We start from the raw sequence: 57,049 nt of genomic DNA, 5'->3' as shown, positions 1-57,049 counted from the left end.
AGGTAGCCCGAACCCAGCAGGGCGTAGACCTTCAGGCCGGACCCGTGCAGGCGGCGCAGCAGGCGGCGGTAGCGCTCCGGTTGCGAAACGATCAGGTTGCGGCCGCGCCAGGCGTCGGCGTACAGGTAGACGGTGCCGATCGATTTCGTCTTCAGGAAGGCGATGCCCTGGGCAGCCATGCCCTCGCTCTCGAGCATGGCGTAGGACTCGCCTTCCCAGGTCCAGATCGCCCGCGGGCCGGCCGTCTCTGCGGCATGCGCACTGCCGGCGACGAGCGCAGCCAGCAGCGCGGTACGCAGCATTTGCCTCACAGCGGCATCTCCACGTGGTACTGGCCGATGCCGATCGAGCGCCCGGTCTCGGGATGCGAAGGAATCACGGACACGAAATAGGTCCCCTGCGGCAGCTTGCCCAGCCTGGCCGGCAGCGCAATCTTCAGAGTGGCGCCCGCTTCCATGGTCCGCGGCGCGCCGGCGACTTCGACGACTTCGAGTCCGCCGGCAGTGCTGATCACCAGCAGCGGCACGAAGGCGCGCGAGGCCGTGGTCGACTCGTTGTGCAGGGTCGCCTCGACCATCGCCGCCCCGTCGGGTCCCGGCGCCGCCGCGCGGCGCACATTGGAGACGCCCACACCGCCGCCCTCGGCCGCCAGCGCCACGCTGCGCAGATTGCGGCTGGTGGCGCCATAGGCTGCCAGCGCGTCGACGGCATCCGGCGGCGCCAGCTCGGGAGAGCGGCCGGCCACGGCGTTCGCCTGCAGGAAGGACTGGAACTGGGCCCGTGCCACCGATAACGCCTTGCCTTCCGGCGCGCGGTCGGTCCGCATGCCGTCGGCCAGCGCATACAGCCGGCCTTGCGCCAGGTAGACGGTGCCGGACACGAAGTCGCTCAGCTCGGTCTTGGTCTGCTTGAGCGGGACCACGTGCAGGTTGCGGAAAGCCGCCTCGGTATCCAGGCCGGTGCCGAGCCAGGTCACGGCCGGCGGCGATTTCAGGCCGTGATTGTTCGAGAGGTAGGCCAGCAGCGAGGGCGCGATGTCGAACTGGGAACTGACCGACTTGATGGCGCGCGGCTGCTTCAGCAGCGGCGAGTAGACGATCAGCGGTACGTGGTAGCGCTCGATGCGGGTGTCCATCGGCAGCTCGGGCAGGCGGTGGTCGCCGGTGATCACGAAGATGGTGTTCTCATAGCCCGGCAGCTTCTTCGCGCCGTCGAAGTAGCGGCGCAGCGCGTCGTCCGTGTAGAGGACGCTGGCGAAGATCTCGCGCTGGGCCGCATAGCCCGGGTTAGCGTTCGGCGCGATGCCCAGCTGGGCCAGGCGCTGCCCCACCTTCTCCATGTAGCGCGGTTTGTCCGGGAAGGTGAAGGGGTCGTGCATGCTGGTGGTCTGGATGATCGTCAGCGACGGCGCCTGCGTCTCCTTTGCCGCAATGCTTTCCCTGCGCAGGGTCATGTCGACCAGCTCGCCGTCGGCATAGCCCCAGTCGTTGCTGCGCTGGGCCGGCGGGCCGTAATCGCGCTCGCTGACGAACTGCTCGACACCTTCCTGGCGCAGGAACCTGCCTTCGTTGTCGAAGTCGAGGTCGGACCCGCTGTAGAACCCCAGGCGGTAGCCCTGGGACTTCAGCACGCTCAGGATGGACGCGTGGCGCGGCGCCTTGTCGCCGAGCGCGGCCAGGCCGTTCTCGCCGAAAGGCAGCGATCCGAACATCGTGGTCAGCACGCCGAAGGTGCGGCCCTGGCCGGACAGGAAGTTCTCGAAATACAGGCTGCGGCCGGCCAGTTCGTCGAGGAAGGGCGTGAAGCTGCCCAGGCGGGCGCCGGGACCGGAGAAATTGCGGCCCAGGCCTTCGACGATGATGAAGACCAGGTTCGGCGGCGTACCGGCGCGGCGTTCGAACAGCGGGCCGAGCGTGTCCGGCGTGCGCTCCGGATGCAGGAAGGGATAGCGCGCGTCCTTGTCGGCCCAGGGCAACTCGCCTGAGCGGTGTTCGACCGCTGTGCCGCCGCCGCTGCCCATCAGGTGGGCCAGGTTGCGGTCGGCAAAGTAGGCGGTCTTGTTCAGCAGGTAGTCGATGCTGGCTTCGCTCTGGGCGGCGGTGGGCGCGTAATGGTCGGGCAGGAAGGCGAAGGCCAGCAGGCTCGCGGCGCCGAAGATCAAGCTACTGCGCGCGTCCGCGCGCGGCCACCAGGGACGGCCGCAGGCCCGAAGCGCCAGCCACAGCACGGCCAGCGCGCATGCCAGAGCCGCCACCAGCGGCACATCGGCGCGCCAGCCGCCGCCGACCGTGGTCGCGACTTCGGCGCTGGTATAGCCGAACAGGTCGGCGCCCAGCGGCACTCCGGCAACCCAGTGGTATTGCAGCAGGCCGGCCTGGGCCACCAGCAGCAGCGACCAGCAGACGCCCAGCAGCGCCCTGCGCCAGCGCGGGGCCGGCACCAGCGCCAGCAGCGGCGCGCCCAGCACGAACAGGAAACCGTAACGGAGCAGCGACAGCAGATCGTTCGCCAGCGCCGGCCCGAACAGGATCGAGACTTTCATGTCGCCGCCGGCGGCATGCCAGCTCTCGGCCACGCGCAGGCAGAGCCAGGCCAGCACCAGGGCCGGCAGGCAGCTGAGCACTTCGCCAAGGGCGGCGCCCAGGGCGCGGGCGGCCGGGCCGCGGTGTTTCGCCGGTGCGGCGGCCGGCTTGTCGGCCACTGCTACCATCGGCGGTACAGCGCGAAGGACAGGCCGCGCTCGTCGCCGCCGTTACCCGAGGCGGTATGCGAGAAGGTCGCGCCGATCTTGCCGCCCCATTGCGGGCTGAAGTAGCGCACCCAGGCAAGACCGCCGCCGCCCGAACGGGCGCGCCCGCCGACCAGGCTGAGGGGATCGTCGCTGCGGCCGCTGTTGACGCTCATTTCGAGGTAGTTGTCGGCGTCGCCGAGGTAGTACCAGCGTCCCAGCAGGCGCTCGCCGGTGCTGTGCGAACCCGACGACACGATGTCCTGGTGGCGCAGCTGGACGTAGAAATTGCCAAGGTATTTGGCGATGCTGGCGCCATAGATGTTGACGCGCGAATCGAATCCCAGCACGTCGTCGCTGAGCGAGGCCTCCCAGCCGCCGCCCAGGGCCTGCCAGACCTCGACGCGGCCGGAATTGGCCGGGAACAGGCGGCTGGCGGCCGAATGCTGGTAGCGCAGGTTGGCATAGGCGCCGCGCCACAGGCCGGTATAGGCATCCAGCGCCCAGGCGTAGTCATGCTCGCCGAAGCGGTGCGCGCGCAGGGTTTCGAAGGCGATCGAGCCGTTCGCCAGGTAGCGACGCACGCTGGCGGTCTGGTCGTTCCAGCGCGGGCCGTTGCCGACGTCGGTCCAGCTCGAGGCCAGGCTGGCGCCCCAGGCATAGCCGGCGGCGCTGGTGGCGTCCGGATTGCCGGCGGAGGGCACTGCGGGACGCGGCTGCAGGTCGGCCAGCAGGCCGTCGATCTCGCCGGCCTCGCCGCCGAGGGCGCGCGCGCGTTCGAGGTCGGCCTTCGCCTCGGCGGACTGGCCGAGGGCGCGCCGGGACCGCGCACGTGCGATATAGGCGGCCGGGTCGTTCGGGCGCAGGGCGACAAGCCGGTTCCAGGCTTCCAGCGCCTTCGCCGGCTGCTCGCTCCAGCGATAGGTATTGCCGAGCGCTTCCCACACGTCCGCATAATCGGGCGAGGCCTTCGCCGCCGCGCCGAGGTCGGCCTCGGCTTCGCTCCAGCGCCCCAGGCGGGCATACACGATGCCGCGGCCCAGCAGGACGTCGGGATTGCCCGGCGAACGGGTCAGCAGCGCCGAATAGGCGGCCAGCGCCAGCGCCGGCTGGCCGCCGTTGGCGAGGGCGCGCGCCCTGGCGTACTGGTCGTCGAAGGATGGGGCACTGGCTGGCTGAACCTGGGCGGGCGGATCGGAAGGAAGCTGGAAATCGATGGGCATGTAGGGAAAAGGCTGGGTGAAATCGGCGCGCGGGTTCGAGCCCCGCGCAGGCGAAACTGTGCCGGAGTCCCTGTATTGCGTCAAGGAAAGCGCCTGCCCTGTTCCCTATCTGTCGCGCAAAACCCTCAAAGCCTTTGCCGCTTCGTCATCGAAGCTGCAGGGCCGGCAAGCCTACTTCAGTCCGGGGCGGCTCAGGTCGACCGTAGGCCCGGACAGCATGAAGTGCCCGTCGCCGCGGTAATGCAGGGTCTCGGGGTAGCCCGGGGTCGACGCCACGCGCGCGGCCACCACTTCCCAGATGAAGAAGTTATAACGCTCGACCAGGCTGTCGTCGTGCAGCCGGCATTCGAACTGCGCGTGGCATTCGCGGATGGCGGGAGCGGCCACCAGCCGCGACGGCTGGGGCGTCAGGCCGAAAGCGTCGAACTTGTCGATGTCGGCGCCGCTGGTCGAGCCGATGCCCAGCACCGCTTCCGTCAACGCCGTCGTGGGCAGGTTGACCACGCATTCGCCGCTGCCGCGCACCAGCTCGAAACTGTGGTTGCTGGAAGCGATCACGCAGCCGACCAGCGAGGGCGAGAATTCCATGACCGTGTGCCAGCCCATGGTCATGATGTCGCGCCGGCCCTGCCAGGCGGAGGAGACCAGCACCACCGGGCCGGGTTCGAGATAGCGCCGCACCTGGTGCAGGGGCAGCTTGTGCTTGCGAGGGGTATCCATGCCTGCATGATGGCGCGGCGGCCGATGCCTGGGCGCACGGATGGGCAGGGACGGTCCCAGGCGCTACACTAGCGGGATGAGGTCCAATGCTTTCCTGTCGCCCAACCGCCGCCTGCTCGTCCTGTGCGCGCTGTCGCTCGCCCTGCATGGCGCACTGCTGGAACTGGCGGCGCGGCGCATGCCCGGCCCGCTGGCGCCGCCGGCGGCCGGCGCCCCGCTGGTGCTGCGCCTGGTGGACACGGCCGCGGCGCCGCACCGTCCGCAGGACAGCCGGCCCGCGCAAGCTGCGGACAGGCCCGTCGACGCAGCGCCCGAGCCCACCCCAAGGCGGCCCCCTGCCCCGCCGCCCGCTGCGGCCGTGACCGAAGCGCCGCCACCGGCCGGCGTGGCCACCCCGGCCATCACCGGCCCCACGACCCGGCCCGCCCCTGCCGCCTCGCCCGGCGAGAACGCACTGCTGCCGATGGCGGGCCGCTACCGCCTGCGCCTGCCGGCCAGCGCACGCCTGAGCTTCACCTCGCCGGGACGGGCGGACGGCCAGGCCTACCTCGACTGGCGCAGCGACGACAGCGGCTACAGCCTGGAATTCGACGGCATCCTCGGCCGCCTGTCCAGCCGCGGCATCAGCGGCGATACCGGCATCGCGCCGGCCCTCGCCACCGAAATCCGGGCGGATGGCAGCACAAGCACCAGCTTCGATGCGACAACGGGCGAGGTCCGCTTCCAGGGCGCCGGCAATCCCGCGCCGGGCGCGGTCGGCATGCAGGACCGCGCTTCCGTGCTGGTGCAGCTGGCCGCCATCGCGCTGGGACGGCCCGAGCAGCTGCAGAACGAGATCAGGATCGTGGTGGCCGGCGCATCGCAGGTGGGGGTCGAACGCTACCAGGTACTCGGCCAGGAAGAGGTCGACACCGGCATCGGCAGCATGCCGGCCTGGCATCTGGCGCGGCTGGCGGCGCCCGGCGAAGCCCGGCTCGAACTGTGGCTGGCGCCTTCGCAGGACTGGCTGCCGGTGCAACTGCGCCTGAGCGGTACTGACGGCAGGGTCGAGACCCAGACCCTCAGCGGGGCCGTGCGCGCGGCCCCTGCTCCCTGATCCGCAAGTCCAGCCGATGCCTTAGTTGCGCACCCGGCGCCAGCCGGCGCGGTGGGCCTCGACGTCGCTGGCGCGCGCCACGCTCGAGGTGATGGTATTGCCGTCCGCGGTGGTGGTGACCATCTTCAGGGCGCCCGAGGGCAGGCGCACGATGATGAAGCCGACCGCCGCCGAATTGCCCGACAGGGACTGGCCCGCGATCGCGCCGATGCCCTGCTGGGTGTTGACCGGCGCCGCCGTGCAGACGTTCAGCTGGTAGACGTTGCTGCTGCCGCCGACCTTGCACGAGGACGAGGACGAAGGAATATTCGACACCACGGTCAGGGTACCGGCCGCCACCTTCGGGTCGAGGTTGACGCGTTCGCCGGCGTTCTGGTCGAGATCGAAGAACCAGCCGGCCTGGCTGCCGAGGTTCACGGCCGGGCCGCTGATCGTGTAGGCCTGGGTGCCGGCCGGACGCGCCAGCGACTGCTTGGCCATCGAGGTCGAATTGCGCCAGCTGGCGGCGCCGATGCCGGTGCCGCTGTCCTTCAGCACGTAGACGCTCTGCTTGCTGGTATCCGCGATATCGGGCAAGTCGAGCAGGCGGCCGGTGCCGAACACCACGACCTTCTGCGCGCCCACCGTGGTTTGGCCGGAGGCGTCGGTCGAAGTCACCTGGCACAGGGTGACCTCGGGGCGACTGGTGACGGGCTGGCCGGTGCCGGCGTCGCCCATCTGCAGCACCGTCGGGTTGCCGCCGGCGGTAAAGTCGAAGCGCCACATCTTGCCCTGGTTGTCGCCGCCGTAGACATAGGTCACCAGCGGGTCTGTGAGCGGATTGTTGGTGATCGCGGTGATCTTGGCCAGGCCCGAGGGCGTGGTGGTGTCGCCGACATTGGTGCTGGTCTTGCTCAGCACCTGGCCGCTGGCCACGTCGACCACGTACAGGTAGCCCTTGCCGTTGCCGCCGAAGCCGGTGGACGGCACGTTGTTGTAGCCGGAGGTCAGGAACACCACCCAATGCTCGGTGCCGGAGGCATCCTTCCAGGTGCCGAACTGCGGGTTGCCGAAGCTCAGCCCGATGTCGGCGTCGAAGCGGTTGCCGGTGCAGACTTCCGCGTCGGCGCAGAGCTCCCACAGCGCGGACGGATTGGCGGGGTCGGTGACGTCGACCGCATAGTAACCGCGACCGCCTCCGTTCAAGCCGGCCACCACCACCGAACGCCAGATGCCATTGATCTTGACGTCGCCGAGTTCGGGCGAACCGTCGGTGGTGAACTGGTGGTTGGTACTGTAGGTCGTGCTGGCCTGCTCGTACAGCTTCTTCATGGTGATGCGCGGGACGTAGGCCCACAGCTCGCTGCCGTTGGCGGCATCGAAGGTGTGCAGCATGCCGTCGTTGGCGGCAACGAACACCACCGGCTTACGCGCCGCATTGTCGACCTTGAACTTGCTGTAGCCGGTGGCCGTGTAGTTCTTGCGCGGCTCGCGCTGGTAGGCCGGCTTGGACGAGGCAATGTCGCCGAGCACGATCGGCAGCACCTGCGTGACGCCGTCGTCCTTGGGGTTCGACAGCGTGTAGGCGCGCAGGCGGGTGTCGTCCGCATACTGCTGCTGCCCGCGCAGCCAGGCGACGATATTGCTGCCGTTGTTGACGACCAGGCGGTCGGCGGCCGACAGGTTGGAGCACTGCGCCAGCGCGCCGCACTTGTTGTCGAACCAGGCTTTCTCGGTGGCGTTCATCCCCGCGTACAGGAAGTCCTTGAGGCCGCCGTTGTCGACGTCCAGCATCTTGATGCTGCGGGTATCGGTAGATGCCGCCACCTTGGCGCCGACCGTATTGCTCGAGTGCCAGGCGATGGTCTTGATGACTTCCCCGCTGACCGGATCGAGCTTGCGGTCGGTGAGCACGCCGAACCATTTGACGGTGGTGAAGGTGGCCGAGAAGATGTCGTTGTCCTCGAGCGTGATGTTGGGGGTCGAGGTGGCCGATGCGGCGGCCGCGCCGACGTGCACCTCGATGTTCGCCAGCGCCTTGCCCAGGCCGTCCACGACTTCGGCCGGGTCGTTGGCGCTGAAGTACTTGCCGTGGCCGTTGATGGCCGCGTGCCACAGGTCGTCGACCCGTTCCTGGTAGGCCGCGCCGCCGCTGGAGTCGCCGGTGTTCGGGTCCGGCCACACATAGGCGTTCTTGTTGTTCCAGGGGCAGCCGGTGGTGACGCCTGTGACCAGCTTGTAGAAGTCCGAGCCTTCGGTGGCGCCGGTGTCGTACTTCGGGTCGAAGGTCATGACCCCGTCAACGCCGAGGCCGAGCGCGTAGGTGTTCATGTGCAGGTGCTGGTTGTCGCCGGCGGCGGCCGGCACCACGCCGTCCTTGCTCATGTCGTCGATGTCGGGGCGCAGCGAGACGGTGCCGGTGCTGGTGCCACCGTTGTACCAGTGCAAGGCGACGTCGGCCAGCGAGGCCGCGGTCTGGGCGCGCGGGTCGACGCAGCCGAGGCGCTTGCTGCAGAAGCGTGCCAGATTCTCCATATTGTCGTTGCTGGACACATTGGTGGCGGCGCCGCCGTTCCAGTAGCCGTCGGTGGTGACGAAGGCGAAGTTCTGCTGGCAGGGATATTCGATCACTTCCGAACCGGCCGGCCGCTGGAACTTGCCCAGGTTTGCATACATCCTGCCGACCGCGTTCAGGGCCAGGCGCATCGGCGTCGAGCCCGATGCGCTCATCTTGTACAGCGCGTTGTACCAGGCGGTGCGGTTGGCGCCGGAGAATTCGGCCGGGTAGGTGAAGCCGTTGGCCGTTTCCGGCTGGGCCGCCGCGTTCGACAGCGAGACGATGCCGACCTTGTAGTTGCCGTTCAGCGCCTGGAAGGCCTGGCCGACCGCCGTCTTCATCATCTGGTTGCGCGTCTTGTAGTAGGCGTACCAGTTGGCGAAGTTGGTCATCTCCTCGTCGTAGGTGCAGGTGCTGCCGGCGCAGTCGGTGCGCGCCGGCGCCTTCGGATAGCTGTTGTTGGTCGAGACGATGTCGGTGCGGACGAACACCGGCGCACCGGCGCCGATGGCGCTGGCGGTGGTCGGGATCACATCGCTTTGCTTGCTGGTGATGGTCTTGGTCTGGGCGCTGACGCTGACCGCCCAGCCGTTGCGGCTGCCGTCGGCCACCACCGTGCAGTCCGGGCTGCTCTTGGCGGCGCCGCTCGGGCAGACGATCGGCACGATCGCGACCACGTTGCTGGTGCCGAGGTTGATGCCGTAGGTCGAGCAGGCCGGCACCGAGGAACTGGTCGGCGCCTGCACACAGGCCAGGTACTGGTTCTTCAGGCCGGTCTTCGCGATGATCGAGGCGGCCAGCGCGGTGGCCAGGCTGGCCTGCTTGGACAGGGTGGTGGTGCCGCCGACCGCGGTGATCGCGCCGCCGGTGATGACGACGGTGCCGCCGGACTCCGCCACCGAAATGCTGTTGATGACCAGGTCGCTGGTGGTGCTGGAGGCGCCGATGGTGACGGTGCCGTAGGCCGCGGTCACCGTGCTGGCCGAAGTCGAAAAGCGTGGATAGATGTATTTGTCGACCTTCGTGTTGACGTACTTCGCCTGGCAGTCGCTCATGCTGGTGCTGTTGCACCAGCGGACCTTGGCTGGATAGGGATAGCCTGCCGGCGCCGGCGAACCGACCGCGACGCCCTTGCAGTTGATCAGGCCCGCTTCCTTGCAGTACTCGGCCACGTTGATGGTGTAGTAGTACGGCGCCGTGGTGTAAGGCGTCGAGGTCTTGTAGGTGCCGTCCGGATAGGCGTAGTTGGGATTGCCGTACAGGCAGGTCTTCGAGTTGCACCAGCCGAGGTCCGGGAAGCCGCTGGCCAGGTTCGACTTGCTCTCGCCCTGCATCGAGATATTGCTGTTGTTGATGCCAAAGCCGTCGGTCGGCACCGAGGTCCAGTTCGTGGTCTGGGTACGCGTCATCGACGCATAGGAGTTGCCGAGGTCGTCGACCGGCGGTGTGTAGCGGATCGCCGGGTTGTAGTACTGGCGGTTGAAATCGGCGCTGTTGAACGGCGGGTAGCCGGGCGTGCAGTTGGTGGTGCCGCTCGCCAGCGTGGACCCGGTGCGGCAGCTGGTCGAATCGACGATGTAGTCCGGCGTATAGGTATAGGTCATCGAGCCCGAGTTATCGTACAACAGCATCAAATTGGGCTTGACGTTACCGCTGCCCGAGATATTCAGCAGCGGCAGTTGGGCGATATTGGTCGGGGCCGCGGACGCGCCGAGGGCGAGCACGAGCAGGAACAGGAAGGCGAAGAGTCTTTTCATGGGAGGCCTGAGCTTAAACGCCGATCAGCACGATCATCTGGTTGATCACATTGCTGCCGCGCGGACCGTTGATACGCGAGGCGATCACATAATGAAGTTGCGGCGCGCCGTCGTAGCTGGGGGCATCGGCGGCCAGGCTCTCGCCCAGCGCCACGGCGTTGCCAAGGCTGCCCTTCACCGACGAAGTCTGCACGCAGCGGTTGTCCTTGCCGTCGTAGCGGCCGTCGCGCGCGCACAGGCGGTGCACCACGTAGTCGATCTTGTTGCCGTCGGCATCGGTGACGGTCTTGGCCGAGTCCCAGAAACCAGCGTCGCGCGGGGTCACCTTGGTGTCAAGCGAGGAGTGGTAGCCGTCGGCGAGGTCGTCGGCTTCGAGCGCGGTCTTGTTGCTGGCGGCGGTCGTGCTCAGCCACTGGAAGCCCTGGTGGAGGCCGAGGTCGGCGGCGCGGTTGAGGGTGGCGTCATAGGCCAGGTTACCGGTCGCCAGCGCGGTCGAGTGGCTGGACCTGAGCAGGTACACGCTACCCAGCAGCATGACGGCCAGGATGATCAGCATCACCGGCAGTGCCGCACCCTGCTCGCGCGCGCCCCCAAGCAGGCGGTACGTCTTCTTCATTACGGCCTCCACACGAAGTTACGCAGCGGGACCACGGTCTCGAACACGCGGTAGCGGTAGCAGCGCCAGTCGACGCTGTCGCCCGGCACCGCCAGGCTGACCTTGACCGGCGCCGCGGCGGCGCTGCCGGTGGCGTTGGCGAACACCTGCAGCGGCGCCGGCGTGGCGGTGCAGCTGGCGCCGGCCGCCGGCGACTCGGGCGACTTGCTGCGCGCGACCACGGCCAGGCGCACCGCGGCGATACGCAGGTAGTCGCCGGCGCCGCCGGTCACGCCGTCGCCGTCGGCGTCGATCATGGATGCCGACCACTGCTTCACCTGCATGCCGGCGTCCGGCGTGAAGTTCATGCCGGCGCGGTTGTCGAAGCCGTATTGCGCCTTGATCGAGACGATGTCGCCGGCGACGGCTGCAGCATTGGTGCCGGCCCCATCGAGGTCGGTCGAACGCAGCTGCAGGAAGCCGTCCGCGACCGACCAGGTATGGAAGGACAGGGATTCCGGCGGGCCGAGGTTGAACACGCGCGAGACGCCGGCGCCGAAGCTGGCGCCCAGCGCCCCGCTGTTGTAGCGGTAAGCGTCGTCCTGGTTGACGTCGATCGATTGCTGGGCCGGCAGCGCCGGCAGCGCGTCGGGATCGGACGACACCTGGGCCAGCGAGCACTTGCCGCCCAGCTGCTCGGGTACGACCACGATCACGTCGCCCTGGCGGAAGCCGTAGGGCCGGCGGTCGACCACGATGCGGGTGCCGTTGGTGTAGCCGGACAGCAGGCGCAGGGTGCCGGTGCCGGTGATCGAGCTGCCGGCGTAGAAGCTGATGCGGTCGGGATTCTCGCCGCTGGTGGCGGCGTTGGCGTTGGCGCCGGCCGCCTGCGGCTCGATGATGATGGGTGCCAGCGGCTGCACGGCGGCGCCGCCGACGTTCACCGAGGCCAGCGTGTAGCCGCCGGTGTCCTTGAAAATGGTGTTGCAGCCCGCGATCAGCGGGTCGTTCAGGCCATAGCCGGCCTGGGCGGCGTCGCCGCTCATCGAGAACAGCGCCAGCATCCCGTTCTGCATCGCGTCCGAGCCGCCGACCGCATGCCGCTGGGTGCTGTCGGCGCTGGTCACCAGGCGCACAGCGAACAGCAGCGCCAGCATGCCGATCACGATGCTGACCATCAGCTCGACCAGCGAGAAACCGCCCTGCGGTGAGCGCATGTGCTTCCTCATTGCTTGCTGCCCGAGACGTAGGAGGTGACGCGGTACTGGTTGGCCTTGGCGCCCCCTTTACGGGTCCAGGCAATCGCGATATCGATCCGGCTGCCGGAGGCGTCGGTGGCCGGCGTCACCGTCACGCTGATGACGGCCGACGGAATCCGTTTGACGGTCGCGTCGAACCAGGGCTTCAGCTGGGTGCTCGGCGCGGCCCTCTCGACCACCGCATAGGACGTCAGGTTGGCCTGGTCGGTGGCCATGGTGCCGAGCAGCGATTCAGCGGCCAGCGTGGCTTCCGTGCGCATCGCCGAATCCTCCAGTGCCGAATAGGACCGGGCCTGCAGGCCCAAGGTGCCGATCAGGCCGATGGCGAGGATGACCACCGCGACCAGGGCTTCGATCAGGGCGAAGCCGCGCTGCGCGCCCGGCTTAGGCATGCGCGGGCGGCTCATCGCGGGCACCTGCGGCGGTCGGGCGCGGCCACGCCCGGGTCGCAGCGCGAGGCCACGCCGGCCAGGGTCAGCGACACCGCCATCGGCGTGAAGCTGACCGAACCGCCGGCCGTGGGCGACAAGGTGATGCGTGCGATCTGCGGCGAGATCCGGGTGTCGACCCAGCCGAGGGCAGTGAAATAGGCGGCGTTGGCGCCGGAAGGGCCGACCACCAGCGCGACCGCGCTCGACGAAGGCAGGCCGTCGGCACTGCGCACCACCGACTTGTCGCCCTGGGCCCCGCGCGGATCGCCGGCCGCCGCCGCGGTCGGGGTGGACCAGCCGGTGCTGGCGTCGTCGCAGAGGTCGTCGCTGCTCGGGTAGCAGAGATCGACCCGCCACTGCAGCTGGCCGGAGGCCGGATGGTCGTCCAGCACCAGCCGGCTGGCGGTGTTGTGACTGATGGCCTGGTTGCGCGCGAAGGCGAAGCCGTCGGCGTAATAGCCGGTGGCGGCCATGGCCTTGCGTCCCACCAGCCAGCTGGACATGCTGGGAATGCCGACGCCGGCCAGGATCCCGATGATCGCGACCACGACGGCCGCCTCGACCAGGGTGAAGCCGCTGGCGCGCGGCGCTGCGGGGCTTATTGCACGCACCGGCCGTCCTTGCGGTCGATCCAGCAGGTGGTGCTGGTCGACCAGCCGGTGGGCGCCTTCGGCGTGGCCCGGTTGCCGTTCTGGTCGATGGTGAAGGAGAAACCGGTGGCCGGGCCCTTGCCCGCCGCGGTGACCACATAGCTCGAGGCGTCGCCGCTGGTCAGGACGTAGCCGAAGTTGGCGCTGTCCGGCGGCAGGCGGTCGAAACTGGCGTAGGTGTGGTTGTTCGACCAGAATTCCTCGGCATTGGTCTGCACGGTGCCGAGGCCGGAATACGCTTCCGCCAGACGCGCGCGCATCACGTGATTGTTGTAGGCGGGGATCGCGACGGCGCTCAGGATGCCGACGATGGCCACCACGATCATCAGTTCGATAAGGGTGAATCCGCGCGCCCGCGCAGTCGTACGGATGGTGCTCGACATAGGAATTCCCGGAAAAAACTTGCCCACCGACAATATTAGCGTAAGCGGGGCAATTTTGGGCTCGTCTGGCGACAAAAAACAACGAATTACGCAGGAAGATATGGAACAGACATCGCTATCCGGCATGCAGGGCGCGCGCCATGTAGAGCGCACCGTCCGGATAGCTCAGCAGCGCCCGCGCCCCCTGCCCGCCAGGCGCCAGGCCGTGGGCGGCAAAACCCAGTCCTTCCCAGAAGCGGCGCGAATCCTGCACCGCCACCAGGGCCGACCAGGCCAGGCCGCGCGACCGTCCGCGTTCCAGCAGGCCGCCGGCCAGCCGCCGCGCCAGTCCCTGGCCGAGCGCACGCGGCGCCACCGCCATGTCGTGGATGTACAGGGTGTCGGCATCGGCGGCCGACTGGAAGGCGGCATCCAGCGGCGTGACCGCGCCGCGCCGCGACGCATAGGCGAACACATAGGCGCAAACGCCCTCGGCGTCGCAGGCGACCAGGCAACTGTCCCGCGCCGCCCGAAGGCGCGCCAGCACGATATCGGCCGGCTCCTGCATGGACGGCGGGTAGCAGGCGGCCTGCACGGCCAGTACGGCGTCCAGGTCGTCTTCGGTCATCCACCGCGGCGTGGCCGGCGGCGTTGGCTTTGTCGTGATATCTCGGCGGTTCGGCATGGCCCGGCATTATGCCCGATCGGGCGCTTCACGGCAGCTCCCGGCGCCGGGCACCCGACTAAACAAACAGGGTAACGCGTCGCCGTCCGGCTTCCCCTTCGCCTTCTCTGCTCCATGCGTACTGGGTAAGCGGGACCGTGGCATGGCGTCTGCACGACATTTGTTTAGTAAACGCTATAAACAGGAGGTCCGGGATCGTGCGCTTGTTGCTGACCGAAAAAAATCGGGCTATGTTTCCGGAATAACAGCAAGGAGACACGATGGGCAAGCGCATTTCTCTCTCCGCCATTTCACTGGCGGCCGGCCTGCTATGCGCCGGCGTCGCGGGGGCCGCGGCGCCCGGCAGCCGGGTGGCGGAGGTCAACGTCTTCGTCGGCACCGGCGGCGACGGCCACACCTTCCCCGGCGCCACGCGGCCGTTCGGCATGATCCAGTTGAGCCCCGACACCCAGGTCCGCCACTTCAAGCAGAGCTATCCCTGGGCCGCCGGCTACCGCTACGAAGACGACTCCATCCTCGGCTTCTCGCATACCCACTTTTCCGGCGCCGGCCACTCCGACCTCGGCGACGTACTGCTGATGCCCACCAGCGGCGAGCTGAAACTGGAGCCCGGCTATCCGGAACGCCCCTTCAGCGGCTACCGCTCGCGCTTCTCGCACAAGGACGAGCATGCAGAGCCGGGCTACTACGCGGTCAAACTGCTCGACAACGAGGTCGGCGTCGAACTCACGGCCAGCGAGCGGGTCGGTCTGCACCGCTACCGCTTCAAGCCGGGATCCGAGGCCCGGGTCGTGCTCGACCTGCGCAGCAGCATCTACGACTGGTACGGCAAGAACCTGTGGTCGCGCCTGCGCCTGCGCGGGCAGGACACGATCACCGGCATGCGCGAGACGCGCGGCTGGGCACCGGGCCGCCAGCTGTATTTCGCGATCCGCTTCTCGCGCCCGCTCCAGTCGCACCAACTGATGAACCGCGAGGAAGGCGTCGAGTACCGCGGCTTCGCTTCGCCCGGCAAGACCCCGCTTGACAAAATCCTGGTCGAGGGCAAGGCGCTCGAGGCGGCGCTCGACTTCGGCAAGCTCGGCGACGCTCCGCTGCTGGTGAAGGTGGCCGTCTCCGCCGTCAGCGAGGATGGCGCCCTGGCCAACCTGGACGAGATGCCGGGCTGGGACTTCGACAAGGAACGCGCGAACGCCAGCGCAGCCTGGGAGCAGGCCCTCGGCGCCGTCGACATCGAGGCGCCGCAGCCGATGAAGCGCATGGTCTATACGAGCCTGTATCACAGCCTGCTGGCGCCGAGCCTCTTCATGGACCGCAGCGGAGCCTACCGCGGGCCGGACAACCAGGTCCACCAGGCGGACGGTTTCCGCTTCCACTCCACCTTCTCGCTGTGGGACACCTACCGCGCCCTGCATCCGCTGCTGACCCTGATCCAGCCGGAACAGCGCAACGCCGACTTCGTGCGCTCCCTGATCGCCTCCCAGCAGGCCAGCCCCTACGGGATCCTGCCGGTGTGGCAGTTCGCCGGACTCGAAACCTGGTGCATGATCGGCTACCACGCGGTGCCGGTGATCGCCGACGCCTACATGAAGGGCATCCGCGGCTTCGATCCGGAACAGGCGCTGCGGGCGATGACCGCCAGCGCGGAATACGGTCCCTACGGCGGCCTGCAGCACTACATGAAATACGGCTACGTGCCGATCGACCTCGAACCGGAGGCGGCCTCGAAGACCGTCGAATACGCCTTCGACGACTGGACCATCGCGCGCATGGCCGAGAAGATGGGCAAGAAGGACGTGGCCGAACGCTATTACAAGCGGGCCCAGAACTGGCGCAATGTGTTCGATCCGAAGACCGGCTTCGTCCGCGCCCGCAAGTCGACCGGCGAGTTCCGCACCCCCTTCGATCCGGTGCAGTCGAACTTCGGCAGCGACTATACCGAGGGCAGCGCCTGGCAGTATTCCTGGTACATGCCCCACGATAACGCGGGCCTGGTGAAGTTCCTCGGCGGCGACGCCGGCCTGGTCAGCAAGATCGACCAGGTCTTCGACGCCAGGGTCGATGCCAACGTCTACGCCCACATGGAAGACATCTCCGGCCTGATCGGCCACTACGCCCACGGCAACGAGCCTTCGCACCACGTGGCCTACCTGTACAACTATGCCGGCGCACCGTGGAAGACCCAGGGGCGCCTGGCCCAGATCGTGGCCAGCCAGTACAAGGATGCGCCGGATGGCCTGGCCGGCAACGACGACCTGGGCCAGACCTCGGCCTGGCTGGCCTTCACGGCGATGGGCTTCTATCCGGTGGCGCCGGGGACCAACGAGTACGTGATCGGCCGTCCCTTCGTCGAGAAGGCCACGCTGAACCTGCCGAACGGCAGGCAGTTCACGGTGCGCGCCGTGAACCTGTCGGACGCCAACGGCTACGTCGGCAGCGTCACCCTGAACGGCAAGGCGCTGGCGCGCAGCTATCTGCGCCACGAAGACATCCTGGCGGGCGGCGAGCTGGTATTCACCATGCAGCCGACCCCGAACACCAACTGGGGCAAGGACAAAACCGCCCGCCCCTACACGCAAACGGCCTACCAATGAAACCGACTCTCTTCGCCGCCGCACTCGGCCTGGCTGCCATCGCCAGCTTCCACGTCCAGGCCGCCCCGCTCGACCATGTGAACCCGCTGATGGGCACCGACAGCAAGCCCGAACTCTCGAACGGGAATACCTATCCCTCGGTCGGCATCCCCTGGGGCATGAACTACTGGACGCCGCAGACCGGCAAGATGGGCAATGGCTGGGCCTATACCTATACGGCCGACCGCATCCGCGGCTTCAAGCAGACCCACCAGCCTTCGCCCTGGATGAACGACTACGGCCAGTTCGCCATCATGCCGGTGACCGGCGCCAAGCGCTTCAAGGAAGACGACCGCGCCAGCTGGTTCTCGCACAAGGCGGAGCTGGCCAAGCCGGACTACTACCGCGTCTACCTGGCCGACAGCGACGTCACCGCCGAGCTCACGCCCACCGAGCGCGCCGCCCAGTTCCGCTTCACCTTCCCGAAGACCGAGCAGGCCTGGGTGGTGATCGACGCCCTCGACAAGGGCTCCTACGTAAAACTGATCCCCGGCGAGCGCAAGATCGTCGGCTACTCGACCCGCCACGCGGGCAAGCCGCTCACCAACTTCCGCAACTGGTTCGTGATCCAGTTCGACAAGCCCTTCAAGAGCGGCGAAGTGTGGGACGGCGACAAGATCGTCGCCGGCGCGCAGGAAGCGAAGGTCGACCATGCCGGCGCCATCGTCGGCTTTGCGACCGCCGACGGCGAAAAGGTCGGCATGCGCGTGGCTTCCTCCTTCATCAGCCTGGAACAGGCCGAGCGCAACCTGGCGCGCGAGATCGGCAGCGACGATTTCGACGCCACCCGCGCCAAGGCCACGAAGCGCTGGAACGAGGTGCTGGGCCGGGTCGAGATCAAGGGCGCCAGCATCGACCAGCAGCGCACCTTCTATTCGAGCCTGTACCGCATGGTGCAGTTCCCGAACAAGCTGTACGAACTCGACGAAGCCGGCAAGCCGGTCCACTGGAGTCCCTACAACGGCCAGGTGCTGCCGGGCCGGATGTTCGCCGGCACCGGTTTCTGGGACACCTTCCGCGCCCTCTACCCCTTCCTCAACCTGATGTACCCGTCGGTCAACCGCGAGATGCAGGAAGGCCTGGCGAACGACTTCAAGGAAGGCGGCTGGCTGCCAGAATGGTCGAGCCCCGGCTATGCCAACGTCATGGTCGGCAATAACTCGGCCTCGGTGGTGGCGGAAGCCTGGCTCAAGGGCCTGCGCGGCTACGACATCGAGACCCTGTGGCAGGCCCTGGCCCACGGCGCCAACAACGCCGGACCGATGGAAGCCGTCGGCCGCGCCGGCGTCGAGGACTACAAGCGCCTCGGCTACGTGCCCTACGATTCCGGCATCAAGGAAAACGCCGCCCGCACCCTCGAATACGCCTACGACGACTTCGCCATCTACCAGCTCGGCAAGGCGCTCGGCAAGCCGCAGTCCGAGATCGCCGTGTATGCGGAGCGGGCCCGCAACTACCGCAAGCTCTTCGATCCGGAAACCGGCCTGATGCGCGGCAAGAACAAGGACGGCAGCTTCCAGGCGCCCTTCAATCCCTTCAAGTGGGGCGATGCCTTCACCGAGGGGAACAGCTGGCATTACACCTGGTCGGTGTTCCACGACGTCGCCGGCCTGATCGAACTGATGGGCGGACGCCAGGCCTTCGTCAACAAGCTCGATGCGGTGTGGACCATGCCGCCCGTGTTCGATGACAGCTATTATGGCCAGGTGATCCACGAAATCCGCGAGATGCAGATTGCCGGCATGGGCCAGTACGCCCACGGCAACCAGCCGATCCAGCACATGATCTACCTGTACGACTATGCCGGCGCCCCCTGGAAGACCCAGTACTGGGCGCGCGAAGTGATGAACCGCCTGTACCGCGCGACGCCGGACGGCTATTGCGGCGACGAAGACAATGGCCAGACCTCGGCCTGGTACGTGTTCTCCGCCCTTGGCTTCTATCCGGTCACGCCGAGCAGCCCCCAGTACGCGCTGGGCGCGCCGCTGTTCCCGGAAGCCGTGCTGCACCTGGAGAACGGCCGCAAGGTGAGCATCAAGGCGCCCGGCAACAGCGACACGAAACGCTACGTGGATGCCCTCAGCATCGACGGCAAGCCGGTCAGCCGCAACTGGATCGGCCACGATGAGCTGATGCACGGCGCCCAGCTGGAGTTCCGCATGTCGGACAAGCCGAACCAGCGCCGCGGCACGGCCGCCGCCGACGCGCCCTACTCCTTCTCGCAGGATCCTTCGGAGAAACGCTGATGACCGTCACCGTCCGCGATCTGGCGCACCTCACCGGCTGCTCGATCGGCACGGTGTCGCGCGCCCTGAAGAACCAGCCCGGCCTGGGCGAACCGACTCGCGCGCGGATCCTGTCCGCCGCGCGCGAGCTGGGCTACGACTTCAACCGCCTGCGCCTGGGCGCGATCCGGCGCATCGCCTTTTTACTACACGAGCAGCACAACACCCTGTCGTCCAGCCCCTTCTACTCGCCGGTGCTGCAGGGCGCCGAACAGGCTTGCCGGCGCGCCGGCGTGGCCTTGTCCTTCTACGTCGTGCACCCGGGCGAAGCGGTGGCCGAGCTGGTGCGCGCCCAGCAGCCGGACGCCATCCTGTGCGCCGGCTACTTCGAACCGGAGCTGGTGGCGGTGCTGCGCGACAGCGGAAAGCCCCTGGTGCTGGTCGACATGCACCTGCCCGGCTTCACTTCCGTCAATCCCGACCACCACCTGGGCGGCTACCTGGCCACCCGCCACCTGATCCGCACCGGCCGCCGCCGCATCGCCATGATCGCCGGCTCGCTGGCCCACTACAGCATCCACCAGCGCGAGCGCGGCTACCGCAAGGCCCTGTTCGAGGCCCGCATGCTGGCCGATCCGGAACTCGAAGTCCACGTGCCCGGCTGCGCCGACCCGGCCGAGGGCGTGCGCCAGGCCATGCTGAAGCTGCTGGCCATGAAGCCGCGCCCCGACGCCCTGTTCTGCTACAACGACAGCGCGGCCCTGACGGCGATGCAGACCTGCCTGGACGCCGGCCTCAAGGTCCCATCCGACATCGCCATCGTCGGCTTCGACGACATCAGCGCCGCCGCCCAGGCGATCCCGCCGCTGTCCAGCATCGCAATCGACAAGGAAGCCCTGGGCGCCGCCGGGGTCGCCCTGCTGCTGGACAAGCAGAACGCCGAACAGACCCTGCCCGTGCAGCTGATCGTGCGCGAGAGCAGTTACGACGACTGAGGCCGCCCGGCCAGCTTCGGCAGGGAGCCCAGCTTGTCCGGGTTGCGCACCACGTAGATGCCGGCGATGCGGCCCTCGCGGATCTCCAGTGAGGTGACCGAATCCGGCTGGCCGTCGCGCCAGGTCAGCAGCCCCGGGGCGCCGTTCACTTCGATCAGCTGGTGGTGGCCGCGGTCCGTCCACTTGCGTTCGATGCCCACCACCAGGCGCGCCACGCGGTCGGCGCCCAGCACGGCGCGCACCGTGGTCTTGGCCTTGCCGCCGCCGTCGCCCATATAGCTCACATCCTCGGTCAGCAGTTCCTGCACGCGCGCCGCCTCGCCCGAGCGCGAGGCCTCGACGAACCTGGCCAGCAGCGCCAGGTGCTGCTCGCGCCCGACCGCGAAGCGCGGGCGCTCCGCCCGCACCCGCTCGCGCGCCCGCTGCAGGATCTTGCGGCAGGCCGCCTCGGTCTTGCCGACCATCGCCGCCACCTCGTCATAGCCGAAGTCGAATACCTGGTGCAGCAGGAACACGGCGCGCTCCTCGGGGCCGAGGCGCTCCAGCATCAGCAGGAAGGCGGTCGAGATATCGCCGGCCGCTTCCAGCGCGGCCTCGGGCGACTCGGCGCTGTCTTCGACCAGCGGTTCCGGCAGCCAGGGGCCGACATAGCGCTCACGCTCGAGCATGGCGCCGCGCAGGCGGTCGATGGCCATGCGGGTCACCACCGTCACCAGCCAGGCTTCCGGAATCCGGGCGGCGTCGATGCCGCCGTGCTGCCAGCGCAGCCAGGCTTCCTGCACGATGTCCTCGGCGTCCGCGCGCACGCCCAGCATGCGGTAGGCGATGCCGAACAGGCGCGGGCGCAGGCCCTGGAAAATGTCGATTGTCGTGTCCATGATCATTAGACGGTACGGGCCGCAGGTTTGTGACAGCAAAAAAACTGTCACAAACGGCGCGACCGCTTCGACTAAGGAGTGTAAGCCAACCAAACTGAAGGAGTACACCATGCAACGCCTCGATTTTTACAAAGCCTCGCCGTCCGCCTACAAAGCCCTGCTGGGCGTCGAGAACTATGTCCGCGAGACCGGGCTCGAACACAGCCTGCTCGAACTGGTCAAGCTGCGCGCTTCCCAGATCAACGGTTGCGGATACTGCGTCGACATGCATGCCGCCGATGCGCGCAAGGCCGGCGAAAGCGAACGCCGCCTGTACGCGGTGGCCGTGTGGCGCGAGACGCCCTTCTTCAGTCCGCGCGAACGCGCCGCCCTGGCCTGGACCGAAGCCCTGACCCGGTTGTCGGAACAGCCGGCGCTGGATGCGGATTATGCGGCGCTGCGGGAACAGTTCAGCGAGCGCGAGATGGTCGACCTGAGCCTTGCCATCGGGGCCATCAACAGCTGGAACCGCCTGGCGATCGGCTTTGGCGCGCAGCCGGCGGCATAAAGGGGGAGAATGCGGGTGGCTCAGCTGCCCGCGATCGGGCTGCCGAAGATACCGACCGCGAGTTCGGCCCAGACCAGCATCAGGGTCAGCAGCACGCCGCCGCCGATGGCGCGGCGTTGCGTGGCGGTGCGAAGCTTACGGGTCAGCAGGACGTAGAGGCTGCCGATGCCGGCCAGCAGCACGCCGGCGACGGCGAAGTCCAGCACGTCCCAGTTCACCTCTGCGGTGAAGCGCATCGCCACCAGCGGCACCAGCAGGATAGCGCCGGTGCCCAGCAGCACCCGGCGCAGGTCTCTTGCCACAATGCCCTCGTCCCGGGTGCCGAATTTTCCGTTGCGTGCGCGCATGTCCGCTTCCCCGTAATGTTGTTGTGGCCTGGTTCTGTCAGAGCGGCGCGGATTGGACCAGGCCGAGGCCCGACTTGGCCAGGGCCATGGCTACCGGGAGGGCGCACAGCACCAGCACCACGCCGATGCGGACCCGGCGGGCGCGCTGTTTCTGCTGCGAAAGACGGGAGAGGCGGAAGCCTTTATCGGTGGTCATGGAATCCCTTTCATGTGCGTTTGAGTATCCTTAATGATAATACGCGCGCTCCGGAACCCGCGACACGAATGGATTGCTATATCCATATGCATTGTTTCAGCGCATACAGCCCTGTCTCCCCGTCACAACAGCGATTTCGTGCAGGATCGCTCAACCGAACCTTGCCCTCAATCATCCTGCGCTAGAATGCATTTCTTTTAACGCGTCGGCGCCTCATCGACGCGAGTGCCGGAGCGACGATGGGCAGCCCACGAGCTGCGCAATCCACTGGCGCCGATCAGCGCCGCCGCCCAGGTGCTGCGCATCGCCCCCGCCGATCCGGCCAAGGTACGCAACTTCGCCGAGGTGATCGGGCGCCAGGTCAACCACATGACCTCACTGGTGAACGACTTGCTGGACGTCTCGCGGGTCACCCGTGGCATGGTGCAGTACGAAAAAGCGGAAATCGACCTGCGCAGCGCGATCCTGAGCGCGGCCGAACAGGCGAATCCGCTGATCGAAGCGCGCCGCCACGACCTGTCGCTGGCGCTCGGCGCGGACGGCGCCCCGGTGCTGGTGCTCGGCGACCGCGCGCGCCTGATCCAGGTGTTCGCCAACCTGCTGGCCAACGCCGCCAAGTACACGGCGGCCGGCGGCCGCATCGGCGTGACGCTCGATGTGAGCGGCGGCCACGCGCGGGTCCTGGTGAGCGACAACGGCAGCGGCATCGACGCGGCCCTGCTGCCGCAGGTGTTCGACCTGTTCACCCAGGGCACGCGTACGCCCGACCGCGCCCAGGGCGGCCTCGGCCTGGGCCTGGCGCTGGCGCGCACCATCGTGCTGGCCCACGGCGGCCGGATCCACGCCCACAGCGGCGGCCCGGGCCAGGGCAGCTGCTTCACTGTCGAAGTGCCGCTGGCGGCCAGCGCCGCCGCCGGCCACGACGGCGGCGAGGATGGCGCGGCGTCGGCCGCCGGCGCACCGCTGTCGCTGATGCTGGTGGACGACAACGTCGATGCCGTCACCATGCTGGCCGCCCTGCTGGCGGCCGCGGGCCACCGGGTCGAGAGCTTCAGCGATCCCCGCAGCGCGCTGGCGGCGGCGCCGGCGGCCGCCCCGGACGCCTTCATCCTCGACATCGGCATGCCGGGCATGGACGGTTACGAGCTGGCGCGGCGCCTGCGCGCCCAGCCGGGCTGCAGCGGCGCCCTTTATGTCGCCCTGACCGGCTACGGCCAGCAGGGCGACCGCGAACTCTCGCGCGAGGCCGGCTTCGACCACCATTTCGTCAAGCCGGTGGACGCCGGCCGGCTGCTGGCGGTACTGCGCCAGCGCGCGCCGCGCACCGGCTAGCGCAACCCGGCGGGTCAGCTGCGGTCGACGATCCTGGCGATGCCGGACGCGCCGAAGGCGAACTCGGAGCGGCCCTTCATTTCGAGCAGGGTGCCGGCGGGCGGACCGCCGGGAACGTCGGCCGCCAGCCGGCCGCGCCAGGCGATCTCCACCACCAGCAGCTCGCCCACGCGCACCATGCCGGTCACGCGCTGCTCGCGTTCCGAAAACAGCCCTTTCGACTGCTCGGCGAGCTGGCGGAAGGCCGCGATGCCGCTGCTCTCGGCGGTGAGCTGGCCGCCCGAAAAATTCTCGAAGCGGATGCCGGGCTCGAGCTGGGCCAGCATGGCCTCGATGTCGAAGGCGTTATATGCCGCCAGGTAGCGTTCGATCAGTTCCTGCTGCCCTGCTTCACTCATGGCTTCCTCCTCGTTGAAAAGACGATCAGCAACGCCAGGCCACGGCCGAGGCGTCGTCGGCCTGCTTGACCGCCAGCCCGGTGCCGGCGCCGCCGCTACGCTCGTGGGCACGCAACTCGGCCAGCAGCGTCTCGAGGCCGTCGCGCGCGCAGGCGCGGGCCAGGCCGGCGTCGGTGTACAGCGCATAGGTGTCGGACAGGCGGTAGAAACCGTCGGTCATGGCCAGCAGCATGGACCCCGGTTCGGCGCGCAGCGCATGGCGGCGCGCGGCAAACGGTCCGGCGGGTTCCAGGCACAGTCCGGGCGGCTGCAAGGCCGTGTTCTGTTCCTCGCGGCGGCGCCTGAGCATGGGCAGCAGGCGCTCGCGCCGCGCCGCCGGGTCCTGCACGCCTTCGCGCGCCAGCGCGGCGACGGCATCCTGGACCACCGCCTCCTGCGGGTTCACATAGGGATCGAGGTCCTGCACGCCGCCGTCCGGGCGCAACAGCAGGGTCTTGCAGTCGCCCAGGCAGTAGAGGATCAGTTCGGAGGCGCCGCGTCCCGGCATGATGCGGATCCAGGTCATGGCCGCGATCGGCCAGGCATACACCGGCACCGCCACGCCGTCGGTACGCGCATGAAATTCGGCGCGGACCTCGTCCAGCGCCGCGCGCACCACCTGCTCCTGCGACCCGCGCCCCGTCAACGCCCTGCCGAAGGCCGCGCCGAAGCGGCGCACGAACCAGGCGACGTCGCCGTTCTCACTGTCGATATAGTCTTGCTGCGCCACCGAACTGGCGCCGTCCAGCACCACGATATCGGTCACCTCGTCCCGCTCGAATACCGCCACATGATCCTCGTTGCCATGGCCGTCGGCCGCCGAGGACACTGATGTCCACCTCATCCATCTCTCCACCGGATACATTGCCTCAACTATAACTCAGCCGCCCAGCACGGTCACCACCGCCCGGCGGCGGTGATGTCGCGGGTGCCGCGTCCGGCGGTCTTGAATTCGAGGGTGGTTTGCCAGGTCATGGGGCCTCCGGTCGTCAGTCGCGCCGCAGCGCCGCCAGCAGCCCGCGCACCTGCGCGGCCTGGGCGAAGCGCATGTCGCCGGCCGCCAGCGCTTCCAGCTCCTTGCGCGCGCCGGCACGGTCGCCGGTCTTCGCCAGGGCCGCCGCCAGATGGTAGCGGACGTCGCGGGCCTTCGGCGCAAGCAGGTGGGCCTTGCGCAGCAGCGCCAGGCCGCGCTCACGCTCCGCGCTGCCGGCGCCGTTCTCGACCAGGATCCAGGCCAGGGTGTCCATCACGTCCGGCTGTTCGCCGGCGCGCAGGTAGGCCGCTTCGGCGGTGGCCTGGGCGCGGGTGTCGCCCAGTTCCTGGTAGGCCAGCGCCAGGTTGTTGAGGACGACCGGGTTGTCCGGCTGGCGCTTCAGCACCGCCTCCAGCTGGCCGGCCGCCTGCCGGAACTCGCCCGCGGCCATCAGGGTCTGGGCCTTGTAGGCCAGCGCGCGCACGTCGTCCGGGTGGGCCGCCAGCCAGCGTTCGAGTCGGCCGCCGGCTTCCGGGACGCGGCCGGACTGGCGCAGCGCATCGTCGATCTTGATCGCCAGCTCGGTGCCCGGCTTGAGCTGGAAGGCGCGTTCGTACAGCGCCAGCGCCTCGGCAGACTGGCGCTTGGACATCAGGATGTCGCCCTGCAGCTGGTAGCCGGCCGCGGCTTCCGGATGGCGGCGCTGGAGCTGGTCGGCGACCAGCAGCGCAAGGTCGCGCGAGCCCTTGCGCACATAGATTTCGGCCAGCGCGACCTGGGCCGACGGAAAGTCGGGCTGGATCGCCAGCACACCCTTCAGCGCGTCCTCGGCCTGCGCCGGCAGGTTCTGCACCAGCGACAGGGCCGCCACCTGCATCAGCGCCTGGGCCGAACGCGGCAGCGCCAAGGACAGCTTGCGGTAGGTCTCCAGCGCCTCGCTTCGTTCGCCGTTCGCGAGCTGGCTCTTGCCCAGCAGGTCGAGCAGGTCGGGATTGTCCGGGTGTCCGACCTGAAGCGTGCGCGCCAGGTTCAGTGCCTTCTCCTGGCGGCCGGTACGCAGGTACTGGCCGATCAGGTTGACGGCCGGGCCGACCGCGTTGGGGTCGACGGCGGCGGCCTGCTCCAGCCAGCGCGTCGCCTCGTCCTGCCTGCCGGTGGCGTCGGCCAGCGAGGCGAGCATGGTCAGCGCCGGCACGCTGGCCGGGTTCCTGGCCTGGAAGTCGAGCATGAGGGTGCGCGCCAGGCCGGGGTGCTTCTCGTCCAGCGCCAGCTGGGCCAGGTCGGCCGCGGCCGCAAAATATGCCGGGTCGAGAACCAGCGCGCGCTGCAGCGAGGCGCGCGCCGCGCCGGGGTCATGGCGGGCGATCGCCACCAATCCCTTGAGTTCCTGGACGACCGGTTCGTTCGGCTTCACCCTTTCGAGGGCCTGCACCGCCTGGCCGGCGGCGTCGAACTGGCGCAGCCGCAGTTCGGTGCGGATCAGGGTCACCGCCGCGTCGAGCGAGGCGCGGTCCAGCTCGACCGCGGCCTGCAGCTCGCGCAGGGCGCGCGCGGTGTCGCCTTTCTCCAGCCTGGACAGGCCGAGCGAGGTGCGCAGGCTGCTCGAACCCGGATCGAGTTCGCTCGCCTTCTCGAACATGTCGGCGGCCCTGGCGAAGTCGCGCGCACGCATCGACGATTCGCCGGCCAGCGCCAGCAGCTGGGCGTCGCCGAAGCCGCTGGCCTGGGGCGTGAGCAGCATCGGTTCCAGCGCTTCGCGCGCTTCCTGGCTATGGCCGCTGCCGAGCAGGCTCGATGCCAGCATCTTGCGCGCGTACAGATTGTCGGGATTGCGCTCCAGGTAGTGGCGGAAGTGGTGCTCGGCCAGGTAGTAGGAGCCGAGCCGGTAATTCACGACGCCGGCCAGCAGCACGCTGGGCATGTGTTCCGGCGCGACCCGCAACACCTTCAGCAGCGCATCGTGGGCGGCCTGCGTGCGCCCCCGCGAATAGTCGAGCAGACCCTGGGTATAGGCCACCAGCACGCTGCCCGGCGCCAGCTTGAGCGCGGCGTCCAGCTCGGCCTGGGCCATGTCGTAGCGTCCCAGGCCGATGGCGGTATAGGCCTTCTCGACGTGGGCCGAACGATGCTGGGGCTGCAGCTTCAACACCTGGTCGTAGATGTCGAGCGCCCGCCGCCCCTGGTCCCCGGCGCGCAACAGCTCGGCCTTGAACATCAGGGCGTCGATCTGCGCGGGTTCGCGCGCCAGGATGCGTTCGGCCCAGGCACCGGCGCCGTCCGGATCGCCGTTCAGGTAGGCCAGCCGGCCCATGCCGATCATGGCGGCGGCATCGAAGGGCCGCGCCTGCAGCGCCCTTTCGTAGAGCGCTCGCGCACGATCCTGCTTGTCGAGGGCCAGCCAGGCGTCGGCGCGCGCCGCCAGCAGCCCGCCGGCGGCGTCACCGTCCTTGCCGGTGTCGTCCAGCGCCTTCTGGAATTCGGCCTGCAGCGTGAGCGACTTCGCCAGCAGCGCCAGCGCCGCCTCCTTGGCATAGCCCAGGTTCAAGGCCTGGCGCGCCTCCTTCTCCGCCGTCATGCCGTCGCCCGTCTCGAGATAGGTGGCGGCAAGCAGGTAGCGGGTCTCGGCGTTGCCGGGTTCCGCCGCCACTGCGTTCTTCAGCGTGATCACTGCGCTGCGCTGGTCGCCGTGCTGGCGGAACTGCCTGGCCCTGGCGCGCAGCTCGGCGCCCGACTCGCTCTGGCAGGCGGCCAGCAGGATGGGCAGCACCAAGGTGCACAGCAGTCTGGAAGTGCTGAGGAAAGCAGGCATCGTCGACACCGTTCGAGATCAAAAACGTATTGTCGCGGTGCCATCAACGGGCAGGCAAGAAAAATTTCCTAATCGAACTCCTTTCAGCGAGGCGCTGGTGACGGGAAGTTTTACAGTTGCGTAGATCGCACAAACCGACCCAAAGTTAAATGCCTGATTTACAATGCATGTTTATTTGTGGCATGATTTCTGCTTAAAAAATAGTGACAACAAGACCACTGGGGGATCCGTGAAAAGCCTGCTCAAGCTCGTCCTCGGCGCTATCGCGCTCGCCGCTGCCATGAACGCCCACGCCGGCGGCATCAGCGATACCGGCGTCAACGCCTATTGGGGATCGGACAGCCACGGCTACGGCGACGTCATCGGCGGCAGCACCTACGACATCCAGGGCGCCACTATTTCCCGGGTGGGGAATGTGCTGACCATCGCGATCGCGACCAGCTTCGCCGGCCACGCCGGCATGGACTCGAACATCGTCCCCGGCGGCATCGGCTACGGCGACCTGTTCCTGGCCCAGACCTGGAACCCCTACGGCAGCGACGCCAACCACGTCAATGACAACGACAATAACGGCACCCTGTGGTCCTACGGCTTCGCGCTGGACGACCGCTTCAGCAACAGCGGCGGGAGCTTCAAGCTGTACCAGTTGAACGGCAAGACCAACGACGCCAACGTGCTCGACTCCGACTACTTCATGAACTGCTACCGGGGCAGCAACTGCGTCTACCGCAACGGCCAGGCGACCGCCGTCAACACCAAGAGCAACCCGAACGTGTCCTACACCGGCATGACCGGCAACTGGACCGTGACCGCGAACAAGGAACTCAAGTTCACCATCACCCTCGCCTCCTCGTCCGACCTGCTGAAGTACTCCTCGCTGGCCATGCACTGGGGCGAGACCTGCCAGAACGACGTCATCGAAGGCCAGGTCAGCCTGGTGCCGCTACCAGGCGCGCTGCCGCTGACAGGCCTCGGCCTGCTGATGCTCGGCCTGTCGCGCCGGCGCCGTTTCAAGCGCCCCTGACATAGTCCAGCAGGCCCTCGGCCAGGGCGTCGAAGGCGGCCTTGCAGCGTGGACTGCCGCGCAAATCCTCGTGCATCGCCACCCAGGTGTCCAGCGGCAGCGCCAGCGCGTCCGGCAACAGCCGCACCAGCGAGGGAGTACGCCTCGCCAGCGGCGCCTGGCAGACGCCGATGCCGGCCCCGGCCCGGATCAGCGCCAGCTGGGCCAGGTCGCTGTCGGTGCGCAGCGAGAACAGCTCGCGCCCGATGCCGGGCAGCCGCGCGAGCGCCTGCCGCACGAAGGGCGTCATCCGGTCGAAGCCGATCACCGTATGGCCGGCAAGATCGTCCAGGTTTAACGGGCTGCCGTGCCGCGCCAGGTAGGCAGGACTGGCGTGCAGACCCAGCTCGATCGTGCCGATGCGCCGCGCCACCAGCTGGTCCTGGTGCGGCGGCGCCATGCGGATGGCGATGTCGGCTTCGCGCTGCAGCAGGTCCTGCATCTCGTTGGACAACACCAGCTCCACCTTCAGCGCCGGAAAGCGCTCGCGCAAGGCGCCGAGGATCGGCGGCAGCACCTCGACACCGATCACTTCGCTGGCCGTCACCCGCACCACGCCGCGTACGCCGTCGCCGAAGCCGGCCGCCGCCCGCTCCAGCGCGGCGGCCGTGCTCTGCATCGCTTCGGCATGCGGGCGCAGGGCCTGGGCGGCGTCGGTTGCCAGCAACCCGGTCTGCGAGCGGGTGAACAGGACCAGGCCGAGCGCCGCCTCGAGCGCCGCGATGTGACGGCCCACGGTCGGCTGCGCCACGCCCAGCAGGCGCGCGGCGCCGGACAGCGAGCCGGTACGCAACACGCCGAGGAAGGAGCGGTACAGCTCCCATTCGATGGTCGGAGTCATGCATAAATGTATACCGGATATGCCATCTCATGCAATTCCATTTATCCCGGCGATCGCGCACACTGTGCCGCATCTTCAAGCGAACGGCACGACGGGAGGGCATATGGAAGGCGGAAAGACGGCATTGGTACTGGGGGCTGGCGGCGGCATCGGCGGAGAAGCGGCGCGCCAGCTGCGCGCGGAAGGCTGGACGGTCAAGGCGCTGAAACGCGGCCTGGCCCGGGAAGGGCGCGGCGCCGATGGCCTGGACTGGATCGGTGGCGATGCGCTAAAGGCGGCGGACGTGTTGCGCGCTGCGGCCGGCTGCGCCGTCATCGTCCATGCCGTCAATCCGCCCGGCTACCGCGACTGGGACAAGCTGGTGCTGCCCATGCTGGCGAATACGATCGCCGCGGCGCAAGCCGGCGGCGCGCTGGTCGTGCTCCCGGGGACGGTCTACAACTACGGTGAAGACGCGTTTCCGCTGCTGACGGAAGACGCGCCCCAGCACCCGGCCACGCGCAAGGGCGCGATCCGGGTGCGGATGGAGGCGGAACTGCGCGATTTCTGCGCCCGCGGCGGACGGGCGCTGGTGCTGCGCGCCGGCGATTACTTCGGACCATGCGCCGGCAACAACTGGTTCGCGCAAGGCATGGTCTCAGCCGGCCGCCCCGTCACCCGCATCCTGAATCCGGCGCGGTTCGGCGCAGGCCACCAGTGGGCCTACCTGCCGGATGTGGCCGCGGCGATGGTGGAACTGATCGGCCGGCGTGAACGCCTTGAATCCTTCGCGTCCTTCCACATGGGCGGGCATTGGGATGAAGACGGCACCGGCATGGCGCAGGCAGTGGTGCGCGCGGTCGTGCGCGCGGGAGGAAGGCCGCCGCGCATCGCCGCATTCCCGTGGTGGCTGGCGCATATCGCCGCGCCCTTCCACGCCACCATGCGCGAGCTGCTGGAGATGCGCTACCTGTGGCAACAGCCGGTCAGGATGGACAATGCGAAGCTGCTGGCGGTGCTTGGCAAGGAAGCGCACACGCCGCTGGACCAGGCGGTGGAGGCGACGCTGGCGGGACTGGGCTGCCTGCCGGCGCCGCCACTGGCCGAACGTCCCGCCTGATCGGCTTACTGGAGCAGGCGCGGCGCCGCCGACTTGCGGAATTCCGCCAGGTGGGAGGACGGGATCAGGTTGATCTCGGCCGAGTGGAAATGCTCGCACAGCGGCCGCACGGCGCCGCCTTCCGGCTTCCAGCAGGCGGCCTGCTCGCCGTCTTCGTAGATGTCGACGGTCCAGCCGGAGCCGCCGATGGATTGCACGATGCCGCTCACGCCCGACTCGTAGCCGGCCGGCAGGTCGAAGGCGATCCGCAGCACGGTGGCATCCGGCAGGCGCGGATACGGCGTCGTGTAGAAATCGTAGAGTTCGGCCACCGGCCAGAACAGGGCCAGCACCTGCTGCAGCACGGTCTGGGAATTCGCGCTGCCACGTCCGGTGACGACGATGCGCACGCCCAGGCGCAGCCATTCGTCGCCCGCCGCTTCGGGACGTTCCAGGGTTTCGACTGTCAGCATGGCATTCGGGCTCCGGTAGGTTGACGCTCGTCATACTACTACCGCTACCCCTAAAGAAGCTCTCCAAAAATCACAGGATCGCGATTCTCCCTTCTGCCGGTTGCAGCTACGCCACGGAAGGCAATTTCGGCAACAGCTTGTCGAGGGTGACAGGATAATCACGTACCCGCACCCCGGTGGCGTTGTAGATCGCATTGGCGACCGCCGCGCCGACCCCGCAGATCCCCAGTTCGCCCACGCCCTTGGCCTTCATCGGCGAGGAAACCGGATCGGTCTCGTCGAGGAAGACGACTTCCTGGTGCGGGATGTCGGCATGCACCGGCACCTCGTACATGGCGAGGTCGTGGTTGATGAAACAACCGATGCGCTGGTCGACCACCAGTTCTTCCATCAGGGCCGCGCCCACGCCCATCGTCATCGCACCGATCACCTGGCTGCGCGCCGACTTCGGATTCAGGATGCGGCCGGCCGCGCACACGGCCAGCATGCGCCGCACCCGCGTCTCGCCGGTGACGGCGTCGACCCCGACCTCGACAAAGTGGGCGCCGAAGGTGGATTGCTGGTATTTCTTGTCGAGCTCACCATACTCCATCTTGTCCTCGCCATTCAGCTCGCCGCCCTCGGCCGCCTGGCGCAGCGGGAAGCGTTTTCCGCCGGCCGACACCATGCCGTCGGCAAATTCGGCGCTGGCCGGATCCAGCCCCAGCTTCTGCGCCACCAGCTCGCGTAGGCGCACGCAGGCCGCGTAGACGCCGGCGGTCGAGCTGTTGCCGCCCCACTGCCCGCCCGAACCGGCGGACACCGGGTAGTTCGAGTCGCCCAGCCGCACCACCACCTGCTCCAGCGGAAGGCCCATCATCTCGGCCGCGGTCTGGGCGATGATGGTGTAGCTGCCGGTGCCGATGTCGGTCATGTCGGTTTCCACGGTCACCTGGCCGTCGCGCTCCAGGCGCACCCGCGCCGCCGAGCGCATCACCAGGTTGTTGCGGAAGGCCGCGGCCATGCCATGGCCGACCAGCCAGCGGCCGTCGCGCACCTGGCCCGGCACCGGATTGCGCTTGTTCCAGCCGAAGCGTTCGGCGCCCTGGCGCAGGCAGTCGACCAGCCGGCGCTGCGAGAATTTGCGCTCGCGCTTTTCCGGATCGACGCCGGTGTCGTTGATGATCCTGAAGGTCACCGGATCCATCTTCAGCTTTTCCGCCATCTCGTCGATCGCGATCTCGAGCGCCATCATGCCCGGCGCCTCGCCCGGCGCGCGCATCGCGTTCGCTTCCGGCAGGTCCAGGGTCGCCAGGCGCAAGGCGGTGTAGCGGTTCGGGCCCGCATACAGCAGGCGGGTCTGCTGCACCGCGGTTTCCGGCTTCCCGTCCGGCAGGTCGCCCGACCAGCTCTCGTGGGCGATGGCCGTGATGCGCCCTTCGCGCGTGCAGCCGATGCGGATGCGCTGGATGGTGGCCGGCCGGTGGGTCGTATTGTTGAACATGATGGCGCGCTGCAGGGTCACCTTCACCGGCCGCTTCGCCGCCTTCGCGCCGAGCGCCGCCAGCAGGGCTTCGGAACGCAGGAACAGCTTGCCGCCGAAGCCACCGCCCACGTAGGGCGAGACCAGGTGCACGTTCTCCTCGGCGATGCCGAGGGTCCTGGCCATGTCCTTCATGCCCCAGTTGACCATCTGGTTCGAGGTGAAGATGGTCAGCTTGTCGCCTTCCCATTTCGCGATCGAGGCATGCGGCTCCATCATCGCGTGCGACTGGTCGGGGGTGGTGTAGATGGCGTCCAGCTTGACCGGGGCCGCGGCCCAGGCGCCCTTGAAGTCGCCGGTGCGGGTCTCGGGCTTGTCTTCCTTCTTTGCGAGGCCGGCGCCGTCCTTGGCCCTGGCCAGGTCGTACTCGCCCTTGGTCTTCGCATACTCGACCTTCACCAGGGCGGCGGCGGCGCGCGCCTGCTCGAAGGTCTCGGCCACCACCAGCGCCACCGCCTGGTGGTAGTGCTCGATCTGCGGCCCGCCCAGCAGGACCGCGGTGTTGAACTTGCCCTTGCCCAGCTTGCCGGCATTCTCTGCCGTGACGATGGCGATCACGCCCGGGGCGCGCTTCGCCGCCGACAGGTCCATGGCCACGATGCGGCCCTTGGCGATGCCGGCGCCCACCACATAGCCGTAGGCGGCATCCGGAATCGCCTTGTTCTGTTCATAGGCATAGGGCGCGGTGCCGGTCGTCTTCAGCGGACCGTCGATACGGTCGGTCGGGCGGCCGACCACCTTCAGGCGGTCGATCGGATTGGTCCCGGCTGGCGTCGTGAATTTCATGCTTCATGCCCTCCTTGCTTCGAGCAGGACCCCGTCGATCGTGCGCAGCACGAGGGGCACCTTGAATGCGTTGTCCTGGGTGGTGCGGGCGCCGGCCAGCAGCTGCTCCGCCACCGCCCTGCCGCCGCGCGCCAGCTGCTGTTCGGCGCCGGGGATGCGCCAGGGCTTGTGGGCGACGCCGCCCAGCGCCACCCTGCCGCTGCCGTCCGCCTGCACCACCGCCGCCACCGATACCAGCGCGAAAGCGTAGGAGGAGCGGTCGCGCACCTTCTGGTAGAAATGGCGCCCGCCCAGCGGCTTCGGCAAGGTCACCGCCGTGATCAGCTCTCCCGGCGCCAGGACGTGCTCGAGGTGCGGCGTGTCGCCCGGCAGCCGGTGGAAGTCGGCGATCGGGATCACGCGCCTGGCGCCGTCCGCGCGCACCGTCTCGACCTGCGCATCCAGCAGCCGCATCGCCACCGCCATATCGCTCGGATGGGTGGCGATGCAGGCTTCGCTGGTGCCGACGATGGCGTGGTGGCGGTTGAAGCCGCCGATCGCCGAGCAACCGCTGCCGGGATGGCGCTTGTTGCAGGGCTGGGCGGTATCGTAGAAATAGGGACAGCGGGTGCGCTGCAGCAGGTTGCCGGCAGTGGTCGCCTTGTTGCGCAACTGCGGGGAGGCGCCGGCCAGCAGGGCCCGCGACAGCACGGCGTAGTCGCGCCGCACGCGCGGATCGGCCGCCAGGTCGGTGTTGCGCACCAGGGCGCCGACCCGCAGGCCGCCGTCGCCGGTCGGCTCGATGCGGTCCATGCCGGCGCCGTTCACGTCGATCAGGTGGACCGGCGTCTCGATCTCCAGCTTCATCAGGTCGAGCAGGTTGGTGCCGCCGGCGATGAAGCGCGCCCCTTGCGCCGCGGCGGCCGCCTGCGCGGCCTCCACCGGAGTGCCAACGCGCTGGTAGGTGAAGGCTCTCATGCTTTGGCTCCCACGCCGGCGACTTCCGAAATCGCCTCGATGATGTTGGAGTAGGCGCCGCAGCGGCAGATATTCCCGCTCATGCGCTCGCGCATCTCCATCGGCGAAAGCAGCGGGCGGGCGTCCAGGTCGGCCGTGACGTGGCTCGGAATGCCCTGCCTCACCTCGTCCAGCATCGCCGTGGCCGAGCAGATCTGGCCGGGCGTGCAATAGCCGCACTGGTAGCCGTCGTGCTTCACGAAAGCCGCCTGCAGCGGATGCAGCTGGCCCGGCCTGCCCAGTCCCTCGATCGTGACGATCTCGGCGCCCTCGTGCATCAGCGCCAGGCTGAGGCAGGAATTGATGCGTCGGCCGTCGGCGATCACGGTGCAGGCGCCGCACTGGCCCTGGTCGCAGCCCTTCTTGGTGCCGGTCAGCTGCAGGTGTTCGCGCAGCAGGTCGAGCAAGGTGGTGCGCGTATCGACTTCCTTCTCGTAGCGCTGGCCGTTGACGCGCAGCGCCACTCTGGACAGCACCGGCGCCGGGGTCGATGCCTCGGTCGCCTTCGCCACCGCCGGCGCCTGGGCAGCGGCGCCGGCCGGCAGCGCCGCCGCGGTGGCCGACAGCGCCCCCGCGATCAGCAGTTCGCGCCGCCCGCTATCGATGCCGGCGCCCTCGATCCTGAAATGTTCGTTCATGCCTGCTTCCTTTCCGGAGATTCGCGTCGCCATCTTAAGTCGATTCCCGCCCTGCACCGCACACTGTTCGGCCTGGACGAATTTGCACCAGATCGATGCAAGCCGAATCGCTGCATTTCCTGAAGCAAGTCGTGCCCTGAAGCATCACCAACTCCAGGCTCGCGGCCGAGGCGTGCGGGCGGCGCCAGCAATACTTCGGTACAATCCTTCGTTTGACCCGACCGGATCCGCCCACGATGAACCACCGCGATGCTTTCCTCGCCAACGGCGGCAACGCCGGTGCGCGCACCCTTGCACGCGACTGGAACGCCCATCCGCTCGGACCGCTAGACGGCTGGCCGGCCTCGCTGCGCATGTCGCTGGGCATGGTGCTGGGCTCCTCCTTCCCGACCTTCCTGGCCTGGGGCGAGGAGCTGTTCGTCTTCCACAACGACGCCTATGCGCCCATGCTGGGCAACAAGGTCGAGGGCGCGATCGGCACTCCGCTGCCAAGGCTGTGGTCCGAAGTCTGGGACACCATGGCCCCGCTGGCGCGCCGCGTACTGGAAGGCGAGGCCCTGTTCTTCGAGAACTTCAAGCTGACGGTGGGGCGCAATGGCTACCCGGAACAGGCCTGGTTCACCTTCTCCTACAGCCCCCTGCGGGACGACAGCGGCGTGGTGCGCGGCCTGCTGTGCACCGTGGTCGAAGTCACCGACAAGGTCCTGGCTCTGGCGCGCCACAAGGAAGCCGAGGAACGCTACGCCCTGTGTATCGAGGCGTCCGGCAATATCGGCACCTGGGCGTATGAACTCGATACCGGCGCCACCTTCGTCGACGAGCAATTCGCGCGCCTGTTCCAGGTCGATGCGGCGCTGGCGCGCGCCGGCACCGAGCTCGAACGCTTCACCGACATGATCCATCCGGACGACCGCCCGCGCGTGGTCGCCGCGATCCAGCACGCGATCGCCACCGATACACCGTACAACATCGACTACCGCATCCCGCAGCTGTCGCGGCCGGATGCCTGGGTCAACGCGCGCGGCAAGGTCTTCCACGACCTCGTCACCGGCAAGCGCCGCTTCGCCGGTGTCGCCGTCGACATCACCGAACGCAAGAACGCCGAACTGGCGCGCGACGAGAGCGAGCGGGTCGCCTCGAAGGCGCTGCTGCGCGAGCTGGAAAACCGGCGCCGCCTGGACGTGCTGCTGGACGCGGCCCCGGTCGGCATCGTCTACGTCGACGCGGCCGGCGACCTGATGGCGGCTAACGCCACCAACCGCGAGATCTGGGGCAGCCATCCGGCGCCCGGCGAGACCGAGGGTTACGAAGAGTGGAAAGGCTGGTGGCCGGCCGGCGATCCGCGTGCCGGCCAACGCATCCGCGCCGACGAATGGCCGATTTCGCGCGTGCTGCGCGGCGAAGATGTCAGCGGCGGCATCGCCGAGATCGAACCTTTCGGCGCACCCGGCACCCGGCGCACGATCCTGATCCGCACCGCCGCCATCCGTAACGAACGCAACGAGATCGTCGGCGCGGTGGCCGCCAACCTCGACATCACGGCGCGGATCGCGGCCGAGCGCGCGATGAAGGACAGCGAAGCCCGCTTCCGTTCGATCGCCGACCTGATCCCGCAGCTGGTCTGGTCGGCCGACGCCAGCGGCACCAACGACTACCTGAACATGCGCTGGCGCGAGTTCACCGGCATGCCGGAGGAAGAGCTGGGCGGCCATGGCTGGGGCAAGATCGTCCATCCCGACGACCTGCCCGGCCTGCGCGAGGCCTGGGCCCTCAGCCTAGCGGCGGGTACGCCCTACGAGGTCGAGCATCGCCTCTACCACCACAGCGGCGAATGGCGCTGGGTGCTGAACCGCGCCCTGCCCGTCACCGGCGAGGACGGCGCCATCGTGCGCTGGATGGGCGCCCTGGCCGACATCCACGACAAGAAGCGCAACGAGGAAGAACTGAAGGCGGCGGCGCGCCGCAAGGACGAATTCCTGGCGATGCTGGCGCACGAGCTGCGCAACCCGCTGGCGCCGATCAGCAGCGCCGCCCAGCTGCTGGTGCGCGCCGCCGCCGACGAGAAGCGGGTACGCCAGTCGAGCGGGATCATCATCCGCCAGGTGCGCCACCTGACCGGGCTGGTGGACGACCTGCTGGACGTCTCGCGCGTGACGCGCGGCCTGGTCGAGCTGCAGCACGAACGGGTCGACCTGAAGGCGGTCGTGGCCAGCGCGGTCGAGCAGGCGCGCCCGCTGATCGAAGCGCGCCGCCATCGCCTCGACCAGGCCATGGACGCCGCCCCGGCCTGGGTCGACGGCGACCGCATCCGCCTGGTGCAGGTGGTGGCGAACCTGCTCAACAACGCCGCCAAGTACACGCCCCAGGGCGGCGCGATCGCGCTGTCTCTGGAAACCGGCGACAGCAGCGTGGCGATCTCGGTACGCGACAACGGCATCGGCATCGGGCCCGAGCTCCTGCCCCAGGTGTTCGAGCTGTTCACCCAGGCCGAACGCACGCCGGACCGCGCCCAGGGCGGACTGGGCCTGGGCCTGGCGCTGGTGAAGAGCCTGGTGGGCCTGCACGGCGGCAGCGTCGAGGCCGACAGCGCCGGCGCCGGCCAGGGCAGCACCTTCCGCATCGTGCTGCCGCTGGCGCGGTCCGGGCACCATCCGGCGGCCCGGGACGCCGTCCCGGCAGCGTCCGAGCAGCTGGCCGGCCTGTCGATCCTGATCGTCGACGACAACCTCGATGCCGCTCAGTCGCTGGCCGAGATCCTGCACGCCCTCGGCCACAAGGTCGCGGTCGCGCACGAACCCCAGCTCGCGCTGGCGCTGGCGGAACAGGACTGGCCCCAGGTCTTCATCCTCGACATCGGCCTGCCGGACATCGACGGTTATGCGCTGGCGCGCCGTCTGCGCGCGATGGCGGAACAAAGGCCGCACGAGCGCCGTGCGGTGTACCTGGCGCTGACCGGCTACGGCCAGGCCCACGACAAGGTGCTGTCGAAAGCGGCCGGTTTCGACCGCCATTTCGTCAAGCCGGTCGACCTCGAGGCCCTGCTGAGGGCACTGGCGGAAGCGCCCGCGGCGAAAACCTAGCGCGGCGCCAGCGCCTTGAGCGCCTTCAGCACGTCTTCGCGCACGGCGGTCCAGCCCTTTTCCGCCAGCAGCGGCGCGCAATGGGCGCAGGGCTCGAAGGGATTGCAGGCGTGGTCGATCTCGATATAGCGGGTGCCGGTCACCAGCTTGGCGGCGCGGGCATCGCGGTCGGAAGGGGGCTCGCCCTCCTTCGGCATCCAGCGCGCGAAAGCGTCGAGGGCGACGCCGGGCGGCACGTACCAGCGCTTGCGGCTGGGATTCCAGCGTGCGCCGAGTTCGCGGGCCTGGTCTTTCTCCGCGTAGGGAACATTCAGAAACGTCATGCCGCCATCATACCATCCGCGCCGCCAGGCCGGGCCTCAGCCCAGCCGCTCCAGCACGCCCTCCAGGTCTTCCAGGCGATAGGGCTTGGCAACGATCCAGAACGGGAAACCGACCTCGTCGCGGTCCGGCGCGCCGTAGCCGGACGCGAACGCCACCCGCAGCGCCGGCTGGCGCTCCACCGCGATCCGCGCCAGCTCGACCCCGGACGCGCCGGCCAGGTCGATGTCGGTGAACAGCAGGTCGAAGCGGCTTTCCTCCAGCAGGCCGGTGGCCGCGCCGAAGGTGCCGGCGCCCTCGACGTCGTGGCCGAGGGCATCGAACAGGCTGCAGGTGGTCCGCATCAGGTCCGGATTGTCTTCCGCCACCAGGATGCGGCGCCGCGCCGCGGACGGCGTCGTACTGCCGGGTTCCGGCGCCGCCGGGATGCTGCGGTTGGCCAGCAGGTGGCGTACCTTGCGCGCCAGCTGCTCGCGGCCATAGGGTTTGGACAGCAGCTCGACACCGGGGTCCAGGCGGCCGCCGTGCACGATCGCGTTCTGCGTATAGCCGGAGGTGAACAGCACCGCCAGGCCGGGCAGCAAGTCCTTGGCCTGGCGCGCCAGCTCGGGGCTGCGCAGCGGGCCCGGCATGACGACGTCGGTGAACAGCAGGTCGATCGGCATGCCGCTCTTGACGATGGACAGCGCGGCCGTGGCATTGTCGGCCTTCAGCACGCGGTAGCCCAGGCTGCCCAGCATCTCGACCACGGTGCGCTGCACCGCCTGATCGTCCTCGACCACCAGCACGGTTTCGCTGCCGCCTTCCACCGGGCCGCCAGTCAAGCGGGTGACCGTGTTCTCGGCCTCGAAGCTGCGCGGGAAGTACATCTTCACCGTGGTGCCTTCAGCGGGCTCGCTGTAGATCTTGAAGTGGCCGCCAGTCTGCTTGACGAAGCCGTAGGCCATCGACAGGCCGAGGCCGGTGCCGACCCCTTCCGGCTTGGTCGTGAAGAAAGGTTCGCAGGCGCGATCCAGCACCTCGCGCTCCATGCCGCTGCCGGTATCGGATACCGCAATCATCACGTACTGGCCGGGCGTCATGTCCGGCTCGGCCGCCACGTAGGAATCATCGAGCAGGGCGTTGCCGAGCTCGATGGTGAGGCGGCCGCCGCCCGGCATGGCGTCGCGCGCATTGATCGCCAGGTTGAGGATCACGTTCTCGAGCTGATTGGGGTCGACCACCGTGTTCCACAGGCCGCCGCCGCGCACGGTCTCGATCTGGATGGTCTCGCCCAGCGCGCGCCGCAGCAGGTCGTCCATGCCGCCGACGATGCGGCCCGGATTCACCACCACCGGCTGCAGCGGCTGGCGGCGCGCAAAGGCCAGCAGCTGCGAAGACAGCTTGCCGCCCCGCTCCACGGCCTGCAGGGCGGAGCCCAGCAACTGCTGGCCTTCGCCATCCGGCAGGCGGCGCTGCAGCAGTTCGAGGTTGCCGCCGACCACCTGAAGGATATTGTTGAAGTCGTGGGCCACGCCGCCGGTCAGCTTGCCGATCGCCTCCAGCTTTTGCGAGCGCTGCAGCGCATGCTGGGCCGCCGACAGCTCCTCGGTGCGGGCGCTGACCAGGGATTCGAGTTCCAACTGGTGCCGGGCCAGCTCGTCCTGCGCCAGCTTCTGCTCGGTGACGTCGCTGCCCTGCACGAAGATGCCGATCACGGCGCCCATCGGATCCAGCACCGGCTGGTAGATGAAGTCCAGGTGGCGGGTGGCGCTGGTGCCGTCCGGACCGCTGTCCAGCGCCACCGGCACGGCGCGGCCGATGAAGGGCTTGCCGCTCCGGTAGACCTGGTCGAGCAGGTCCGTAAAACCCTGGGCCACGACTTCCGGCAGGGCCGCGCGAATGGTCTTGCCGATCAGTTCGCGGCCGCCGGTGAGGGTGCGGTAGGCGGCGTTCGCCAGTTCGTACACATGCTGGGGTCCACGCAGCACGCAGATGAAGCCGGGCGCCTGTTCGAACAGGCGCTGCAGGTGCATCTTGTCGCCCTGCAGCTCGTTGGCCAGCTTGAGGGCGGCATGGGCCTCGGCCAGGGCCGCGGTGCGCTGCTCCACCATGCGCTCGAGTTCTTCCTGCTTGCGGCGCAAGCCTTCCTCGGCCAGCACCCGCTCGGTCACGTCGTTCCCCTGCGAGAAGATGCCGACCACGCTGCCGCCGTCGTCGACGATGGGCTGGTAGACGAAGTCGATGTAGCGCAGGGTCGCCTCGCCGCCGCCGGCGGGAATCACGCCCAGCGGCAGCGCGGTGCCGACGAAGGCCTGGCCGCTGGCGAACACCTGGTCGAGCAGCTCGAAGAACTGCTGGCCCTCGAGTTCCGGCAGCGCTACCCTGACCGGCTTGCCGATGATGTCCTTGAAGCCGGCCAGTCGGTGATGGGCATGGTTCTGCAGCTCGTACACATGCTCCGGCCCGCGGAAGAAGCAGACGAAGCCGGGTGCCTGCTCGAACAGGCGCAACAGCTCGCGGTAGGGGCGGCTGATCTTGGCCTGTTCGAGCGCGGATTCGGTGGCGAGGGCGGGCGGGTGCTGGGCGATGGTGTTGACGGGCTGGCTGGTCGGCGAAGGGCTCATGTCGCGGAGGATACCTCAAGCAGGGGCCGCTTCAGGAAGAATGCAAACGGCAATTTCCTCAATTTTAACTTTTTGCCGTCACCCCGACAAGAAGATGTCTTCAAATTAACACATTCAGCCCTGCATGCCCCAGCGCCTGACCGTCAGGCGTTCCACCGCGTCGAACACGATATGCTCGAACAGCAGGCCGATCACGATCACGGTGGCGAGTCCGGCAAACACCTTGTCGGTGAACAGCTCGTTGCGGCTCTGGAAGATATACCAGCCGAGGCCGCCCTTGCCCGAGGTGGTGCCGAACACCAGCTCGGCCGCGATCAGGGTGCGCCAGGCGAAGGCCCAGCCGATCTTCAGGCCGGACAGGATGGCCGGCAGCGCCGCCGGCACCAGGATCTGGGTGACGATCCGGAGCCCGCCCAGGCCGTAGTTGCGGCCGGCCATGCGCAGGGTCTGCGGCACCGCACGGAAGCCGGCGTAGGCGTTCAGCGACAGCGGCCACATCACGGAGTGCACCAGCACGAACACCAGGCTGCCCTTGCCCAGCCCGAACCAGAGCAGGGCCAGCGGCAGCAAGGCGATCGCCGGCAGCGGGTTGAACATGGCGGTCAGGGTCTCCAGCAGGTCGCGGCCGATGCGGCTGCTCATCGCCACGGACGTCAGCAGGAAGGCACCCGCCACGCCGGCCAGGTAGCCCTGCAGCAGCACGCCCAGCGACACCCCCACGTAGCGTGGCAGCTCGCCCGACACCACGCCGTCCACGAACGCGCGCGCGGTCTGCAGGAAACCCGGCAGCAGCAGGTCGTTGCCGGCCACGTGGGCCGCCCATTCCCACAGCGCGGCCAGCAAGGCCAGCAGCACGGCCTTGCGCAGCCAGCCGGCTTGCAGCAGGGTCCGGCCCAGGCGTTCGCGGGCCGTGGCGGGCCGCGCTGCCGCCTCGAGCGGCGGCGGTGGCAGCAGCGGCAGCTCGTATTCCGGCCGCACCGGCGGTTCAACGCGGGCGTTCATGAGCGCACCGCCAGGGCCGGCACGGCCACGGTGACGTCCTCGTCGGGCCGGGACGGATCAAGGCTCTGTTCGCCGAACAGCAGGCGGTGGATGCGCTGGGCCGCGGCCTGGAATTCGGCGCTGCCGCTGCTGGCCAGGCCGAACTGGTGGCTGTCGATCTCGGCCCGCACCCGGCCCGGATGCGGCGACAGCAGCAGGATGCGGTTGCCGACCACCAGCGCTTCCTCGATCGAATGGGTGACGAACAGCATGGTGAAGCGGGCCTCTTCCCACAGCGCCTGCAGCTCTTCCTGCATGCGGCGGCGGGTGAGCGCGTCCAGCGCCGCGAAGGGTTCGTCCATCAGCAGGATGTCGGGCTGCATCGCCAGCGCGCGCGCGATCGCCACCCTCGCCTTCATCCCGCCCGACAGGGTGTGCGGATAGCTGTCGGCAAAGCGCGCCAGCCCGACCTTCCCGATCCAGTGCAGGGCGCGCGCCTCGGCCTCCTTGCGCTTCACGCCGCCGGCCAGCAAGGGGAACATCACGTTCTGCCTGACCGTCTTCCACGGCGGCAGCTGGTCGAATTCCTGGAACACGACGATACGGTCGCGCCCGGGCCCGACGATGCGCCGGCCGCGCAGCAGCAGGCCGCCGGACGTCGGCCGGACGAAGCCGGCGGCGGCCTTCAGCAGGGTCGACTTGCCGCAGCCGGAAGGCCCGAGCAGCACGAAGCGGTCGCCCTCGTGGACGTCGAAGCAGACCTCGTGGGTGGCGCGCACCCGGGCGCCGCCGGTCGTGTAGTCGATGCTGAGGTCCTGGGCCCGCAACAGGGGCGCCGGCGCCTGGAAAGGATAGATGTTCATGCTGCGCCCTCCCCTTCAGCTGCCCGACGCCAGCGCCGGATGCTCGAAGAAGTAGTCGCGCCACGACGCCGGCTGCTTCCTGATCGCGCCGGCCTGGTGCAGGAACCGGGCCAGGCCCAGGGTATTCTGCGGCGCCACCTTGAACTGGATCTGCGGATTGCCGATCACCTTCAGGAGGAAAGCGCGGTCGGTCCTGGCCTTGGTCACGCGCAGGTAGGCGTCGGCGGCCAGCTCGCGGTTGGCGGTGATCAGCTGGGCCGCCTCGTTCAGCGCATCGATGAAGGCGCGGTAGGTCTTGGGGTTCTCCTTCACCCATTTTTCGGTTGCGTAGAGCACCGTGGACGACGCCGGGCCGCCCAGCACCTCATAGGAATTCAAGACGATGTGGGCCTTCGGATTGCCGGCCAGTTCCTGTTCCTGGAAAGGTGGATTGCCGAAGTGGCTGTTCAGCTCCGTCTGGCCGGCGATCAGCGCGGCCGCCGCGTCCGGATGCGGCAGGGATTGCGTCAGGCGGTCCAGGCGCGCGAACTCCGCCGTGCCCCAGCGCTTCGCCGCCGCCATCTGCAGGAGCCGCGCCTGCACCGACACCGACACTGCCGGCAGCGCGATGCGGTCCTTGTCGCTGAAGTCGGCGATGGTCTTCACCTTCGGGTTGGTGCTGACCAGGTAGTAGGGAAAGTTGCCGAGCGAAGCGATGCCGCGCACGTTCTGGCGGCCGGCGGTGCGGTCCCAGATCGTCAGCAGCGGGCCGACGCCGGCGCCGGCCACGTCGATGGAGCCGGACAGCAGGGCATCGTTGACGGCATTCCCGCCCGACAGCTGGACATACTCGACCTTGACCGGCACGCCCTGCAGCCTGGCGTGCTTCTCGATCAGCTTCTGGTCCTCCGCCACGTTCAGCAGCAGGTAGACGAGGCCGAACTGCTGGGCGATGCGCAACTGGCCCTCGGCGCGGGCCGGGGTGGCGAGGACGGTGGACAGGGCCAGCGCGGACAGGGTCAGGCCGGCGGCGATCTTCGATACGTAGCGAAACGGGGTGCGGAATCGGGTGCGCATGGTGGTCTTTTTATGATGGTTCAGAACGGGACGTCGCCTTCGATGGTGGTGCGGTAGAGCTTGCGGCGCTGCTGGTCCGGGCAGCCGGCCGCCAGGTGCATCAGCGAGCGGTTATCCCAGAACACCATGTCCTGCGGCTGCCACTGGTGGCGGTAGATGTGCTCGGGGCGGGTGCTGCGCTCGAACAGCTCGTCCAGCAGCGCGCGGCTCTCGTCGTCCGGCAGGCCGACGATGCGGGTCGTGAAATGCTCGCTGACGAACAGCGCCTTGCGGCCGGTCTCGGGATGGGTGCGCACGACCGGATGCACAACCGGCTTGACCTCGTCGATCTGGGCCTGGGTCAGGTTCGGGCGCCAGGGATTGCGCTTCTGCAGGTCGGCATAGCGATTCAGGTAGCTGTGCTCGGCCTTCAGATCCGCGACGGCGCGCTGCAGGTGCCCGGGCAGCCGCTCCCAGGCCGTGTGCTGGTTGGCGAACAGGGTATCGCCACCCACGAGCGGCAGTTCCTGGGCGTGCAGCATCGAGCCGAGGCTCGGCTTTTCCTTGTACGACAGGTCGGAATGCCAGATGTGGCCGGCATCACCAAGGCCGATCGGCTGGCCGTTCTCGCGGATGTTCGAGACGATCAGGACTTCGGGATCCGACGGCAGCTGGAACTGGCGCAGCACGTGGATCTGCAGCGGACCGAAACGGCGGCTGAAGGCCACCTGCTGGCCGGGCGTGATGTGCTGGTGGCGGAACACCAGCACATGGTGCTCGAGGTGGGCGCGGTGCAGGCGCGCGAAGTCCTCGTTCGACAGGGGCCGGGACAGGTCGAGGCCGAGCACCTCGGCCCCCAGCGGGGCGTCGAAGGCCTTGATGACGAAATGCTGGCGGGTGTCGGAAACTTCTTTGAGGACGGCGGACATGGGCGCTTTCGGATGAGTCGGGATGCGTCCAGCTTATGCCCGCATGATTGCATCGACAACGAAGCTTTTCGAGGAAGCTCATGCAAATTTTGCTGCGCCGCCAGTGCTCCAGTCATGCGACGTGCTGTTCCATATCCATGCTAGTCTCACAACACATTTGTTCACATACAGAGAGGCATCAACATGAAAACGGAAACACACACATCCCGATTCAGCATCACATCGGCGATATTCGACGTACTCGACCCGATACCCTTCGGTTTCTTCGTGGGCGCGCTCATCTTCGACATCCTTTATTCGAATACCTACACCGTGCTGTGGGTGAAAGCCGCGGCCTGGCTCATCAGCATCGGCCTGGTGTTCGCCATCATTCCCCAGCTCATCAATCTCGGCCGCACCTGGTTCGGCAAGCGCCGCATCCGTACGCCTAACCTGGCCATCAATTTCTGGCTCCAGGTGGTCGCGATCGTCGCCGCCCTGTTCAATGCCTTCGTGCACAGCCGCGACGCCTATGCCACGATGCCGGCCGGCGTCTGGCTGTCCGTGCTGACGGTGCTTGCGATGGTGATTGGCCGGATCGTGCTGGCCGCCGACTACGTCGTCTACAAGGAGGTCAGCCATGGACAAGCATAAACACGCACGGCGGCTGAGCCTGGGCATGGCGGCCGTGATGACGCTGGCGCTGAGCGCCTGCGGCGAGAAGGCCCAGCTGAACATCTCCCAGCAGGTGGGCGGCAATCCGTCCATGCCCAAACCCCAGGACTTCCTGGTGCCGCCGATGCAGGTGCCCGACGGCGTCGGCTGGAAGGGCGATGCCAAGCCGCAAGTTATCGCCGGCCTGCAAATCGAGAAGATCGCCTCCGGCCTGCTGCACCCGCGCCAGCTGCTGGTGCTGCCGAACCACGACGTGCTGGTGGTGGAAGCCAACGGTCCGGGCGAGGAGGCGGTGACCACGCCGAAACAGGTTATTGCCGGCAAGGTCAAGAACAAATCCGGCAAGGGCGGCAAGGGCGGCAACCGCATCACCCTGCTGCGCAGGAAACCCGGCGGCAGCGGCGAGTGGGACAAATACGTCTATATCGAAAAGCTGCACTCGCCCTTCGGCATCCAGCTGGTCGGTGACACCCTGTATGTCGCCAACACCGGCAACATCATGAAGTACCGCTACACCCCGGGCGAAACGAAGATGTCCGACCCTGGCGTCGAACTCGGCGACCTGCCCAGCACCGTCAATCACCACTGGACCAAGGCGCTGCTGGCCAGCCCCGATGGCAAGCACCTCTACGTCGGCAGTGGTTCCAACAGCAACATCACGGAAAACGGCCTGGAAGTCGAATACCGGCGCGCCGCCGTGCTGGAAGTCGACGCCGCGACCGGCGCCAGCCGCGTCTACGCTTCGGGCATCCGCAATCCGACGGGCCTGGGCTGGGAGCCGCAGACCGGCAAGCTCTGGGCCATCGCGAACGAGCGCGACGAAATCGGTGCCGACCTGGTGCCGGACTACCTGACCTCGGTGCAGGAAAAGGGCTTCTATGGCTGGCCCTACAGCTACTACGGCCAGCACGTGGACCGCCGCGTCCAGCCACAGCGCCCGGACCTGGTCGCGAAAGCCATCAAGCCGGACTATGCGCTGGGTTCCCACGTCGCGGCGCTGGGTCTGTGGTTCTACACGGGGAATATGTTCCCGCAATACAAGGGCGGCGCCTTCGTCGCCGAGCATGGCAGCTGGGATCGCACGCCGCTGAGCGGCTACCAGGTCATCTTCGTGCCCTTCACGAACGGCATGCCCAGCGGACCGGCCCAGTCGATCGTGACCGGCTTCCACTCGGCCGACGAGAAGCAGCTGTTCGGCGCGCCGGTCGGCATGGCGCAGGATGCGGACGGTGCCCTGCTGATCGCGGACGACGTGGGTAACGTGGTCTGGCGCGTCACCAGGCGCTGACAAACCTGACGTGGGCACGGGGTGCCCACGGCGGTTCCCGAGTCAGCCCGCTTTGCGCGGCTGGGCCGCGGCGGCCACCTTCACCTGGTCGCCATCCGCCAGCCCGTCCGGCGGGCTGTCGATGATGCGGTCGGCCTTGCTCACGCCATCGCCCAGCTGGATCACATTGCCGTAATCGCGCGCGATCGTCACCTTCCGGATGCGTACGCGGTTGCCGGCATCCAGCACCGCGACCTGGGCGCCGTGGCGGCCCATGATCAGCGCTCCCGGCGGAATCGCCACTGCGTCGTCGGCCATTGCGGCCTGGTCGAAGCGCACGGTGGCGAAGGCGCCCGGCAGCAGCTCTCCCTTCGGATTCTCGACCGCAAGCTGGACCAGCATGGTGCCGGAGCCGGCATTGATGGCCTGGGCCAGCGACTCCACCCTGGCCTGGTAGCTGCTGCCCGGACGTTCCGGCACGCTCACGCGCGCGATGCTGCCGGGGTGGATCGCGGCCAGCTGGCGCTGCGGCACCTGCACGTACACACGCAGGCGGTGCAGGTCGGACACCACGAACAGCTCGCTGCCGGCGCTGGCGGTGGCGCCGGCATTCACCAGGGCGCCGACGTCGGTATTGCGGGCCGTGACCATGCCGTCGAAAGGCGCCACCAGCCGGGTGTAGCGCTTGAGCGCCTGCTGGCGGTCGACGCTGGCCTGCAGCGCCTGCACATTCGACTGCTTGGAGATGAAGTCGCCCTGCTTTTCGTCGGCTTCCTGTTTGGAGACGGCGTTCTGCGCCACCAGCGACTGCCAGCGCCTGGCCGTGCTCTCGGCCAGCGCCAGGTTGCTGCGCGCCACCGCCAGCTGGGCCTGGGCCTGGCGCAGGTCCTGGTCGAGGTCCGGGGTCTCGATCGTCGCCAGCACCTGGCCGGCCTTGACCGGCGCGCCGATGTCGACGTTCCAGTGCGCCAGGTAGCCGGACACGCGGGCATAGATCGGCGCCCGCGACCAGGCTTCGATGCGGGCCGGCAGCTCCATCGGACTGCCGGCGACGTCCTTCATCGACACCAGGCTCACGGTCGGCACCGACTGCTCCGCGGCGGACTCCTTGAGCTGCTCGGCCTGGGAGTGACGGGTGGCGAGGCCGCCGATCACCACCGCGGCGGCGACGGCCAGCGCGAGGGTGCCGACGACCAGCGGCCGCCTGGAAGAAGATTTAGCTTGCATGGGCAGGAACTCCGGATTGGGGTGGCAGGCTGGAATCCGCCGCGCGGCGCTGCGCGCGGCCGTGGACCAGGCTGAAAACGACGGGGACAAAGACCAGGGTGGCGATGGTCGAGAACACCAGGCCGCCGATCACGGCGCGGCCCAGTGGCGCATTCTGTTCGCCGCCCTCGCCCAGTCCCAGGGCCATCGGCAGCATGCCGATCACCATGGCCAGGGCGGTCATCAGGACCGGGCGAAAGCGCACGAAGCCGGCTTCGAGCGCGGCCGCGGCGGCGTCGCCCGATTCATCCAGTCTCTCGCGCGCGAAGCTGATCACCAGCACGCTGTTGGCGGTGGCCACGCCCATGCACATGATGGCGCCCGTCAGCGCGGGCACCGACAGGGTGGTATGGGTGGCGAACAGCATCCACACGATGCCGGCCAGCGCCGCCGGCAGCGCCGAGACGATCACCGCCGGGTCGAGCCAGGACTGGAAGTTGACGACGATGAGCAGGTAGATCAGGCCGACTGCGCCCAGAAGACCAAACAGCAGACCCGAGAACGCGCGCTCCATGGTGCGCACCTGGCCCAGCATCTCGACCGTGGCGCCCTTCGGCACATCGGCCCTGGTTTCTTCGAGCACCTTGCGGATGTCGGCGGCGACGGCGCCGAGGTCGCGGTCCTGGGTAGTGGCGTGGATCTGCACCATCGGCGCGACGTCGTACTGGCTCACCAGCGCATTGCCGTTGCCGCGTTCGAAGCGCGCGATCCCGCCGAGGGTGGCGGCATTCGCGTTCGAGCCGTTGCCGACCGGGAGATTGGCCAGCGCGGACAGCGAGTCCAGCTCGACCTCGGGCGTCTGCATCACGATCGGATAGGTCACGCCGGTGGCCGGGTTCAGCCAGTAGGTGGGCGATACCTGGCTGGAGCCGGCCAGGTTGATCACCATACTGTTGGTGACGTCGCGCGTGGTCAGGCCGAGCAGCTGGGCCTGAGTGCGGTCGACTTCGACATTGAACATCGGCGAGCGGTTCGACTGCTGGATGCGGGCATCGGCCACGCCGGGGATCGCGCGGATGCGCTTCAGCAGCTGGTTGGCATAGCCGAAGTCGGCGTCCAGGTTACGGCCGCGCACCTGCACGTCGATCGGCGCCGGCGAGCCGAAGTTCAGGATCTGGCTGACGATGTCGGCCGGCGGGAAGGAGAAGGTGGTGTCCGGGAATTCGCGCGGCAGCACCTCGCGCAGCTTGCGCACGTAGTCCGCGGTCGGGGCATGGTCCTCGCCCAGCGCGATCTGGAAGTCGCCGTCCTGGGTGCCGATCGTGCCGGTGTTGTTGTAGGTGAGGTTGATGCTCGACGAGGGCTTGCCGATATTGTCGACCATCGTCACGATTTCCCTGGCCGGGATGACCTTGCGGATCGCCTCTTCGATCTTCGCAAAGCGCTTGGCGGTCTCCTCGACCCGCGTGCCGATCGGCGCGCGCGCATGGATCAGCACCTGGCCGGAATCGACGGCGGGGAAGAAGTTACTGCCCAGGAAAGGCACCAGCAGGAAGGACAGCGCCACCACGGCGATGAAGCCGATCAGGAAGGGCCGGCGATGCCGGATCGAGTGCTGCAGGATGCCTTTGTAGCGGTGGCGCAGGCCTTCGAAGCGCGCCTCGAAGCCGCGCTGGAACCGTTGGAAGGCATTGGTCGGCTTGTGCGCGTGCTCTTCGCGTGGGTCATGGGCGCGCAGCAGCCAGTTGGCCATGGTCGGCACCAGGGTGCGCGACAGGATGAAGGAGCACACAAGTGCGAAGATCACCGCCTTCGCCATCGGCACGAACAGGAAGCGCGCCACGCCTTCGAGGAAGAACATCGGGATGAACACGATGCAGATGCACAGCAGCGACACCAGTGCCGGCGCCACGATCTGCTGGGCGCCGTCCATGATCGCCGGTTCGACCGCCTTGCCCTGCTCCAGGTGCCAGTTGATGTTCTCGATGGTGACGGTGGCGTCGTCGACCAGGATGCCGACCGCCAGCGCCAGCCCGCCGAGCGTCATCAGGTTGAGCGTTTCGCCGGTCGCCGCCAGGGCGATGATGGAACCCAGGATCGACAGCGGGATCGAGACCGCGATGATCACGGTCGAGCGCCAGCTGCCCAGGAACAGCAGGATCATGATGCTGGTGAGGGCGGCGGCAATCGCGCCTTCGAGCGCCACGCCCTTGATCGCGGCGCGCACGAACACCGACTGGTCGTTGATCGGCACCACCTTGAGGGCGTCCGGCAGGCTGGCCTTGAGCTGGTCCAGCTTGGCGCGCACGCCGTCGACGATGGCCAGGGTGGAGGCGGAGCCGTTTTTCAGGATCGACATCAGCACCGAGCGGCCGCCGTCGACGTGCACGATATTCGTCTGCGGCGCATTGCCGTCGTGGACGTCGGCGACGTCGCCCAGGTAGATGGTGGCGGCCGGCATCCCGGCGCCGTACACGACCTTCACCGGCAGGCGCGCCAGGTCCTCGATCGCCGACGGCGCGTTGTTCAGCTGGATCGTGTATTCGAGCGCGTCGATCTTCTGGCTGCCGACCGGCGTCAGCACGTTCTGCGCCGCCAGCGCGTTGGCGATGTCCTGGGCCGACAGGCCGCGCGCCTGCAGCGCTTCGGGCTTGACGTCCACCTGTACCTGGCGCTGCTTGCCGCCGTAGGGCAGCGGGATCGCGGCGCCCGGCACCGTCACCAGCGGGGTGCGGATCGTGTTCAGGCCGAGGTCGAACAGCTGCTGCTCCGACAGCCCCTTGCCGGACAGCGCCAGCTGCAGGATCGGCACCGTGGCCGCGTTGTAGTTGAGGATCAGCGGCGGCGTGATCCCGGCCGGCATCTGGCGCGAGGCCGACTGCGAGATCGCCGTCACCTGGGCGTTGGCGACCGCGATGTCGACGCCGGGCTGGAAGAAGATCTTGACGACGCTGATGCCGGAATAGGTATTCGCCTCGATGTGCTCGATGTCGTTGACGGTGGTCGTCAACGAGCGCTGGAACAGGGTCGATACCCGCCCCGCCATCTGGTCGGGCGGCAGGCCGGTGTACTGCCAGGCCACCGCGATCACCGGCATCTTGATGTCGGGGAAGATGTCGGTGGGCGTGCGCACCGCGGCCAGCGGGCCGATGATGAGCAGGGTGAGCGCCAGCACGACGAAGGTATAAGGCCGTCGAAGCGCGACGCGGACAAGACCAAGCAGCATGGAATACTCCGGGCAAGGGCCTACTGCCAGCAATCTGCCGTCATCGTCCTGTAATGACAGCGCATCTGCAGCAAAGCCGGGATACAAACCCAGTAATATGCGCCAAAACCGCCACGCTGGCTAGGGCGATGGCCCGCAAACCGGCATGAATTTCTTGCATCAATACGCGCCGGCGCCGCGGCGTCAATACGAAACCGCCGTCACACCCGTATGTGCGTCAAGCTTCGCCGTCGAGCACCACGCGGTCGCGGCCGCCGCGCTTGGCCGCGTACAGGGCCTTGTCGGCGGCCTCGATCAGCGCCTTCGCATCGTCCAGTCGCCCCTGCTCCATGCTGGCCACGCCGATGCTGAGCGTGACATAGGGACGCACGGCGCCGGGTGCATGCTGGAGGTTCAGCGAGGCGACGTATGCGCGGATGTTCTCGGCCAGCTGGCGCGCCTGGGCGGCATCGGTGTCCGGCAGGATGGCCGCGAACTCCTCGCCGCCGTAGCGCGCGGCGACGTCGGCCGGACGCTTCAGCTTTGCCGCCAGCGCCTGCGCCACCGCCGCCAGGCAGGTATCGCCGGCCTGGTGGCCGAAGTGGTCGTTGTAGGCCTTGAAGGAATCGATGTCGGTCAGCAGCAGGGACAGCGAGCCTTTGATGCGCTGGGCGCGCCGCAGCTCGCGGTCGAGGGCGACGTCGAAATAACGGCGGTTGGCGATGCCGGTCAGGCCGTCGACATAGGAACGGGCGCGCAGCGATTCGGCGTGGTCGAGCAGGCGGCGCTCGCGCTCGACGGTCCCACTGACGTCGCGGATCTCGACCAGGCAGAAGGTCTCGCCCTCCTCGCGGAACGGCGACACCGATACCGCCTGCTCGATCAAGGGGCCGTCGAAACTGCCCGCGGCGCGCAAGGGAAAGGGGCTGCGGTTATCGAGCTGCGGGATCGCGGTGGCGGTATCGTCGGCCAGCGCGGCCAGCACCGCCGCCTCCACCCTCGAGCCGCGCAGCTCGGGAAAGACCTCGAACAGCGTGCGTCCCATGACGCGGGCGGCGGCGCGGCCGCAGCGCGGCGTCAGCCAGCTGTTCCAGAGCACGATGCGCTGGCCGGCGTCGAGCACGATGACGCCGCCGTTGACGAGATTGAGGACGCGCGCGGCCAGCAAGGCGGGTGCGTCGGCTTCTGGCTTGGTAGTGATCACTTGGCAGTTCGGAAACAAATCGACTGCCGGATCATACCGGAACTCAGGGGCGCAGAATAGCGCGCAAGGTCCGCGACAGGTCTTCGGCCGAAAACTTCGCCACGTAGGCGTCGGCGCCGACCTTTTTCACGTGCTCCTCGTTGGTGGTGCCCGACAGCGAAGAGTGGATCACCACCGGCAGGCTCGAGAAGCGCTGGCTGCTCTTGATGCGGCGGGTCAGCGTGAAGCCGTCCATCTCCGGCATCTCGAGGTCGGTCAGCACCGCGGCCACCTTGTCGTAGACGCTCTTGCCTTCCGCTTCGGCCGAGGCGGCGATCGCGTTCAGCTGCTCCCAGCACTCCTTGCCGCTCTTGGTCATCACGAAAGGCAGGCCCATCGCGTCCAGGCCCTGCTCGATCAGGGCGCGCGCGACCACGGAATCGTCGGCGGCCAGCACCACGGCGCCCGGCTTCACGACGATCTTGTCGCCGACCGCCTGCTGGACCTGGCGGTCGTCGGTCGGCGGGTTCAGGTCGCGCAGGATGGTCTCGACGTCCAGCACCTGGGCCAGGCGGGCCGGCTGGCCGTCCTGCGGCTCGAGGCGGGCGATGCTGGTCACCATGCCGCTGCCGGCGCTGTGCTCGGACGACATCACCTGGCTCCAGTCCAGGCGCACGATCTCTTCCACGCTCTCGACGGCGAAGGCCTGGGTGGTGCGCGCGAATTCCGTCACCAGCATGATGTTCAGGCCGGTGACCGGCTTGACCCCGGCGATGCCCGGCAGGTCCAGCACCTGGATGATCTGGCCGCGCAGGTTGACCACGCCGAGCACGTGCCTGGGCGCGCCGGCGATGGCGGTGATCTCCGGCATCGCGACGATCTCGCGGATCTTGAATACATTGATGCCGAACAGCTCGCTATGCGCACCGTTCTCGTCGCCGCCGAGGCGGAAGAGCAAAAGCTCGAATTTATTGGTGCCGGTAAGGTTGCTGCGCTCGTCGACTTCCTGCTGAACCGATTTCATGTCCCATCCTGAAAAGTTATGATTCTCCTGGGAAATGATTTTAGTGAGGAACGGGAGCGCTGTGTCAGTACGAGGCTAAGTCTTGCTCAGTTTCATCATTTTGTGTTCCAAAAAACCACGGAACCTCAGGCGCCAATCGACAGCGCCAAGGTTTCTTTCACTTCCTCCATCACCACATAAGACTTCGACTGCGCCGAATCCGCCAGATGCAGGATCTCCCCCAGCAGCCGGCGGTACTCCGACATCTCCGGAATCCGCGCCTTGATCAGGTAATCGAAGTCGCCCGACACCAGATGGCATTCCATCACTTCCGGAATGCCCAGCATCGCCCGCCGGAAGCGTTCGAAGGCTTTTTCCGACTTCTGCAGCAGGGTGATCTCGACGAACACCAGGATCTGCAAGCCCATCGCCTGCGGATTGACCCGCGCGTAATAGCCGGCGATGACGCCGTCGCGCTCCATCTTCTTGACGCGTTCGATGCAGGGCGTCAGCGACAGCCCGACCCGCTCGGCCAGGTCCTTCATCACGATCCGCCCGTCGCTTTGCAGGATGGAAAGGATGTGGAGGTCGATCTTGTCGAGGACCCGGCTCGACTCCTTCTGAACGCGCATGAAGATTCACCAAATCTGGATTTAAATATAGAAACAATTATGGCTATATCACATATAAGATAGCAAGATCTTCTGCAACATCCAAATCAATTTTTTCTGAGAACACTATGCGAGTAATCGTGCTGGGAAGCGGTGTGGTCGGCGTCACGACTGCGTATTATCTGGCGAAGAGCGGCCACGACGTGACCGTGATCGACCGACAACCGGGGGCGGCGCTGGAAACCAGCTTCGCCAATGCCGGCCAGATCTCGCCCGGCTACGCTTCGCCCTGGGCCGCGCCCGGCATTCCGCTGAAGGCCTTCAAGTGGCTGTTCCAGCGCCACGCGCCGCTGGCGATCCGCCCGGACGGCTCGCTGTTCCAGTTGCAGTGGATGTGGGAGATGTACAAGAACTGCGACGCCGACCGCTATGCCGTCAACAAGGAGCGCATGGTGCGCCTGGCCGAGTACAGCCGCGACTGCATCCGCACACTGCGCAACGAGATCGGCATCGACTACGAAGGCCGCCAGCAGGGGACCCTGCAGCTGTTCCGCACCCAGGCCCAGTTCGACGGCGCCGCCAAGGACATCGACGTGCTGCGCCAGGCCGGCGTGCCCTTCGAGGTGCTGGACCGCGAGCAGCTGTCGAAGGCCGAGCCGGCCCTGGACAAGGTACGCGACAAGCTGGTCGGCGGCCTGCGCCTGCCGAACGACGAAACCGGCGACTGCCAGATGTTCACCACCGGGCTGGCCGCCCTCGCCGCGGAGATCGGCGTGCGCTTCGAATACGGCGTCGACATCCGGGCGATCGAGTCTCAGGGCGACCAGATCACCGCCGTGCGCACCGATAAAGGCAGCTTCACCGCCGACCGCTACATCGTCGCCCTGGGCAGCTATTCGCGCCTGCTGCTCAAGCAGTTCTTCCGGGTCCCGGTGTATCCGCTGAAGGGCTACTCGCTCACGGTGCCGATCACCGACGCCGCCCAGGCGCCGGTATCGACCATCCTCGACGAGACCTACAAGATCGCCATCACTCGCTTTGAGAACCGGATCCGCGTGGGCGGCATGGCTGAAATCGCCGGCTACAGCAGGCAGCTCAACCCGGCCCGCCGCGAAACCCTGGAGATGGTCGTGAGCGACCTGTTCCCGGGCGGCGGCGACGTCTCCAAGGCCAGCTTCTGGACCGGCCTGCGTCCGATGACGCCGGATTCGACCCCGATCGTCGGCGCCACCCCGCTGCGCAACCTGTTCCTGAACACCGGCCACGGCACCCTGGGCTGGACCATGGCCTGCGGCTCGGCCAGCGTGATCGCCGACCTGGTCAGCGGCAAGGTCCCGGCCATCCATACGGACGACCTGGCGATCTTCCGCTACGCCGGTTCGCGCCAGGCGGACGCCCGTACCGAATTCGCGAAGGCCTGAGATGGTCGCCAGCGTAGATACCGCCCGTGCCGGGGCGGTGCTGACGGTCGACCTGGCAGCGGTGCGCGCCAACTGGCGCCTGCTGCAGGCGACCGTCGGCAAGGCCGCTTGCGCGGCCGTGATGAAAGCCGATGCCTACGGCCTCGGCATGGACATGGTGGCGCCGGCCCTGGCCGACGAAGGCTGCCGCGTGTTCTTCACCGCCCACCTCGAGGAAGGCATGCGCCTGCGCCCGCTGGTGCCGGCCGACAGCACGATCTACGTGCTGCACGGACCGCCGCCCGGCGCCACCGCCGAATTCGTCGGGTACGGCCTGATCCCGGTGCTGAACGATCCGGCCCAGATCGCCGACTGGCGCGCCGCCTGCCGCAGGCACCAGCAGCGCCTGCCGGCCGCGCTGCAGTTCGATACCGGCATGTCGCGGATGGGGTTGGCCCCGGTGGACGTCGACAGGCTGCTGGCCGACCCGGTCTGGAAGGACGAGTTCAAGCTGATGCTGGCGATGAGCCACCTGGCCTGCGCCGACGACGCCGAACATCCCATGAACCGCGCCCAGCGCGAACGCTTCGCCGTCCTGCGCGCCCGCTTCCCGGGCATTCCGGGCAGCCTGGCGAATTCCTCGGCCGTGTTCCTGGGACCGGACTACCACCACGACCTGGCGCGTCCGGGCGCGGCCCTGTACGGCATCAACCCGCATCCGGGCAAGGACAATCCCTTGCGCCAGGCAGTCGGGCTGCGCGCCCGCATCCTGCAGTCGCGCATGGTGCAGGCCGGCGACGCGGTCGGCTACGGCGCGCGCTACGTCGCCGACGGCCCGCGCCGCATCGCCACCATCGGGATCGGCTACGCGGACGGCTGGCTGCGCTTCCTGTCGGGGCGCGGGCACGCCTACGTCGATGGCCTGTCCGTTCCCATTGCAGGCACCGTGTCGATGGACAGCATCACGCTGGATGTGACCGGGATTCCGGAAGCGCGCGTTGCGCCCGGCTGCGAGGTCGATCTGCTGTGTGCGCAACAGACGGTCGACGATGTGGCGCGTGAGGCGGGGACGATCGGGTATGAGGTGTTGACGCGGCTGGGTTCGCGTTTTCATCGGGAATACCGGTAACCCGTCGTCCCCGCGGAGGCGGGGATCCATACGCCGCGTGATCAGTGCCTCAGCATGGATTCCCGCTTTCGCGGGAATGACGGCTTAAAACAAGGCGCTGTTCGCGCTAAGTGTTGAATCTGCCCAGCGCCGCTCTCAAAAAGGCGTCTGGGCTGGCAATACGCTGCCCATCCAGCGCCCAGCGCCAGCCGAAGTAGTGGTCCAGGTAACGGCTGGCGACGCCGCGGAAAGGCAGCAGCCAGGCGCGCATCCGGCTGTGATAGGCGTTCACGTTCTGGATGTGCAGCGCACCGCGCTTTCTTTCGCCGGCGCTCGCGTTGATGGCTTCATGCGAAATCCCGACCTCCCGCGCGAATGCCGGGTAGGCCGCATGGCTATCGGTCACCAGCAGCACGTCGCGCGCCAGGCGCGGTCCCAGGTGTTGCAACAGTTGCCGCTTGCTCACGCTGCCCTTGCCGGTCACGGCGTCGATGGTCTGGCCGCTGCGATCGCGCGCCACCAGGATGCACACTTGTTCACTAGAGATCCCGCGCTTTGTCGCCTTGCCGCCGCGCTTTCGTGGCGGACGATCGAGATGTCTGGACCCCTTGTGCGATTCGAGCACATACATCTCATCGGCTTCGGCGATGTCGCTCAGCCGCTGCGGGCGGTCATCCTTGCTCAAGGCCAGGAAACGGTGGCGCCATCGAAAGCTGGTCGCACTGGCCACGCCGATCTCGCGCGCCGAGCGGCGCACGCTGCGGGAGTCGAGCATGCAGCCGAGGT

At 68.0% G+C, this 57,049-nt stretch carries 47 protein-coding genes (1 of these 47 cut by a window edge); 13 read left to right on the top strand and 34 right to left on the bottom strand.

Annotated elements, in window-relative coordinates; translation table 11 throughout:
* The 4 genes from AC1DOP_RS11515 to AC1DOP_RS11500 form a co-directional block, all read right to left on the bottom strand.
* Positions 1-302, bottom strand: the 5' end (the start) of a protein-coding gene (locus AC1DOP_RS11515) for a hypothetical protein (protein WP_442121539.1). 619 nt of this gene lie to the left of the window's left edge; 302 of the gene's 921 nt are visible here — the first part of the coding sequence; it begins with the start codon at positions 300-302; its stop codon lies off the left edge, out of view.
* 5 nt (positions 303-307) lie between these two features.
* Complete coding sequence (locus AC1DOP_RS11510) at positions 308-2,710, bottom strand: LTA synthase family protein (protein WP_477251210.1); 2,403 nt, start codon at positions 2,708-2,710, stop codon at positions 308-310.
* Positions 2,704-3,951, bottom strand: a complete 1,248-nt coding sequence (locus AC1DOP_RS11505) for a YaiO family outer membrane beta-barrel protein (RefSeq protein ID WP_442121530.1) — start codon at positions 3,949-3,951, stop codon at positions 2,704-2,706. The genes AC1DOP_RS11510 and AC1DOP_RS11505 overlap by 7 nt, the downstream gene beginning before the upstream one ends.
* A gap of 171 nt (positions 3,952-4,122) precedes the next feature.
* Positions 4,123-4,671, bottom strand: a complete 549-nt coding sequence (locus AC1DOP_RS11500) for a flavin reductase family protein (RefSeq protein ID WP_442121531.1) — start codon at positions 4,669-4,671, stop codon at positions 4,123-4,125.
* 76 nt (positions 4,672-4,747) lie between these two features.
* Here AC1DOP_RS11500 and AC1DOP_RS11495 point away from each other — a divergent pair, with 76 nt between their 5' ends.
* A complete protein-coding gene (locus AC1DOP_RS11495) occupies positions 4,748-5,767 on the top strand; it encodes a DUF3108 domain-containing protein (protein WP_477251207.1) in 1,020 nt (339 codons plus the stop codon).
* A 21-nt stretch (positions 5,768-5,788) separates the two neighbouring features.
* Here AC1DOP_RS11495 and AC1DOP_RS11490 read toward each other — a convergent pair whose 3' ends face one another.
* From AC1DOP_RS11490 to AC1DOP_RS11460, 7 genes are all read right to left on the bottom strand, one after another.
* Positions 5,789-10,060 (bottom strand): pilus assembly protein, encoded by a 4,272-nt coding sequence (locus AC1DOP_RS11490; protein ID WP_477251205.1) that lies wholly within the window; start codon positions 10,058-10,060, stop codon positions 5,789-5,791.
* 13 nt (positions 10,061-10,073) lie between these two features.
* A complete protein-coding gene (locus AC1DOP_RS11485) occupies positions 10,074-10,676 on the bottom strand; it encodes a pilus assembly PilX family protein (RefSeq protein ID WP_442124572.1) in 603 nt (200 codons plus the stop codon).
* Positions 10,676-11,872: a PilW family protein gene (locus AC1DOP_RS11480; protein WP_477251203.1), complete on the bottom strand. Its 1,197-nt coding sequence runs from the start codon at positions 11,870-11,872 to the stop codon at positions 10,676-10,678. Before AC1DOP_RS11480 ends, AC1DOP_RS11485 begins: the two co-directional genes overlap by 1 nt.
* A gap of 8 nt (positions 11,873-11,880) precedes the next feature.
* A complete protein-coding gene (locus AC1DOP_RS11475; protein ID WP_477251201.1) occupies positions 11,881-12,306 on the bottom strand; it encodes a type IV pilus modification PilV family protein in 426 nt (141 codons plus the stop codon).
* 11 nt (positions 12,307-12,317) lie between these two features.
* A complete protein-coding gene (locus AC1DOP_RS11470) occupies positions 12,318-12,956 on the bottom strand; it encodes a pilus assembly FimT family protein (protein WP_442124569.1) in 639 nt (212 codons plus the stop codon).
* Entirely contained in the window at positions 12,944-13,378 is a 435-nt protein-coding gene (locus AC1DOP_RS11465) for a type IV pilin protein (protein ID WP_442124568.1), read from the bottom strand. Before AC1DOP_RS11465 ends, AC1DOP_RS11470 begins: the two co-directional genes overlap by 13 nt.
* Before the next feature lie 115 nt (positions 13,379-13,493).
* The gene (locus tag AC1DOP_RS11460) at positions 13,494-13,985 is read right to left on the bottom strand and encodes a GNAT family N-acetyltransferase (RefSeq protein ID WP_442124567.1); all 492 of its coding nucleotides are present in this window, start codon (positions 13,983-13,985) and stop codon (positions 13,494-13,496) included.
* Positions 13,986-14,302: 317 nt separating this feature from the next.
* On the opposite strand from AC1DOP_RS11460, the gene AC1DOP_RS11455 reads away from it, so the two are divergent.
* Genes AC1DOP_RS11455 through AC1DOP_RS11445 form a run of 3 tightly spaced genes read left to right on the top strand, consistent with a single transcriptional unit; the run spans position 14,303 to position 19,895 of the window.
* Positions 14,303-16,636, top strand: a complete 2,334-nt coding sequence (locus AC1DOP_RS11455) for a GH92 family glycosyl hydrolase (protein ID WP_442124566.1) — start codon at positions 14,303-14,305, stop codon at positions 16,634-16,636.
* Positions 16,633-18,921, top strand: coding sequence for a GH92 family glycosyl hydrolase (locus tag AC1DOP_RS11450; RefSeq protein ID WP_477251197.1), 2,289 nt, complete (start codon positions 16,633-16,635; stop codon positions 18,919-18,921). Before AC1DOP_RS11455 ends, AC1DOP_RS11450 begins: the two co-directional genes overlap by 4 nt.
* Complete coding sequence (locus AC1DOP_RS11445) at positions 18,921-19,895, top strand: LacI family DNA-binding transcriptional regulator (protein ID WP_442124564.1); 975 nt, start codon at positions 18,921-18,923, stop codon at positions 19,893-19,895. The genes AC1DOP_RS11450 and AC1DOP_RS11445 overlap by 1 nt, the downstream gene beginning before the upstream one ends.
* Here the strand turns inward: AC1DOP_RS11445 and sigJ are convergent.
* The gene (gene sigJ, locus AC1DOP_RS11440; RefSeq protein ID WP_442124563.1) at positions 19,883-20,773 is read right to left on the bottom strand and encodes an RNA polymerase sigma factor SigJ; all 891 of its coding nucleotides are present in this window, start codon (positions 20,771-20,773) and stop codon (positions 19,883-19,885) included. The two genes, AC1DOP_RS11445 and sigJ, sit on opposite strands and share 13 nt — an antisense overlap.
* 109 nt (positions 20,774-20,882) lie before the next feature.
* Between sigJ and AC1DOP_RS11435 the strand changes: the two genes are divergently transcribed.
* Positions 20,883-21,320 (top strand): carboxymuconolactone decarboxylase family protein, encoded by a 438-nt coding sequence (locus tag AC1DOP_RS11435; protein WP_477251194.1) that lies wholly within the window; start codon positions 20,883-20,885, stop codon positions 21,318-21,320.
* A 20-nt stretch (positions 21,321-21,340) separates the two neighbouring features.
* Here AC1DOP_RS11435 and AC1DOP_RS11430 read toward each other — a convergent pair whose 3' ends face one another.
* Together AC1DOP_RS11430 and AC1DOP_RS11425 are read right to left on the bottom strand one after the other, a co-directional pair.
* Complete coding sequence (locus AC1DOP_RS11430; RefSeq protein WP_477251192.1) at positions 21,341-21,667, bottom strand: hypothetical protein; 327 nt, start codon at positions 21,665-21,667, stop codon at positions 21,341-21,343.
* 37 nt (positions 21,668-21,704) lie between these two features.
* Positions 21,705-21,863 carry a hypothetical protein gene (locus AC1DOP_RS11425; RefSeq protein ID WP_442124560.1) on the bottom strand — a complete coding sequence of 53 codons (159 nt, stop codon included), beginning with the start codon at positions 21,861-21,863 and terminating at the stop codon, positions 21,705-21,707.
* Between the two features lie 225 nt (positions 21,864-22,088).
* Here AC1DOP_RS11425 and AC1DOP_RS11420 point away from each other — a divergent pair, with 225 nt between their 5' ends.
* Positions 22,089-23,195 (top strand): hybrid sensor histidine kinase/response regulator, encoded by a 1,107-nt coding sequence (locus AC1DOP_RS11420; RefSeq protein WP_477251190.1) that lies wholly within the window; start codon positions 22,089-22,091, stop codon positions 23,193-23,195.
* A 14-nt stretch (positions 23,196-23,209) separates the two neighbouring features.
* Here AC1DOP_RS11420 and AC1DOP_RS11415 read toward each other — a convergent pair whose 3' ends face one another.
* The 3 genes from AC1DOP_RS11415 to prsT form a co-directional block, all read right to left on the bottom strand.
* Positions 23,210-23,593, bottom strand: a complete 384-nt coding sequence (locus tag AC1DOP_RS11415) for a nuclear transport factor 2 family protein (protein ID WP_477251188.1) — start codon at positions 23,591-23,593, stop codon at positions 23,210-23,212.
* 25 nt (positions 23,594-23,618) lie between these two features.
* Complete coding sequence (locus AC1DOP_RS11410; RefSeq protein ID WP_477251186.1) at positions 23,619-24,476, bottom strand: protein phosphatase 2C domain-containing protein; 858 nt, start codon at positions 24,474-24,476, stop codon at positions 23,619-23,621.
* A 145-nt stretch (positions 24,477-24,621) separates the two neighbouring features.
* On the bottom strand, positions 24,622-27,414 hold the full coding sequence (gene prsT, locus AC1DOP_RS11405; RefSeq protein WP_477251184.1) for an XrtA/PEP-CTERM system TPR-repeat protein PrsT: 2,793 nt from the start codon (positions 27,412-27,414) through the stop codon (positions 24,622-24,624).
* A 229-nt stretch (positions 27,415-27,643) separates the two neighbouring features.
* Here prsT and AC1DOP_RS11400 point away from each other — a divergent pair, with 229 nt between their 5' ends.
* Positions 27,644-28,438 carry a hypothetical protein gene (locus AC1DOP_RS11400; RefSeq protein WP_477251182.1) on the top strand — a complete coding sequence of 265 codons (795 nt, stop codon included), beginning with the start codon at positions 27,644-27,646 and terminating at the stop codon, positions 28,436-28,438.
* Here the strand turns inward: AC1DOP_RS11400 and AC1DOP_RS11395 are convergent.
* On the bottom strand, positions 28,425-29,318 hold the full coding sequence (locus AC1DOP_RS11395; protein ID WP_477251180.1) for a LysR family transcriptional regulator: 894 nt from the start codon (positions 29,316-29,318) through the stop codon (positions 28,425-28,427). The two genes, AC1DOP_RS11400 and AC1DOP_RS11395, sit on opposite strands and share 14 nt — an antisense overlap.
* 103 nt (positions 29,319-29,421) lie before the next feature.
* Here AC1DOP_RS11395 and AC1DOP_RS11390 point away from each other — a divergent pair, with 103 nt between their 5' ends.
* Positions 29,422-30,417, top strand: a complete 996-nt coding sequence (locus AC1DOP_RS11390) for an NAD-dependent epimerase/dehydratase family protein (RefSeq protein WP_477251178.1) — start codon at positions 29,422-29,424, stop codon at positions 30,415-30,417.
* 5 nt (positions 30,418-30,422) lie between these two features.
* Here AC1DOP_RS11390 and AC1DOP_RS11385 read toward each other — a convergent pair whose 3' ends face one another.
* From AC1DOP_RS11385 to paoA, 4 genes are all read right to left on the bottom strand, one after another.
* Positions 30,423-30,869, bottom strand: a complete 447-nt coding sequence (locus AC1DOP_RS11385) for a hypothetical protein (protein ID WP_477251176.1) — start codon at positions 30,867-30,869, stop codon at positions 30,423-30,425.
* Positions 30,870-30,975: 106 nt separating this feature from the next.
* The gene (gene paoC, locus AC1DOP_RS11380) at positions 30,976-33,177 is read right to left on the bottom strand and encodes an aldehyde oxidoreductase molybdenum-binding subunit PaoC (RefSeq protein WP_477251174.1); all 2,202 of its coding nucleotides are present in this window, start codon (positions 33,175-33,177) and stop codon (positions 30,976-30,978) included.
* A gap of 3 nt (positions 33,178-33,180) precedes the next feature.
* Positions 33,181-34,134 carry an FAD binding domain-containing protein gene (locus AC1DOP_RS11375; RefSeq protein ID WP_477251172.1) on the bottom strand — a complete coding sequence of 318 codons (954 nt, stop codon included), beginning with the start codon at positions 34,132-34,134 and terminating at the stop codon, positions 33,181-33,183.
* Positions 34,131-34,811, bottom strand: a complete 681-nt coding sequence (gene paoA, locus AC1DOP_RS11370) for an aldehyde dehydrogenase iron-sulfur subunit PaoA (RefSeq protein ID WP_477251170.1) — start codon at positions 34,809-34,811, stop codon at positions 34,131-34,133. The genes AC1DOP_RS11375 and paoA overlap by 4 nt, the downstream gene beginning before the upstream one ends.
* A 236-nt stretch (positions 34,812-35,047) precedes the next feature.
* On the opposite strand from paoA, the gene AC1DOP_RS11365 reads away from it, so the two are divergent.
* Positions 35,048-37,891 (top strand): PAS domain-containing hybrid sensor histidine kinase/response regulator, encoded by a 2,844-nt coding sequence (locus AC1DOP_RS11365; protein WP_477251168.1) that lies wholly within the window; start codon positions 35,048-35,050, stop codon positions 37,889-37,891.
* On the opposite strand, the gene AC1DOP_RS11360 is transcribed toward AC1DOP_RS11365, so the two are convergent.
* From AC1DOP_RS11360 to AC1DOP_RS11335, 6 genes are all read right to left on the bottom strand, one after another.
* The gene (locus AC1DOP_RS11360; RefSeq protein ID WP_477251166.1) at positions 37,888-38,214 is read right to left on the bottom strand and encodes a DUF5710 domain-containing protein; all 327 of its coding nucleotides are present in this window, start codon (positions 38,212-38,214) and stop codon (positions 37,888-37,890) included. The two genes, AC1DOP_RS11365 and AC1DOP_RS11360, sit on opposite strands and share 4 nt — an antisense overlap.
* 36 nt (positions 38,215-38,250) lie before the next feature.
* Complete coding sequence (locus tag AC1DOP_RS11355; protein ID WP_477251163.1) at positions 38,251-40,818, bottom strand: response regulator; 2,568 nt, start codon at positions 40,816-40,818, stop codon at positions 38,251-38,253.
* Positions 40,819-40,932: 114 nt separating this feature from the next.
* The gene (locus tag AC1DOP_RS11350) at positions 40,933-41,820 is read right to left on the bottom strand and encodes an ABC transporter permease (protein ID WP_442124547.1); all 888 of its coding nucleotides are present in this window, start codon (positions 41,818-41,820) and stop codon (positions 40,933-40,935) included.
* The gene (locus AC1DOP_RS11345) at positions 41,817-42,662 is read right to left on the bottom strand and encodes an ABC transporter ATP-binding protein (protein ID WP_477251161.1); all 846 of its coding nucleotides are present in this window, start codon (positions 42,660-42,662) and stop codon (positions 41,817-41,819) included. The genes AC1DOP_RS11350 and AC1DOP_RS11345 overlap by 4 nt, the downstream gene beginning before the upstream one ends.
* A gap of 15 nt (positions 42,663-42,677) precedes the next feature.
* Positions 42,678-43,718, bottom strand: coding sequence for an ABC transporter substrate-binding protein (locus AC1DOP_RS11340; protein WP_477251159.1), 1,041 nt, complete (start codon positions 43,716-43,718; stop codon positions 42,678-42,680).
* Positions 43,719-43,738: 20 nt separating this feature from the next.
* Complete coding sequence (locus tag AC1DOP_RS11335) at positions 43,739-44,626, bottom strand: TauD/TfdA dioxygenase family protein (protein ID WP_477251157.1); 888 nt, start codon at positions 44,624-44,626, stop codon at positions 43,739-43,741.
* 183 nt (positions 44,627-44,809) lie between these two features.
* Between AC1DOP_RS11335 and AC1DOP_RS11330 the strand changes: the two genes are divergently transcribed.
* A complete protein-coding gene (locus tag AC1DOP_RS11330; RefSeq protein WP_477251155.1) occupies positions 44,810-45,259 on the top strand; it encodes a DUF2231 domain-containing protein in 450 nt (149 codons plus the stop codon).
* Positions 45,246-46,568, top strand: a complete 1,323-nt coding sequence (locus AC1DOP_RS11325) for a PQQ-dependent sugar dehydrogenase (RefSeq protein WP_442123810.1) — start codon at positions 45,246-45,248, stop codon at positions 46,566-46,568. The genes AC1DOP_RS11330 and AC1DOP_RS11325 overlap by 14 nt, the downstream gene beginning before the upstream one ends.
* Positions 46,569-46,610: 42 nt before the next feature.
* Here the strand turns inward: AC1DOP_RS11325 and AC1DOP_RS11320 are convergent, their stop codons facing one another.
* From AC1DOP_RS11320 to AC1DOP_RS11300, 5 genes are all read right to left on the bottom strand, one after another.
* Positions 46,611-47,774, bottom strand: a complete 1,164-nt coding sequence (locus AC1DOP_RS11320) for an efflux RND transporter periplasmic adaptor subunit (RefSeq protein WP_477251153.1) — start codon at positions 47,772-47,774, stop codon at positions 46,611-46,613.
* The gene (locus AC1DOP_RS11315) at positions 47,764-50,976 is read right to left on the bottom strand and encodes an efflux RND transporter permease subunit (RefSeq protein WP_477251513.1); all 3,213 of its coding nucleotides are present in this window, start codon (positions 50,974-50,976) and stop codon (positions 47,764-47,766) included. Before AC1DOP_RS11315 ends, AC1DOP_RS11320 begins: the two co-directional genes overlap by 11 nt.
* A gap of 220 nt (positions 50,977-51,196) precedes the next feature.
* Positions 51,197-52,162, bottom strand: coding sequence for a diguanylate cyclase (locus AC1DOP_RS11310; protein ID WP_442123812.1), 966 nt, complete (start codon positions 52,160-52,162; stop codon positions 51,197-51,199).
* 43 nt (positions 52,163-52,205) lie between these two features.
* Positions 52,206-53,165 (bottom strand): chemotaxis protein, encoded by a 960-nt coding sequence (locus AC1DOP_RS11305; RefSeq protein WP_477251151.1) that lies wholly within the window; start codon positions 53,163-53,165, stop codon positions 52,206-52,208.
* A gap of 125 nt (positions 53,166-53,290) precedes the next feature.
* Positions 53,291-53,776, bottom strand: a complete 486-nt coding sequence (locus AC1DOP_RS11300) for a winged helix-turn-helix transcriptional regulator (RefSeq protein WP_477251149.1) — start codon at positions 53,774-53,776, stop codon at positions 53,291-53,293.
* A 107-nt stretch (positions 53,777-53,883) separates the two neighbouring features.
* On the opposite strand from AC1DOP_RS11300, the gene AC1DOP_RS11295 reads away from it, so the two are divergent.
* A complete protein-coding gene (locus AC1DOP_RS11295; RefSeq protein ID WP_477251147.1) occupies positions 53,884-55,176 on the top strand; it encodes a D-amino acid dehydrogenase in 1,293 nt (430 codons plus the stop codon).
* Position 55,177: 1 nt separating this feature from the next.
* Entirely contained in the window at positions 55,178-56,284 is a 1,107-nt protein-coding gene (alr, locus tag AC1DOP_RS11290; RefSeq protein WP_477251145.1) for an alanine racemase, read from the top strand.
* Positions 56,285-56,390: 106 nt separating this feature from the next.
* Here alr and AC1DOP_RS11285 read toward each other — a convergent pair.
* Positions 56,391-57,049, bottom strand: a 659-nt coding sequence (locus AC1DOP_RS11285; RefSeq protein WP_477251143.1) for an IS1595 family transposase, incomplete at its 5' end; no start/stop codon positions are given.

It is taken from the genome of Massilia sp. 01N410, assembly GCF_056399665.1.
This window is presented reverse-complemented; position numbering and strand designations above follow the sequence as displayed.

Coding starts and splice junctions, on each gene's coding strand:
- AC1DOP_RS11385 (WP_477251176.1), bottom strand. CDS start 30,869: ATGCTGACAGTCGAAACCCTGGAACGTCCCGAAGCGGCGGGCGACGAA.
- AC1DOP_RS11300 (WP_477251149.1), bottom strand. CDS start 53,776: ATGCGCGTTCAGAAGGAGTCGAGCCGGGTCCTCGACAAGATCGACCTC.
- AC1DOP_RS11335 (WP_477251157.1), bottom strand. CDS start 44,626: ATGTCCGCCGTCCTCAAAGAAGTTTCCGACACCCGCCAGCATTTCGTC.
- AC1DOP_RS11365 (WP_477251168.1), top strand. CDS start 35,048: ATGAACCACCGCGATGCTTTCCTCGCCAACGGCGGCAACGCCGGTGCG.
- AC1DOP_RS11305 (WP_477251151.1), bottom strand. CDS start 53,165: ATGAAATCGGTTCAGCAGGAAGTCGACGAGCGCAGCAACCTTACCGGC.
- AC1DOP_RS11430 (WP_477251192.1), bottom strand. CDS start 21,667: ATGCGCGCACGCAACGGAAAATTCGGCACCCGGGACGAGGGCATTGTG.
- alr (WP_477251145.1), top strand. CDS start 55,178: ATGGTCGCCAGCGTAGATACCGCCCGTGCCGGGGCGGTGCTGACGGTC.
- AC1DOP_RS11455 (WP_442124566.1), top strand. CDS start 14,303: ATGGGCAAGCGCATTTCTCTCTCCGCCATTTCACTGGCGGCCGGCCTG.
- AC1DOP_RS11390 (WP_477251178.1), top strand. CDS start 29,422: ATGGAAGGCGGAAAGACGGCATTGGTACTGGGGGCTGGCGGCGGCATC.
- AC1DOP_RS11465 (WP_442124568.1), bottom strand. CDS start 13,378: ATGTCGAGCACCATCCGTACGACTGCGCGGGCGCGCGGATTCACCCTT.
- AC1DOP_RS11325 (WP_442123810.1), top strand. CDS start 45,246: ATGGACAAGCATAAACACGCACGGCGGCTGAGCCTGGGCATGGCGGCC.
- AC1DOP_RS11510 (WP_477251210.1), bottom strand. CDS start 2,710: ATGGTAGCAGTGGCCGACAAGCCGGCCGCCGCACCGGCGAAACACCGC.
- AC1DOP_RS11445 (WP_442124564.1), top strand. CDS start 18,921: ATGACCGTCACCGTCCGCGATCTGGCGCACCTCACCGGCTGCTCGATC.
- AC1DOP_RS11490 (WP_477251205.1), bottom strand. CDS start 10,060: ATGAAAAGACTCTTCGCCTTCCTGTTCCTGCTCGTGCTCGCCCTCGGC.
- AC1DOP_RS11295 (WP_477251147.1), top strand. CDS start 53,884: ATGCGAGTAATCGTGCTGGGAAGCGGTGTGGTCGGCGTCACGACTGCG.
- AC1DOP_RS11505 (WP_442121530.1), bottom strand. CDS start 3,951: ATGCCCATCGATTTCCAGCTTCCTTCCGATCCGCCCGCCCAGGTTCAG.
- AC1DOP_RS11475 (WP_477251201.1), bottom strand. CDS start 12,306: ATGCCTAAGCCGGGCGCGCAGCGCGGCTTCGCCCTGATCGAAGCCCTG.
- AC1DOP_RS11330 (WP_477251155.1), top strand. CDS start 44,810: ATGAAAACGGAAACACACACATCCCGATTCAGCATCACATCGGCGATA.
- AC1DOP_RS11460 (WP_442124567.1), bottom strand. CDS start 13,985: ATGACCGAAGACGACCTGGACGCCGTACTGGCCGTGCAGGCCGCCTGC.
- AC1DOP_RS11410 (WP_477251186.1), bottom strand. CDS start 24,476: ATGAGGTGGACATCAGTGTCCTCGGCGGCCGACGGCCATGGCAACGAG.
- AC1DOP_RS11500 (WP_442121531.1), bottom strand. CDS start 4,671: ATGGATACCCCTCGCAAGCACAAGCTGCCCCTGCACCAGGTGCGGCGC.
- paoC (WP_477251174.1), bottom strand. CDS start 33,177: ATGAAATTCACGACGCCAGCCGGGACCAATCCGATCGACCGCCTGAAG.
- AC1DOP_RS11450 (WP_477251197.1), top strand. CDS start 16,633: ATGAAACCGACTCTCTTCGCCGCCGCACTCGGCCTGGCTGCCATCGCC.
- AC1DOP_RS11395 (WP_477251180.1), bottom strand. CDS start 29,318: ATGACTCCGACCATCGAATGGGAGCTGTACCGCTCCTTCCTCGGCGTG.
- prsT (WP_477251184.1), bottom strand. CDS start 27,414: ATGCCTGCTTTCCTCAGCACTTCCAGACTGCTGTGCACCTTGGTGCTG.
- paoA (WP_477251170.1), bottom strand. CDS start 34,811: ATGAACGAACATTTCAGGATCGAGGGCGCCGGCATCGATAGCGGGCGG.
- AC1DOP_RS11340 (WP_477251159.1), bottom strand. CDS start 43,718: ATGCGCACCCGATTCCGCACCCCGTTTCGCTACGTATCGAAGATCGCC.
- AC1DOP_RS11415 (WP_477251188.1), bottom strand. CDS start 23,593: ATGAGTGAAGCAGGGCAGCAGGAACTGATCGAACGCTACCTGGCGGCA.
- AC1DOP_RS11355 (WP_477251163.1), bottom strand. CDS start 40,818: ATGAGCCCTTCGCCGACCAGCCAGCCCGTCAACACCATCGCCCAGCAC.
- AC1DOP_RS11480 (WP_477251203.1), bottom strand. CDS start 11,872: ATGCGCTCACCGCAGGGCGGTTTCTCGCTGGTCGAGCTGATGGTCAGC.
- AC1DOP_RS11495 (WP_477251207.1), top strand. CDS start 4,748: ATGAGGTCCAATGCTTTCCTGTCGCCCAACCGCCGCCTGCTCGTCCTG.
- AC1DOP_RS11425 (WP_442124560.1), bottom strand. CDS start 21,863: ATGACCACCGATAAAGGCTTCCGCCTCTCCCGTCTTTCGCAGCAGAAA.
- AC1DOP_RS11345 (WP_477251161.1), bottom strand. CDS start 42,662: ATGAACATCTATCCTTTCCAGGCGCCGGCGCCCCTGTTGCGGGCCCAG.
- AC1DOP_RS11435 (WP_477251194.1), top strand. CDS start 20,883: ATGCAACGCCTCGATTTTTACAAAGCCTCGCCGTCCGCCTACAAAGCC.
- sigJ (WP_442124563.1), bottom strand. CDS start 20,773: ATGGACACGACAATCGACATTTTCCAGGGCCTGCGCCCGCGCCTGTTC.
- AC1DOP_RS11320 (WP_477251153.1), bottom strand. CDS start 47,774: ATGCAAGCTAAATCTTCTTCCAGGCGGCCGCTGGTCGTCGGCACCCTC.
- AC1DOP_RS11360 (WP_477251166.1), bottom strand. CDS start 38,214: ATGACGTTTCTGAATGTTCCCTACGCGGAGAAAGACCAGGCCCGCGAA.
- AC1DOP_RS11485 (WP_442124572.1), bottom strand. CDS start 10,676: ATGAAGAAGACGTACCGCCTGCTTGGGGGCGCGCGCGAGCAGGGTGCG.
- AC1DOP_RS11350 (WP_442124547.1), bottom strand. CDS start 41,820: ATGAACGCCCGCGTTGAACCGCCGGTGCGGCCGGAATACGAGCTGCCG.
- AC1DOP_RS11375 (WP_477251172.1), bottom strand. CDS start 34,134: ATGAGAGCCTTCACCTACCAGCGCGTTGGCACTCCGGTGGAGGCCGCG.